This window comes from Marinomonas fungiae, assembly GCF_001418205.1.
Taxonomy (GTDB): domain Bacteria; phylum Pseudomonadota; class Gammaproteobacteria; order Pseudomonadales; family Marinomonadaceae; genus Marinomonas; species Marinomonas fungiae.
Map to the genome: position 1 here is coordinate 173,015 of NZ_LIQF01000004.1, position 57,671 is coordinate 230,685.

The following is a 57,671-nucleotide window of genomic DNA, read 5'->3' on the forward strand; positions in this document are numbered from 1 at the left end:
TATTCGATAAGAGATTGAAATCTTATCCTGAGACGGATGCCCTTATGAAATCGCAATATCAAGCTCTATACACCCAGCTCGCACAACGCATTGATGAAGAGCGTTTAATTCATGACCCACTGCGTACGCTTGCTTATGGTACTGACGCTAGCTTCTACCGTTTGGTGCCGCAACTTGTGGTGCGTGTACATAACGAAGACGAAGTTCGTTTTGTACTGGGGTGTACTCGAGCGCTTGATATTCCGGTGACCTTCCGCGCTGGGGGTACCAGTTTGTCGGGACAAGCGGTCACGGATTCCGTACTGATCCAGCTCTCAGATCAATGGAAAGGCTACCGTATTCATGACCATGGTCATGCGGTTTCACTACAGCCTGGCATTATTGGTGCACGTGCTAACCAGCTGTTAGCACCCTATCAACGTAAGATCGGCCCTGATCCCGCGTCGATTAATGCCTGTATGATCGGCGGTATTGCGGCGAATAATGCCAGTGGCATGTGCTGTGGTACGGCGCAAAACAGCTACCACACTGTCAAAAGCATGCGCATTATCTTTGAAGACGGTACTTTGCTTGATACGGCAGATGAGAACAGTCGTGCAGCATTCCAAAAAAGCCATGCAGATTTGCTATCTGAATTGGAAACACTGGCGATTGATGTCAAAAATAATAGCGATTTAGCGGATAAAATTAGACACAAATATAGGCTAAAAAACACCACTGGGTACAGTATTAACAGTTTGGTGGATTTTGACGACCCATTCGACATTCTGATGCACCTTATGATCGGCTCTGAAGGGACATTGGGCTTTATCAGCGAAGTGACTTATCACACGGTGGAAGAACACCCGATCAAAGCCGCTGCTTTGATCTACTTCCCTGATATGGAAACCACTTGTCGTGCTGTGACAGTGTTAAAAAGCACCCCTGTTTCAGCGGTGGAGCTGATCGACCGTGCGGGTCTACGGACTGTAGAAGGTAAGCCGGGGATGCCGGATATCCTGAAAGACTTGGGTGATGACGTTGCCGGCTTATTGGTGGATGTGCGTGGTACGACGGCTGCAGAACTTGAGCAGAAAGTGGCTGAGGTGACGCTGTCTCTACAGGGTATGAATGCGCTGTACGAGATTGAATTTACTCAAGAAAAAGGCCTATACGAGACCTACTGGAAGATCCGTAAAGGCATGTTCCCAGCGGTTGGTGCAGTACGTAAAGTCGGTACTACTGTGATCATCGAAGACGTAGCGTTTCCCGTGGAACAATTGGCCGAGGGCGTGTTAGAGCTGCAAGGCGTGTTCCAAAAATACGGCTACAGCGAAGCCATCCTGTTTGGCCATGCCCTAGAAGGCAATCTGCACTTTGTCTTTACCCAAGGCTTTGATGATCCTGCAGAAGTAAAACGCTACGAAGCCCTAATGGATGAAGTCGCACAGCTTGTCGCTGTGAAATATAACGGTTCCCTAAAAGCTGAGCACGGCACTGGCCGAAATATGGCCCCTTATGTATTGCTTGAATGGGGTCAACAAGCCTATGACATCATGTGGCAGTTGAAAAAAGCCTTTGATCCCAAAGGCTTACTCAACCCTGATGTGATCTTGAGCCACAACGCCAACATTCACGTACAGAATCTGAAGCCTCTGCCGCAAGCCAACGACAAGGTGGATACCTGTATCGAATGTGGCTTCTGTGAGTCTGTATGTCCTTCCCGAGCACTGACTTTAACGCCACGCCAACGAATCGTGCTATGGCGTGAAATTCAGCGCCTAGAGCGCTCTGGTGAATCACCAAAGCGTTTAGCCGAACTGCGCCATGAATACGAGTACGAAGGTGTTGACACCTGTGCGGCCTGTGGCCTTTGTTCGATGCAATGCCCTGTCGGTATTAACACGGGCGATCTGACCCGCGAATTGCGCCATGATCGCTATGACGATACCAAGGTGGGTTACTGGATCGCGGATCATTTTGAAGGTGTGACACAGACTGCCCGTGCCGGTCTTGCTGTAGCGGGTGGCATGCGCAATATCCTCGGTAATGCGGGTATGAAAGCTGTGACGGGCGTGGCGAATAGCCTAACAGGTGGCATGGTGCCAAAATGGCATGCGCAAATGCCAAGCGCCGCTTCCGTTCCGAAGCAGCGCATCGCGATTACTCAAGAAGGCCGTCCAACAGTGGTTTATGTGCCAAGCTGTGCTACCCGCGTTATGGGAGCTGGCCCAAATGCCAATGACAAGCGCCCAGTGATGGAAGTGATGTTATCTGTACTGGAAAAAGCGGGCTATAACGTGATTGTACCTGATGGCATCGACAGCCAATGCTGTGGCATGGCCTTCCAATCCAAAGGGCAATTTGCCGCAGCAGAGCAAAAAGCCAATGATCTCAACACGTTACTAATGAAGGCAAGCCAACAAGGTGCTTTGCCAGTGGTGTGCGACACCAGTCCGTGCTTGTTGCGGATGAAAGAATCCTTGGACCCTGCTTTGAAGCTATACGAGCAAGTGCAGTTCCTATCCGAGTTCGCCATGGCGAATCTTAAGATCGAGCAGAAGATTCCGAAAATGGCGCTGCACATTACCTGCAGCACCACGCGAATGGGCTTGGGAAACACCTTTGTGAACTTAGCTGAGCAGCTTGCTGACGAAGTGGTCATCCCACCAGACATCACCTGCTGTGGCTTTGCCGGGGACAAAGGATTCAGCACACCAGAGTTAAATCAAAGTGCCCTGAAAACCCTGAAAAGCGCCGTACAAGACTGCGAAGTCGGCTATTCCAACTCCCGTACCTGCGAGATAGGCCTAACCGAGCACTCGGGGATTGAGTATCAATCGATTGTTTACTTAGTTGATCAGCTTAGCTGCTAACACTCCTGTTTAACCCAAGCTGAAGGTCGTTTAGCCACTGTTCAATATTACTGGAATCGTGGCTATTCGATTCTTTGAGTAGACTGTCGAGCAATGGCTCTTTCTGTGTGATTAAAACGGTCTTCAAGGAATCCAGTGTATCCGAGGACTTTTGAGCACCAAAAAGCATACCGATATCATAGCCTAGTAAGAATGCTCCTAGTCTATCAGGATTGAACTCTAAGAAGTCTCCAGGCACATACTCCTCGTAAAGGCGATCTAGCTCGATATTTGAGTATTCCTTTAAAATGGTCAGGAAATCTTGAGCATCTTTGTTACTTTCATGACGTCGCTCTCCCCAAGCAATGAGTTTGAGTAAAGCTAGTCCCGCAAGTGACGATACTTTGATGATGTAATTAGGCGCTATCTCAATATTGAGAGCGTGGTCATAAGCCTCTCTAAAGCCTGCGACGGACATACTGATAGCGTACTCTGGTGGCCACTCTATCTGATTATTAGCTCCTGTAATCTCTCCAAACGGAATGATATCAACAGGCAAGCCTGTTTCTTGGTGGAGCAACCTATGAGCAACCACTGTTTCTTTGAGCCCCTCCTTGATGAGCTGTTGTCGTAGTTTGTCATATGCATCCCAGCTAGAAATCAGTACTGCTGTATCAATATCGTAGGTCTTACGACCAATATTTCGTTCAAAGACATGGTGCAGAACTAAGTCTCGTGCTGTAGCGCCAGCGATAAAAACGGGAATACCAAGAACGCTGGTTGAATCTATGATTATTTTAACAACTGGCTTAAAAGCTTGGTTAATTGGTTGCTTTAGTTGATAGGTATTGTTCATGTAGCATCCTTGCTGTTTCATGGTTTCGACTGTCTAAGCTAGCCTCTAGTTCGGCGATGGCTAGCAATGCTTGTGTGCGATCGCTCCATTTGAGGCTCTTACCCCAAAATGCAGGAACTAACCAAAGATTTCCTTCCGCATCTGGTCGACATTTAAGTTGAGCGAGCTTCTTCTGAAGGGGAATGTGTGTGAATAGCTGCCAGTCATGGGCATTTAAATAAGCTGTAAGTTGCTCTGCGGCGACTTCTCCCCCCCATTTATCATCTTGTTCCAGTGATATGTTTTGCCATGAAGTGGGATATGTAACGCGAATGCCTCCAAGAGATTTACGTAGCGTCATCCGATAAGAATCTAGCCAAAGTTGTATTAAGCGTTCCTTGTCCAAGATTCTCTTTGGCTTAATGCTAACCACCTTCGCTTCTGCTAAAAGCTTCAAGGCCTTACTGACCATACCAAGAGAAATATTCGCCATATCAGCGAGTTCTCGGTAGGTAGATTTTATGCTGTGGGGCGCTGCAGCAAGGGTAAATAGAAGCTTACAGACTCCTTCTGACATAAGTGAGTTTCTGCTTATATTTGTTGGCTGAGGCGTGTCTTCAATCGCTTTAGTTTGTTGAGCCCAAATCATTACATGATCAGCTTGAATAGAAACATTACCAAAAGAGTCAATGACATTGAGGCTATTTTGCTGGCATTGCTCTAGCAGAAACTTCGAAAGGCCATTACAGATCAGTAAGGTGTTTGGACCGGCATGTTCAAAGAGAGGTATTAAGCTTTCTTTGCGGTGAATTCTCTTAGCTTCTACATAGAAATGGATTTTTTGTGGGCCAAATGTCAGCTCTATTTCTGCATCACAAAATGGTTCTGATTTATGAGTGCTATCCATAACTACCTTAGCTTTGATATGAGCAGGTAGCATAGCGATAGCGCTCGTGATGAAGTTTTCTTTAGAGTTATGATCCATTTTATTCACGACTATAGTTTTGTTCATGATTCATGAACAAAACTATAGTCGTGAACATTAAGAGGTGCAATTTTATAATTAAATTTTTAGGCTACACCCCATGAAACCATTCCTGCTGCTGCAAAAACGTAATCAATTCATCCCGCAGCAACTTGGCTCGTACCGATAAACTACGGCGAGAGGCCCACACCATATAAATCTCACGGTTACGGCCGTGCCAGTCGGGCAGCACACGCTTTAAATGGCCTTGTTGGATATCGTGGTAAACCAAGCTTTCTGGAAGCAAGGTGACACCTTGGCCGTGTTTGGCGAGGTTAACGGCGATGCGCATATCATTGCTGGTATGACGATGGGTTTTCAGGATACTGTGCTTTTTACCATTATCAGTATGAGTGATGTGCCAGTCGGTGAACAACTGCCCTGCGACGCTTGGGCTTTGCTCTAATTGTTCGATGGTTTCCGGAAATGGCGTGAGATCTGGTGATGCGACTAAAATGCCTTGTATTTCGCCGACCTTACGTTGAATCAGGGATAGGTTGGACGATTGGCCAGAGCGCAAGGCTAGATCAGCTTGCTTATCCTGCAAACTTTCGAAATGGTTGCTGAGTTCTATTCGTAGGCTAATCTGCGGGTATTGTACGGTAAAATACGCCCAAAACTCATCCAGTGGCCCGGCACCAAGGTTGGTTGGGGCAAGGAGCTTCACTTCCCCTTCTAAGCTGTTGAGCGTGTGGTCGAGATCGGAAATGCGCTGGTCTAACGCTTCGATAAATTCAGCACATTCGCGATAGTAGGATTCGCCAACAGACGTGAGAGTTAGCCCTTTGGTGGAGCGATGTAGCAATACGGACCCAAGGGTGTTTTCAAGGCTGGCAATGCGTCTTGAAACCGTGGCGATGGTCATGCCGAGCTTGTCTGCTGTAGCCGTGAGGCTTTTAGTTTCGGCGGCAACGATAAAGATCTTTAAGTCATCAAGCATTTTGCAAATCTGTAAAAAGGTTTATCAGAACTGGCTATTTTTACCAATATAGCGGTTTGCTATGCTCTACGCATTATTTAACCCCCATTCACAGACTACCGAGAAAGTTCTATGAAACATCGAATCATATTCGCCGCGCTTATGTCCTTTGTTCTGTCTTTGCTGATGTCTGCATGGATCACTTTTATGAACATTGGTGCCCACGCAGATTTCGTCTCTTTTTGGATGCATGCATGGATCTACGCGTGGCCAGCTGCGGGCACTATCTCGTTTATCTTCGGCCCCTATTTACACCAGCTAGCCACAAAACTTGCAGGGAAGTAGTGCCTGTAGGCCTCAAAGAGGCTTCAGCCGTTGTTGGAGCGAAGTGCTTTCTTAGCAAAGGGCGCAGCCTCTCCACGATAGATAGCATTAAATTAATCAAAAGGACTCAAGATGATCACTGCAATAGTGAAAGCAAGCATTAAATCAGGCATGCATGAAAGGTTAAGAGAAACAGCGGGGATTTTACAGCATGAGTTTTCAGTTAATGAACCTGGTTGTGAGCAGTATGAATCATTTATAGACGGAGACGTTTTTATAACGATCGAGCGCTGGACTGATCAAGCTTGTCTTGACCAACACTTGGAGACAGAGCATGTAAAGAAGTATGTGCCAGAGCTGAGAAAGTGCGTTGAAAAAGGCGAGTTCTCTGTCCAGTTTATTGAATCAGAAAAGATACGTTTTATAACGATCTAGTGAAGCAACGGCAGTATTGAAGCGTTTCAGGCGCCCTCATTAGGGCGCCTCTCACAATAATTTAAAGAGTACTCACTTTCTTCAAACGAATATCGGTTGCTTGTTTTACCCTTAGCAGCTTCATTTCACTTATCGCGACCCCCAGTAAGATCACGACGGCCGCAGTCGCCTGCACCGCATCGAGGCTTTCATCAAAAAATAGATAACCACCGATCATGGCAAATACCGGCACCAGCAATGTCATGGGGGCGACGTCTGAGACCGAGTATTTGACAATCATCTTATTCCAGAGCCAGTAGCCTAATAACGTAGTCGGGTACGCTTGGAAAGCGGCAGAGAACAGTACTGAGCCGTTGATCTCGGCAATGGACTGCATCACCGAGCTTGGGCCGCTAACGATCAAGGCTAAGACAAACAAGGGAATGGGGGCAAAAGCCATCCCCCAGATATTAAACGCAAACACGGCTCGTGTTCCCGAGCGTTTGACGATCAAGCCATTGATGCTCCAAAACACGGAAGCGCTGAGTACTAGCGCTAGGCCCAAAGGTGTGACTGTGCCATCTTGGTTCCAAATGATCAGACCCAGACCAATCAACGCCAACACTGAGCCGAGCACTTTGCCGACGGTTACTTGCTCTTTGAGCAAGTAACGACCTACTAACAAGCTGCTAATCACGCTCATATCCAACAATAATGACGCCAATCCGCTGGTCAACCCTGCGCCTACGGACAAGGTGGTCAAGCCCCAGACACCGACGCCAAAGGTTATACCGTAAGTTATCAGATAGCGCCAAGGCACATTAGGTCTTTTGACAAAGAAGATTAGCGGCAGTACCGCCAAGGTAAAACGTAGTGCTGTCAGCAAAAAGGGATCGAAGTTATTGACCCCTAATTTGATCACGCTGAAGTTAAAGCCCCACAAGGCCATCAATAGCACCAGTAGCAAGCTGTCTTGTCGAGTCATCGCCCGTCCCTCCTATTTTGCTTAGTTTGGCGTAAGTGAAGACTTAGTATGGTGCGAAGCTTGCCAAGAGAGCAGATTCAATTTTTAATAAAAATAAGAGTACAATTTTTAACGCAGCGTTTCGGAGAACAAGGCAGTGCCATGACCCTATACGAATCCTTAGCTCAACGATTTATTGATGACATTGTTTGTGAGCGCTTGCCTATTGGAGCTCGTTTGCCTGCGCTACGGCAGCTGGCTCAGCAGCAGGGAGTGAGTGTAACCACAGCAGGCAAAGCTTATGATTACTTGGCTGATCGAGGTTGGATATACGCACGGCCACAGGCGGGTTATTTTGTAGCAAATCGTAGTCAGATCACCGAATTTCCAGCATTATCGAGCCATTCTTTAACGCCCCGTGACCCCAGTCGCTTTGCTCCGGTACAAGGTTACAACAGTGGATTAACCGGCTTTGCACCGCTTGGCACTTCCCTCCTCGCGCCGGCATTATTACCCGAAGTCGACCTAGCTCGGACCATCAAACGGGTCACTCGCCGAGCTAGCCAAAGCATGTTCAGCTACCCAGAATCTCAGGGCTTAGAAAGCCTGCGTCAGGCACTTTCTGAGCATTTTCGTGAGAACCATTTCGCGTTTAATGCAGAAGAGTTGGTGATTACTAACTCTTGCTTGGACTCAGTACGTATTGCTCTAGAGTGCTTAACCGAGCCGCAAGATGCCATCGCAGTGTGTTCCCCTTGCTTTAGCGGCTTGTTGGATTTACTGACTACGCTAAAGCGTCAAATTATCGAAATCCCCGTTACCCATGAAGGCATCGATCTACACGCACTGGAGACTTGTTTTGCGGGACAAAAAGTCTCAGCGGCACTGCTCAGTACCACCCATGTAAACCCTCTTGGAATTACGTTACCGACGCAACAAAAGCAGGCCATCGCTGCCTTAGCGTCTAAGTATAAAATGCCGATTATCGAGGATGATGTGTACTTTGAGTTAAGCCATCAAAAAGAAAAGCCCCTGCCCGCAAAATATTGGGACACAGATGGCTATATTCTCTGGTGTAGCTCGATTTCCAAAGTCTTGGCACCTGGATTGAGGCTGGGTTGGTGTTTACCTGGGCGCTATTTTGACAAATTCTATGGACACCACAGCTATACCAGTATGGGCGTGAACAGTTTAGTCCAAGCGTGTATTGCTGAATTCATCCTGTGTGGCGACTATCGTAACCATATCAATAAGGTACGTCCGATTTTGCAGTCGCAGGTACACCTATATCGGCAGTTTTTAGCAGAACATTTACCAAGCTCTGCGCAGATCAGCGCACCACAAGGAGGCTTGGTATTGTGGCTGAGGATTCCCGGTGTGGATACGAATCAATTGGCGGATGAAGCTCGAAAAGCGGGTGTGGACATCCGCCGCGGCAGCTGCTTTAGCACACACCCTGATTATAATGATTGCTTACGAATCAACTGTGGCTGGCCGCTCTATCTTAAAGTAGAGCGTGACAGTGCACAGATGCAGTTACAGGGGTTATGTGAGTTAGTTCAGTCGTTAAAGGGATCAGATTCCTAAGAAAACGCAGTTTGAGCCCAGTTAGGTTTTTCAGAAATCTGCCCCTGAATTATTTAAGCTATTTGCTGGGAGAGCACCACACGGCGATATTGCAAGATAATCAGAATAATCAAGAAGCCGATGGCTAAGCAGAATGGGAACAAGACGGTCGTCACGGAGTAGGCTTCCAGTGCGACGATCGAGCAGACGCTTCGCAAGATCATAATGATGTAAAACACACGACTGTCTTCAAAGGGGCGGTTATACGCTTTACGAAAGGTCGGTCCAAAGCCAATCATATCAATGGTGGTGAGAATAATAACGGTCCAGAGCGGGTCATTGGTCATATACCACAGTGGCAGCGATGCTAGCGCGACCATCAAGAAGCCCCAATCTGATCTGGTAATAGTGCTATCCCCACGTTTTAGATAGGCCAAAATAGCGATCAAAATGGTGATAAAGCCCGATAAGCCAATTGGCCAAGCGCCAACGCCGCCCTCTGCTTCCAGCTGAGCGAAGAAGATCACTGTGGTGGTAATGCCCCAGATGACCCATGAAAATACGTGTGGCTTGACCTGACCGCGAAGAATCAACGCGATATAAGGCACAAAACCGATCAAAGCTAAGAGGATAGCGATCCCGCTGAAGATGAGTTTGATATTGCCGTCCATGTGCCCTCCTATCTGATTGGCTAAAAGTATGATTCTACCGAGTTGGAGATTAAACAGTCGGACAAAACACGCCAGATTTGCACCAAAATAGGTCGTTTTGCAGTGTTCGGGATAAACCGCTGACGATGTAAATCAAAACTTCTGTTTATGGTGTAATGCCGTTATTGAGAATTATTTACACCTATGAAATTATCGTGGCGTGATTAATAGAGGAAGACCATTGTGGACCGTCGTCAGTTTCTTAAAACCAGTTCTGCTCTACTTGCCTTTGGCTCTCTGCCAAAAATTGTGCTCGCTAAGCCGAGTGATGGCTTTGATTATGAACTGGTTGTCGCGCCTGCAGACGTGCGTATCGCGCCGCACGGTAACACACCAGCATGGTGTTTTAATGGTCACTTTCCTGCGCCCGTGATCCGTGCCAAACAACATCAGCCAGTACGAATTCGAGTGGTCAATAAACTGACGGAGCCGACCACGATTCATTGGCACGGTTTGCGTATTCCGATTGCCATGGACGGTGTGCCATTTCTTAGTCAACGCCCCATTATGCCGGGGGAAACTTTTGATTATGAGTTTACACCGCCGGATGCTGGTACCTTCTGGTATCACCCGCATATGAACAGTGTTGAGCAGTTGGGTAAAGGCCTAGTCGGCGCCTTAATTGTCGATGAAGCTGTCGATCCGGGCTTTGATGCGGATGTTGTGATGGGCTTAAAGAATTGGCATATCCGCGATGATGGCTCTTTTACTGCACTCACCACTCCTCGTAATGCTTTTCGTATGGGCACACCGGGGCGACTGATGACAGTAAACGGTAAAACCGCTCCGACCTATTACGTGCCGACTGGTGGTGCCATTCGTGCGCGCTTAGTCAATATTGATAATACGGTCACCTATGATATCAGTGGCCAAGGCGCTGAGCTCACCATCGTCTCGATAGACGGTAACCCTATTGCTCGCCCTCGCCCGCTGGAGCAGCATTTGATGGGGCCAGGCATGCGCTTGGATGTAGGCTTTATTGCGCCCCACCAAGCAGGCCAAACCATTACGATTTATCACAAGCATGACGTTCTGGTGACCTTTAAAACCGTGGGCGCAGACAAACAACGCCAGCAGCTACCAAGCTTGCCGCTCAACCCGATTCCTAGCCCAGACTTAGATAATGCTGAAGTGATTAAGTTTGCCTTTGAATGGGACGCTTCCATTAACCCGATTGAGAAAAATGGTGAGGTCAATTACCGCTTTTGGACCATTAACCGTAAAGCATGGGAAGGCATGTCTGCAGGCGACATCCCCGCACCCTTGGCGAAGCTGAAACGCGGTAAAAGCTATATCTTTGAGCTGGCAAATTTGACCCAATATCACCATCCGATTCACCTACATGGGCATACTTTTACGGTATTGGCGTCGAATAAACAGACCATTGAGCCGTTCCATTCTGATACGGTGTTACTAGGACAGAATGAAATTGCTCGGATTGCCTTTGTCGCGGATAACCCTGGACGTTGGATGTATCACTGTCACGTGATTGAGCACTTAAAGACGGGCTTAATGGGATACATTGAAGTGGCGTAATAGCTTAGAGTCTTGCCCGCCTATGCTCTGATGGTACCCTCGATAAGGCTGCTCATGCATTCGTAATGACTGGCTACTGAATAGGCATTGATACTGAAGAATAGAGCTTGCGAACCAGTTCGGCCTGACGATTGATACCCATTTTAGCAAACACACTTTTCAACTGAATACGGGTCGTACCGATTGAAATACCTTTAAGCTCGGCGTACTCAGATAGGGTCAAGCCATCCGCCAGAGCCACGGCAATATTTGCTTCTGCGGGTGTCAAGGAAAACAACATCTGTACTTCTTTCGGATCTATGATGGCTGCGGATTGGGTATCTTTGAGGTAGACCAGTGCATAAGGTAATGAGCCATTATCGTGGAAAGGCGTTAGCATAATTTCTAACGCATTTGAGCCTTCATCTCTGACGACCAGAATGTGACGTTCAAAACCGCTTGCGTGATGAGTTAGACGAGACAATATGTCACGGAAAGAGAGGTGGATACTGGTGTTCAAAAAACGTAATTGCTGATTATGCAACGTCATGACAGAACTGCTTTGAATCATTTTTTCAGCCATCTGGCTGCCCCAGATAACGCCGCCTTTTTCGTCAATCAAGAGTAGTCCCATGGAGATATGATCAATCACACTTTCTAATAAGTGTTGCTGATACATGCTGTGGCTGAAGATTTGTGAGATTTCTAGCGCTTGGGATAAATGCGGTGCTAAAGCGTATAAGAAGCGTTCTATTTCAACATCATAAGGACGATCATCATGGCTATGTCGATGGGCAATAAGGGATAGCAAGGTATCATTTGGCAAAGTGATATCGAGCATAATAGCTTTGCCCAGACCGGCTAACGCCAGACGTTTTAAGAAGCGTCGAAAAATTGGGCAGTCTTCTCTAAAAACATCTTCGTCGCGAACCACTTGCAGAGGTTTAGTAACCTCTATCATTAATCTTGGATTGTCCGAATTATTGACCCATTTATCATGTAAGGCTGAGTGCTCAAGAGAAAATGAATCGCGCGCTTCCCATTGTAGATCCATCGCTCCGGTATACTGTTTTTTAATGACCTGTACGGCCACGCTCGCGACATTCATGCGAGCTTTTACTTGGTCAAGAACAGAAACCCAATGTGAAGGTTTCGTGATACAGCGATAAATATCAGCGAATAACTGATTGTCTTTCTCGTATTGCATAACCACCCCCACAGATCGAATTTCGTATGAATAGACTATTCCTTATGAACTTTAAAAAACCAATATCATCAATATGTATATATCTATAAGAATATCTTACACATTAAGATCAATAAGAGCATAGTATAATGCACTGTTCGTCTGCGTTTATTTTGAAAAATAAGCGCTCAGGTAGCACGTTGAGAAGTGATTCCTAAACCATCATCTTGCTGTTAGGTCATGTAGAACAGGGACATACACTATAAAAGGCCTCTGAGTAGAAGCCTTTTCATTACCTATGCTGAGAAGCTCTCATGGGGATAGGTAGGTGGCGTATTTTAGTGTGTCTGCCACTTTGAGACGGTATCAAAGAAAGTAAGGGTTTCTTCTTCTAGGTCAAACATCTCTTCTTGAGGGAAGTAGCTAAGTTTGACAATGACGGTGTCTGTATCAGGGTCTATGTAAACAAACTGACCTTGAAGACCAATCGCAGAGAAAGCGTTTGAATGAGGCATGGTCCACCATTGGTAACCATAGCCACCCGTTTTGTCATCTTCCGGCAGTACAGGATGAGTGGATTGTTTAATGTAATCCGCGCTGACAATTCGGTGACCATTGAATTCACCTTCATTCAGTACCATTTGTCCAAATCGCGCCCAATCACGCAATGTTGCATTGAAACCTGCGCCAGTAAATTCACGTCCTACCCCCGGCTCTCCATCCATAATAAAGAAGCCATTCTGCTGTGCGCCGAGTGGCTCCCATAGTTTTTGAGCCGCATACGAGGCAACATTGGCACCATCTAGCACGCGTTCTAATAACCAGCCTAATACCGCAGTATCAATGGTTTTATACTCGAATACGGTGCCTGGTTCGTACTTGCGCTTAAGCGACGTGGATGCATCAGCAAAGCGGGCGACGTTTTTAACCAATGCAAGAATGTGGTTTTTCGCAGCGACACCAGGATTAACAAAATCATAGCGCTCCTCGTACTCAACGCCAGAGGTCATTTCAAGCACCTGACGAATCGTGACACCTGCGTAACCGCTGTCGGAAAGCTCTGGTATATAATCGGTGATTGGCTGATCCAAAGACTTAATACGCCCTTCTTCATGAGCAATGCCGACTAAAATCGAGGTGATCGACTTGGTCATCGACCAACCCATATGACGTGTATCCGGCTGCATATTGTTCAGATAGTTCTCGTACACGATTTTGCCGTCTTTCATAACCAACAACGCATTCGTATAGGTGCGATCCAAGAAGTCATCAGCGGTATAGGTTGCGCCGTTATAAGTGTAAGTTAATTCCATCGGCTGCTCCGTTGTGACTAACTTAGAAACATCGCCAGACCTAGGAACTTGTCGCGTATCAAAAAGCGTATCCATAGATCGAAAGGTAAGGGAATTAACGTCTCGGTCTAACATATGCCAACGTAATGTTTGTACCGCAACGGGAACATCGGATTCAGGCCCGACCTTGGAAACTAGCGGGTCAACGACATTGGCTGCGATTCCCGGTGCTGACGCTAGAGCGCAGGGAATAAGAGAAACGAGAAAGATTTTTTTGAAAGTTTTTATTGTTGTCATGGGAGTTCCTGTTCGCTTTATGATTTTTATTAAATACTTAACAGCACTAAACCTATGTTAGTCGCCATCTATATTTGATCTTTACATAAAGCCCGTCATATCCCATTTGGGATAGCACTCAGTTAGGAACACTAACAAGCATAAAGTAGTTGAGAACGTGGTTAGACTTTCTATTTACCGTTTTATTCAGTGTCTCGTCGCAGAGTTTGAAATTATTTAAGAGACAGAGGCGTAAGTTTTGAAACGAATAAGATATCGTACGCATACACCTTAGTAAGATTGATAAACTCTTCCTTCACTTGGTTAATCGCCTGACTCACCAGATTTGCAATAGGGTTACTGGGTGCCACGCGGCACTGAAATCGGCGCAGCTCCAAACTTAGAGTGGAGTAAGTATCTACCGCATCCTCGAAGCATTCTAGTCGGCACTGCGCTTCCGCAACTTTCAAATCACTAAAAACCAGCGCCGATAGGACCGCTTGAGTGTCATACCAGCAACCTAAATGCTGACGTGCGCAGGCAGAGGCTTGCTTATAACAACTAATGGCCGCACGGTTTTCACAGTGTTGAAATGCTTGATCGCCCGCTACAATGAATTGCTTCCAGTTTTCCATAGGTTACCTCCACGAAATTCGGTGTAATCAAATAATAATAATTCTCATTTAAAATGTCTACACAAAGCTTGGATAATCCCTACTGTCTCGCAGAAAGTAACTGGCATACCTCTGAGATTCGCGTAATCCAAGTTTGTAACTGCTCTTCGGATGGGGCCGAAAAGCCCAACACCAGTCCTTTTGGGGCGGACTCTTGTGCAGTGTAATGTTGCTGAAGCCAAGACAATCTTAGACCGCTCTGCAAGCAGTGCTCATCTAATTCACGACACCATTGCTCACTAGAAAATTCATCTTTGACATAGGTCACAATATGTAAACCACCACTGGGTTTCTGCCATGTGAACCATGTCCCTAAGTGAGTTTCCAGCAACTTTAGCAGCCGATCCCTCTTACTACGATAATGACGTCGCATTCGGTTCAAATGTCGGTAAAACGTACCATTGTTCAAGAAATCTGCGACCACAGGTTGAAGGGTTTGCGAGGCAAATAAGCCCAATTCCTTTTGGCTTTGTCGCACCTGACGCACTAGGTTCTCAGGTGCGACGATGAATCCTAGGCGTAGCCCCCGAAACAATACTTTTGAGAAACTGCCAATATAGAACACCCGATCACACGTTTCTTGGCGTTGTTGCGCGACCTGAAACCAAGGCTTTAAACCACCACCTTGATATAAAAACTCGTTATCATAGTCATCCTCTATGACAAAATTGTGCCCGTCTGCGACTGAACTGAGCCAACTCTCTCGAGTGGCCGAATTGCTAGAAATACCTAACGGATATTGGCGGTTTGGGGTCAAAACCGCCGCCCACGGCTCCGCTATATCGACCAAGCGCGGACCTTGATCTGTTACGTCTAAGGGAAGGGTAGAAATGCCTTGGAAACCAGAACGCAAAGGTGGGTAGGTCGGCTCTTCAAGCAACCAGTGTTGCACCTTATTGGCCAACGCATGTTGTAACAAGGCCAGAGCATCGTAATTACCGGCGACTAAAATGACTTGCTCCGGGCGGCATTCCATACCACGCAAGGCGAATAAGTACTCACAGATGGCTTGTTGCAAAGGCGGGTAGCCCGCTTCGTATTCTCCTTTGAGGAGTTTGGGATCTGGGTTTAGCCAAGCGCGGCGCATACTCGCCGCCCACTCCTTATTGGGGAATACACTGACGTCGGCACCTGAGTCGAACTGTGCCATAACAAGCGGAGTCGGGGCACTTTTGACCGCCATAGGGGCAGGGACAAAACTCGCTTGCTGAGCCACATACACGCCACGTTTAGGCTGACTGGCTAGCACGCCTTCGGAAATCAGCTGATCATAGGCTTGCATAATGACACTGCGTGAAACCCCCAGCATCTGAGCTAAGGTGCGGCTCGAAGGGAGCTTATCACCTTCCTTTAAGCGGCCCTGATCCATCGCCTGTAATAACTGTTGTCGTAACTGCTCATAACGCGGCGTGCTGTTTTCTTCTAGGCTTAGAGAGAGGCTAGCGATCATCGGAATTAGTCCATTTTTAAGATAAGCACTGCTGATGTAACCATTGTTTGAATTGGCTCACGATCGGGTCGTCTTCGCGGGCCATGGAGAGCACAGAAAAATAACCATTAGATGAGTGCGTGGCGAACTCCGGGAAGGCCACGAGCAACTCAGCTGCCAATATATCATCAAGCAAGGAGCCCCAACCTAATGCCACTCCTTGGCCCGCAATCGCCGCTTGCACCAAGAGAGTGTAATTATCGAATTCCATTACGGTTTGTGAGGGCGACCACAGCATATTGTGTTGCTCAAATAACTTCTCCCACACCATCCATTTTTCATCCGGTTCCGCATGCAACTTCAACAATGGGGCACGAGTAATGGCCTCTAACGAATCAAACGGTCCATATTCTTCCAATAGCTTTGGGCTGCAGACGGGAAACGCTATTTCATCAAAAAGCTTCTCCGAGATGAAACCTTTTTGTCGCCCATCACTAAAAACAATTGCTAAATCAATGTCTTGAAGCGCTACATCGGCATTGCTTTGAGCAGTGTGAAGCCGGATATCCACATTTGGGAATTGTTTACGAAATTCCGGTAAACGTGGCATTAGCCAATAGGCGGCAAAGGCAAAGTCGGTGGCCACATTGATACGCGGCTTCTTATGTTTGTTGCGAATAAAACTGATGACCTTACGTAGCTCAGTGAAGCTGGATTGTGTCGTTTTCAGCAAGATGTGCCCTTCATCTGTTAGTTCCACACCACGGTACACGCGGCGAAACAAGGGCGTATTCAAAAACTGCTCCAACGCTTTGACTTGCTGGCTGATGGCTGGCTGAGTTGTACCCAGCTCCCGTGCAGCGGCAGTGAAGCTTAAATGGCGTGCCGAGGACTCAAACACTACCAGCATTTGTAACGGCGGCATGTCGCTTTCAGAAAACATAAGTTCAACTTATCCCATTCATAATATTTCAGTCAGTTTACAGCATAAAAAATAAGGTTCAATCTAGTACTCATAATGGATTCAGCGCTGAATAAAACATTAATCCAACTTATTTAACTGCGTGATTGGAGTATGATTCAATGTCTCAGAAACAGCCCAACATTTTATTTATTATGGCTGACCAAATGGCGGCCCCTGTACTACCGTTTTACGGCGGTAAGACAGTCAAAGTGCCAAATCTAGAAGCGCTGGCAGAACAAGGGGTTGTGTTTGACTCGGCCTACTGTAATAGCCCGCTGTGCGCGCCATCCCGTTATGTCCTGATGACAGGCCAGTTGCCCACACGCATCGGTGCTTGGGACAACGCCGCAGATTTCCCGGCCGATATTCCAACATTCGCCCATTATATGCGAGCCAACGGCTACCAAACCGCCTTATCTGGTAAGATGCACTTCTGTGGTCCAGACCAGTTACACGGTTTTGAGCAACGCTTAACCACGGACATTTACCCTGCCGACTACGGCTGGTTCCCCAACTGGGACGACCCAGATACGCGCCCAACTTGGTACCACAATATGTCATCGGTGACACAAGCCGGTACTTGCGTACGTAGCAACCAGCTGGATTTCGATGATGAAGTGGTGTTTCACGCGGAGCGTTACCTATACGACTACGCTCGCGGTAAACAAGAGCGTCCATTCTGTTTAACCGTATCCATGACTCACCCACACGACCCTTATGCCATCACACAAGAGTACTGGGACCGTTACAACCATGATGAAATCGACATGCCGCAGGTGAAGCTTGCCAAAGAAGAGCAAGATCCGCATTCTCGCCGCCTGCAAGACGTATACGCCTACTACGATCAAGAGATCAGTGAAGAAGAAGTACGCAGCGCCCGCCATGCCTACTATGGCTCTTGCAGTTACGTCGATGATCAGATCGGTAAGCTATTGAAAGCGCTGAAAGCGTGTAACCTTGATGAAGACACCATCATTGTTTTCTCTGGCGACCATGGCGACATGCTGGGCGAGCGCAACCTTTGGTACAAGATGTCGTTCTTCGAAAGTTCCACTCGTGTGCCCATGATTGTTTGCGCTCCTAACCGCTTTCAACCAAAACGCGTCAAAGCATCGGTATCGACCATGGACTTGTTACCAACGTTTGTGGATTGGGCAACCGACGGCAAGGGTACGGACTACGCGATGCCAATCGATGGGCGCAGCTTGGTGCCACACGTAGAAGGTAAAGAGGGCGGTCACGATGAAGTCATCGGCGAATACTGTGGTGAAGGGACGCTAGCCCCCTTGTTTATGATCCGTCGTGGTCGCTACAAATTTGTCCACTGTCGCATCGACCCAGATCAGCTGTTTGATCTAGAAAACGATCCGTTAGAGTTGGTGAATCTAGCGCAAGACGAAAACTATGCCAGTGTCCTGCAAGCGTTCCGCGATGAGGCCGCACAACGCTGGGATGCTGACGAGATTTCACAACGTGTACTGATCAGTCAGCGTCGTCGTCGCTTGATTGTGCAGGCGTTTTCAAAAGGCGAGAGCCGTGTCGCATGGGATCACCAGCCATTTTCACCAGCCAGCGAAATGTACATGCGTAACCACATCGACCTTGATGATTTGGAAGCCAAAGCGCGTTACCCAAAAGTCTCTTAAGAGGACAATCCTGACGCGTCGTATGGCGCGTCAGGGCGTTAAACCGTTCGACCCAACGTTAGCAGAAGATCCCATGTAAGCACTCATAACAAATATCAAGAGGAACCGATAATGAACAACATAAGCCTGAAAAAAACCATGCTCGCCACCCTTGTTTCCATTACGGCAAGTGGCGCGTTCGCAGCGGTACCGGCGCAATGCCAAACGGTTACCATGACCGATCCAGGCTGGACGGATATTGGCGCGACCAATGGTTTAGCTACCACCGTATTGGAAGCCCTTGGCTATAAAACGGACATCAAACTATTAGCGGTTCCCATTGGTTTTGAGAGCATCAAGAATGGTGAAATCGATGTTTTCCTTGGCAACTGGATGCCTGCGCAAAGCGCGTTTATCGACAAGTATCGAGATAACCTAGATATCGTTCGTACCAATTTAACCGGTGTAAAATTTACCTTAGCCGTGCCAGCCTACATGTACGACAAAGGTGTGCACGACTTCAAGGATCTACAAGCACACGCCAAGGACTTTGATGAACGTATTTATGGCATTGGCGCGGGTTCTCCAGCTAACCAGAACCTAATGAAGATGATTGAGAAAAATGACTTCGGCTTAGGGGAGTGGCGCGTTGTGGAATCCGGCGAGCAAGCCATGCTGGCACAGGTGGCTCGCGCCGTAAAACGAGAGAAGGGCATTGTTTTTCTCGCTTGGGAACCACACCCAATGAACGTCAACTTTGACCTGAAATACTTATCTGGTGGCGATGATTACTTCGGCCCTAATTACGGCGGCGCAACCATTCACACGGTCACACGTAAAGGTTACGCCAACGAATGTGGCAACGTAGCTAAGCTGCTGAGCAACATGGAATTTACCCTTAACATGGAAAACACCGTGATCGCCATGACCGACGAAGGCATGTCAGCTAACGAAGCAGCCAGTAAGTGGCTCAAAGACAACCCTGCGGTACTGGATACTTGGCTGGAAGGCGTGTCCACCACATCGGGCGCACCAGGCTTAGCGGCCGTGAAAAGCGCGCTCGGCCTGTAATTTCAGCTCTTTTCAATCAGCGATTAATTATGTCAGTTTAGCCCATCCTCGGATGGGCTTTTTTAGATCTCTAATTAATTACTTGTTTATTGAACAAGAATACATAGTTATGAATCCTTTATAACGTATTTCGATCGACATCATATTAACGACTAGATGTAATCACAATCAGCGTAAAAACATGAAATATCACTACATTTAGTGTCTTTTTGCGTGAAATAGACCCATAGATCCGATCTAAAAATCCATTCTGATAGTGTTTTTCCTACACCCACTTGCCAAACTCCATAAAAAAACTGTTAGAGTAAAAAGCATTCATCACAAAACATTTTTACTTCTTTATAAAAACATCCTTCACACAGACGATGACAAATGTTTTGCGTATATCACTCAAATAACAGATGCAAAGGGAACACCATGATGAAGCCACTGAAACAAGCTCTACTTGCCACCATTGTCACTGCGGCTGCAGGCAGCAGCCTGGCAGCCGTTCCGGAACAATGCCAAACCGTTACCATGACCGACCCCGGCTGGACCGATATTGGCGCTACCAATGGTATGGCCAGCACCATACTGCATGCCTTGGGCTATCAAACCGATATCAAGATGCTCGCCGTGCCGATTGGTTTTGAGAGTTTGAAGAATGACGAAATCGACGTTTTCCTAGGCAACTGGATGCCAGCGCAAGCGGCGTTTATGAAGCAATATCAAGCGCACCTAGATATCATTCGCACCAACCTTGAAGGGGTCAAATTTACCCTAGCCGTACCACAATATGCTTACGATGCAGGCGTACATGACTTCGCCGATTTAGAGAAGTTTGCCGATGAATTTGGTGAGCGAATCTACGGCATTGGTGTCGGCTCAGCCTCGAACCAAATGCTGATGGACATGATTGAAAAGAACGACTTTGGCCTAGGCGATTGGCGTGTAGTGGAATCCGGCGAACAAGCCATGCTGTCGCAGGTCGCCCGTGCGGTAAAACGTGAGCAATTCATCGCTTTCCTTGGCTGGGAGCCCCATCCAATGAACGTCAACTTTGATATGGCCTATCTCACTGGTGGAGATGATTACTTTGGCCCAAACTTTGGTAGCGCCACTATCCATACCGTCACTCGTAAAGGCTATGGCGAAGAGTGCGGTAATGTCACTCAGCTGCTTGAAAACATGGAATTCACACTGGATATGGAAAATACCGTGATCGCCATGACCGACGAAGGTATGTCAGCCAACGAAGCCGCCAGTAAATGGCTAAAAGACAATCCTGCGGTACTTGATACTTGGCTAGAAGGCGTTTCCACCACATCGGGCCAATCAGGTTTAGCAGCGGTCAAAGGCGCACTAGGTCTATAACAGTTCCTATTTCTCCATTTGAAATACGATGCCAGCTTAGCCCATCTTAGGATGGGCTTTTTACATGGCGATCAGATCAATCTGGACTGGTTAAAAATATAAAAACTGGTCATTTTTAAGCGACTCAATAGTCAGTACGCTAACCCTAGAATTAGCTAAAATGTGAAGGGTTAGCAAATATGAGTGAATCACTGCAGACACCGACGAGTACGGTAAAAAGAGGGCCGAAAAGAGCGCAGTACGATGCCGAAACGGCTTATAACATCATCGATAGCACGCTTTTGTGTCATATTGGTCAACAGGTAAATGGTCAAGTGTTTGTTACTCCGACCTGCCATTGGCGTGAAGGTGACTACTTATACTGGCATGCGCATAGCAAAGCTCGGAACACCCATGGCGCGGTCAAAGAAGCCCAGAAAGTATGCATCAATATCTGTGAGCTAGATGGCTTAGTGCTGGCTCGTTCGGCGTTCCACCATTCGGTAAATTACCGTTCCGTGACCTTATTTGGTATTCCTGAAACCATCGAAGATTACGACGAAAAAGTGCGCCATTTTGAGTTATTTATCAACAAAGTCTCACCAGACCGTTGGTCACAGCTGCGCCCAGTCACCGATCAAGAAGTGCTCGCCACAGGTTTAGTTCGCATCAAAATCGATGAAGCCAGTGTCAAACTCCGTGCTGAGGGCGTGATTGACGATGAAGCGGATATGGATTGGCCAGTCTGGGCAGGGGTAATGCCTCTGGCAAAACAGTGGCAACCGTTGCAACAGGACTCGGCGCAAAACAAGGATTACCTCGCACCACAAGCCCCCAAAGCTATTTAATAGGACAATAAAAAGATGGATATGATTCAAGCATCGCTTAATGAGTTACACGAAACGGCGGCCTTATTTGACGCTTACCGCCAGTTTTATGGTCAAGCCGCAGACCTTAGCGCCGCAACATCCTTTATAGAGCAGCGCTTCTTGCTAGGGGATTCGGCTATTTTTCTCGCGAAGAATGCATCCGGTGAGGCCATTGGTTTTGTCCAGCTTTATCCTTCATTTTCTTCCGTGGCAATGAAACGGACGTGGATTCTAAATGATCTCTTTGTGAGTGCTAGCAATCGTCAACGAGGTGTTGCGAAAGCGTTGCTAAATCATGTAGAGCTGTTTGCCCAAGCATCTGCAGCGCAGGCGATTAGACTTGCCACCGCTGTCTCCAACAGTCCAGCGAAAGCACTGTATGAAACACTAGGCTATGAAAATATGTCAGCGTTTGAGCACTACTCAAAAAGCATTTGATAAAAGCTGAGCGCCAAGGTGCCAAACAGCACATTCAGATCGTTTAAATATGGAAATCGGCGCTATTTGATTTGGTACTACTGTGAACTTGATGGAGGTTTTCATACACTAAAATTTGAAAGCCTAGGACATCCTGTCAGCGGCGTTAGAAAACGGAATCATAACCCGCCATGACCATCGAAATATCCAGCCAATATATCTTTCTCGCGGGGTTGCTTGCCTTACTCAGCATTCTCGCTAGTGTCTTATCACGTCGTTTAGGTGCGCCGCTGCTATTGGTGTTTTTGGTGGTAGGCATGCTGGCGGGTGAAGATGGCATTGGTGGGATTGAATTCCATAACGCTGGTTTGGCATTCTTGTTTGGTAACTTAGCCTTAGCGACCATTTTGCTCGATGGCGGACTGGGGACCCGACGGGAATCCTTTGCCATCAGTTTGCGTCCGGCGTTTTTGCTTGCCACCGTTGGTGTATTGCTTACCGCAGGCATCACAGGGGGAGCGGTATACTGGCTGTTAGGCTTGCCTTGGCAGGAAAGCCTATTACTCGGCGCGATCATTGGCTCCACCGATGCAGCGGCCGTGTTTGGCTTGATCCGTAATGCGGGGCTGCGCATTAAAGAGCGAACCGGTGCCACGCTAGAAGTCGAGTCCGGTGCCAACGATCCCATGGCGATCTTCCTGACCATTACTATGGTGCAACTGATTTCTCAGCCGCAGGGAGACCTTGGCTGGTCTTTGCTATTAGAGCTGTGCCAACAAATGGGACTGGGTCTGATTGCGGGCGTTCTCGGCGGGCAGTTGTTAAAACATTTGTTGCCTAAACTTCAGCTTGCCAGCTCTCTGTACCCGTTATTAGTCACCAGCGCAGGGTTGAGTATTTTTGGTATCACCAACCTTTGGGGTGGCAGTGGCTTTTTGGCCATCTACATCGTCGGCGTGACGCTCGGTAACGCGCACAATATGCCCTACAAACGGGATGTGCATCGCTTCCACGATGGCATGGCTTGGCTCAGTCAAATCGGTATGTTCCTGATGCTGGGGTTATTAGTTACGCCCAGCACGATTGGCCCAGTGATCTTGCCAGCCTTGGCTATTGGCGCGGTCTTAATTTTCCTCGCGCGTCCGATTGCGGTGTTGGTGTCTTTGCTGCCTTTCCATTTTCCTTGGCGTGAGCAAGTCTTTATCAGCTGGTGTGGCTTACGGGGGGCTGTGCCGATCATCTTGGCCATGTATCCATCGTTGTCAGGCATTGAACAAACCCAAGTTTATTTCAATTTGGTGTTTGTCATTGTGATTATGTCTTTGGTGCTACAAGGCTGGAGTATTCCCAAGGTCGCGCGTTGGCTCAAGGTCGAATTACCGGATAAGGAAGCCACGCCTAATGCTTTTAGTATCAGTTTTGACGATTACCACAACCGCCATATCTTGATTTATGAAGTACCTGATGACAGTGATTTAGTGGGATGCTCGGTGGAGTCTCTGCCTTCTACCGCGTTCTCTCGTCCGATGGGGGTGATGCGAGGCGGCGAGTTGCTGGTGGACTCTGAGGAGGCGCTGTGCGCCACTGACAAAGCAGCGTTTTTCTCTCAATTAGAAAATGACTCCGAGTTGAACAGCTATTTCACGCCAGGACAGAAACTGCAGCACACGTCGATGAGCGAGTTTTATGGCGACTTTGTGGTAAATGGGGATGCCAAAATGCGTGATCTGGCGTATCTCTATTTCTTTAAAATAGAGGACGCCTATCAGGATGTCAGTGTACGCGAACTCTTTTTAAATAAGTTCCATGGCCGGGTTGTGATTGGTGACCGTTTGCGCTTCGGTGAGATCGAATTAACCGTACGTGAATTTGAAAGCGGTGCCATTAGTAAATTTGGTTTAAAGATTATTCGATCAAAAAATGCACCATGAATGGACTTTTTTATGATAAATGCACCATTTGTGCGCATTTTTTATCCATTTTCCCTTGCCAAATTCCCCTGAAGCGCTAGGCTTTCCCCCTTTTTGAGACGGCACATCAAAAATGTGCCGCTCTGAGCGCTCTATCCGAGCCCTCTCCCTCGCACATAACAACAACTTAAGCGGAGTGCCTTATGGCTTCACTGATTGATTCCCTCAATACCTTATTTTGGGGCTATATCCTGATTTACGGCCTGCTGGCCGTTGGCGTTTACTTTACCCTACGCTTAGGGTTTATTCAGATTCGCTACTTCCCGGAGTTTGTTCGCACCGTATTCAAAGCGCCTCAGAGCGACCGTGGTGGTATTTCTCCGTTCCAAGCATTATGTACTAGCCTTGCCTCCCGTGTCGGCACAGGTAACCTTGCAGGCGTTGCAGTAGCACTCGCACTAGGTGGCGCTGGCGCAATCTTTTGGATGTGGGTCGTTGCTTTGATTGGTATGGCCACTGCCTACGCAGAAAGTACACTTGCTCAGCTGTACAAAGTAAGAGATCAAAATGGTCAATTGCGCGGTGGCCCAGCGTTTTACATTAGCAAAGGTCTGAAAGCACCATGGGCGGGTGCCATCTTCTCTTTGGCTCTAATTTTGGCATTTGGCTTGGTCTTTAATGCGGTACAAGCCAACTCGATTGCGGGTGCAATGGAAGGTGCCTTTGGTGTTCCTAAGATGGCAACAGGCCTGATCGTCATGGCGTTGGCCGCGGTGGTGATCTTTGGCGGTATTAAGAAAATCGCGCGCTTTGCCGAAATCACCGTGCCTTTTATGGCGATTGCGTACTTAGCCTTAGCGTTGTACATCATCATTGTCAATTACGAGCAAGTGCCAGCCATGTTTGCACTGATCTTTAAGAGTGCCTTTGGTATTGAACAGGCGGCTGGTGGTGTTGCCGGCGCCTTGCTAAACGGTGTCAAACGAGGTCTATTCTCTAACGAAGCGGGTATGGGGTCGGCGCCAAACATTGCGGCGGTCGCGACGCCTAATCCTCACCACCCAGCGTCACAAGGTATGGTGCAGTCATTGGGCGTGTTTATTGATACGCTACTGATCTGTACTGCGACGGCACTGATGATTCTATTGTCTGGTGTGCTTGGCAATGGCGAGTCAGGCATCGTACTGACGCAGTCAGCCATGTCTCATCATATCGGCAGTGTCGGCCATTACTTTGTTGCCATCGCGATTTTCTTCTTCGCTTTTACCTCGATTATTGGTAACTACAGCTATGCGGAAAACGCGCTAACCTACCTAAAATGGGCCAGCAAACCGGGTATTTTCGTGTTGCGCATTCTAGCGCTAGCGATGATTCCTTGGGGCGCGTATCAAAGTGTGGCCGTGGTATTCAATGCCGCCGATGCGGCGATGGGCTTAATGGCGACTATCAACTTGATTGCCATTGTGTTGTTGTCTGGCTTGGTGGCGAAGCTGACTAAAGACTACTTTGCGCAAAACAAAACGCGCACGCCAATCTTTAACTCAGACGATTACCCAGAAGTGCAAAATGACATTGATCTAACGGTTTGGGACGAAAAACCTAAACAAGATTAAGCGCTATTTAAACGCACAAAGCCCTCCAACGTGAGGGCTTTGTTGTTTTAGGGTTACACATTCAGCAGTAAATGCTCACGTTCCCATGAGCTAATAACACGGTTGAAGGTTTCAAATTCGCTGCGTTTCACACCCATGTACGCTCGTACAAAGTGCTCGCCAAGGATCTCACACAAAGGTTCGCACTCTTCCAATAGGCGCAAGCCTTCTTCCAAGGTACGTGCAATCTCTACTTCTTGGTTTTCTGGCGGCTCATTACCTTGGATCGGATCGGTTGGGTAAAGCTCTTCTTTCATGCCCAGATAGCCACAGGCCAAGGTCGCCGCAATGGCGAGGTAAGGGTTACAGTCGGCTCCTGGGAAGCGGTTCTCAATGCGCGTTGCCTCTGGCGTTGAATAGGGAACGCGTAAGCCCGCTACACGGTTATCAAAGCCCCATTGCATATTGATCGGTGCGGCCATTTCGGGTGAGAAACGGCGGTAGGAATTGACGTTTGGCGCAAAGAAACTGATCGCATTAGGGGAGTATTTTTGCAAACCGCCAAGATAATGATAGAAGCGCTCACTTGGCTTGCCGTTATTGTTAAATACATTTTCACCCGTTTCGGCATCCAGCAGACTTTGATGAATATGCATGGCACTGCCTGGCTCATCCTTCATCGGCTTCGCCATAAAGGTGGCGTACACCCCATGTTTCATCGCCGCTTCACGCAACGTGCGCTTAAAGACAAAGACCTGATCGGCCAGATCGAGCGGATCACCATGGATAAAGTTAATCTCCATCTGTGCCGCACCCGATTCATGGATCAAGGTGTCCACATCCAAATCTTGCGCCTCACAGTAGGCGTACAAGGTATCGATAATGGTATTGAACTCATTTACCGCATCAATGCTATAAGAGCGTCGTGAGGTCTCTCGTTTGCCAGAGCGGCCAGCGGCAGGCCGTAGTTCATAATCAGGGTCTGTATTTGGATGAATCAGATAAAACTCGACTTCTGGGGCAATCACTGGCTTTAAGCCTTCTGCTTCATACAACGCCAAAATATGACGAAGAATGGTGCGGCTCGCCAACGGATGCAAATCTCCATCCGTGGTGTAACAGTCGTTAATTACCTGCGCGGTCGGTTCATCCGCCCAAGGCACCATGCGTAAGGTGTTTGGGTCTGGCTTCAATACCATATCGCGGTCGCTCGCATCCACAATCTCGTAATGATTGTCGGCCCAATCGCCCGTGACACTTTGCACCAGAACCGTTTCCGGAATACGCCCAGTTTTCTCCGCTAAAAACTTAAACGTCGGGTAAAACTTGCCTCGGGCATTGCCCGTCATATCCGCCAGAGTCGATTCGACTTCGGTAATAGCATGCTGCTTTAAAAACGCCTCTAGTTCGGTCATAACCCACCTTGCAACTTACTCTCTGACCCAAGTTATCAAGATCGTAGATTTCCATTGCGATCTTGTTTGATTCAATTATGCTTTGCACATAAACCGAATAATTCATCGGTTTGAAAATATTTTAGTTTAGTCGTGAAAGCAATACTTTAAAAACCCCTTTGCAGCGATTATGAGCTAGGAGGCCTACGTGAGCCAAGCGACATCATCCTATTACCAAGCGACGGCGACAGTCCGTCACCAGTTTCCACAACTGATTGGCGCGCAGCAGGCAGACGTCTGCATCATCGGTGGTGGTTATACTGGCACTTCAGCCGCCCTACACCTCGCTGAAGCTGGCTTCAGCGTCACCTTGCTGGAAGCCAACGATATTGGTTGGGGCGCATCGGGTCGTAATGGCGGACAAGTTTGCCAAGGCCATAATATGAGCCACGCAGAACTCAGCAAACAGCTTGGTAAAGACGCCGCTGACGCCTTATGGCAAGCATCGCTAGACTCGGTCGACTTGGTCAAAGACCTCGTGCATCGTTTGCAAATCGACTGTGATCTTACTCCTGGAGTATTGCACGTTGCCTACAAAAAACGCCATTTAGAAGATGTGAAACATGCCGTCGACTACAAACAAAAAGTACTGAATTACGATGGTGTGACGTTTCTTTCCGCCGCAGAGGTAGCGGATAAACTTGGCACCGGGCGCTATTTCGGCGGTGAGTGGTATCAAGAGGGCGCGCATCTGCATCCGTTGAACTTTGTGTTAGGGCTGGCCAACGCGGCACAGGCCCAAGGCGCCAAAATCTATCAGCAGTCTCGCGTTATGTCTTATCAAACCGGCCGCAAGCCTGTGGTGTACACCGATCAAGGCCAAGTACATTGCCGCTATTTGATATTTGCCTGCAATGGGTATTTGGGCCATCTCAATGAGCCTGCCGCGCGCAAAATCATGCCGATTAATAACTTCATCATCGCTACCGAACCGCTCCCTGAAGAAATAGCCGACCGGATTAACCCAGAGCGTATTGCGGTGGCCGACTCAAAGTTTGTGGTCAATTATTACCGACTATCGAGTGATAGACGTATGTTGTGGGGCGGCGGTGAGAACTACAGTCCGCGCTTTCCGAAAGACATCGCCAGCTTCGTAAAAAAGCATATGTTGGAAACCTATCCAGAGCTAGGCCGCTTTAATATTGATTATGCTTGGGGTGGAACCCTAGCTATCACCTTAAATCGCATGCCTTACATCGCCCGACAACAAGATAACGTCTATGTGGCACAAGGCTATTCTGGACATGGTGTCGCCCTAGCCACCTACGCGGGAGCTTGTCTCGCACAGGCGATTAAAGGCCAAGAAGCAGACCTGCAAACCTTTGAACGCATTCGCTGTAAAGACTTCCCCGGCGGCACTTTACTGCGCTGGCCAGGGCAGGTTGCAGGAATGTTGTATTACTCCATGCTAGACCGTCTGCCCTAGCGCTTAAGTCTTTCAAAAAATTACTATGTGAATATTCACCAACCTGCTATGCAAGGAAAACATTGACCATCATGGCAAAAGTCAGCAGCGCCAAAAAAACGATGCAGCCCGTCTCACCACGCAGTGAACCGGTGCAATCGCGCTCGATCAAACGCACGCAGCAGATCCTTGAAGTGACCAGTGAGTTGCTTGAAAGCGTTGGTTTGAATGACCTAAATACCGCCTTGATCGCCCAAGAAGTGGGTATATCCGTGGGTTCTCTCTATCACTACTTTCCCAATAAACAGGCTATCTTATACGCCATGGGGCAATCATGGCTCGACAGCATAGAAGTGGTTTTAAAGGAGATACAGCAGTGGCCATTAGAGCAAATGCCATTAGAGAAATTTATCGATCAAGTGATAGATACCAACCTACAAGCCTACCGTACACAGAAAGCCATTCTGCCACTGGTGCAAGCTATGTTCTCGGTGCCTGAGCTGCGCGCGCTCGACGAACGCCACGATGACATGGTCATCGCCCAGATGTCGAAAGTGTTTAAACGTATTGGCCTAAAGAAACACATCCGCGAACGCGAACGCATCGCCCGCCATTTCTTAGAAGTGACCCATAGCAGCTATCTAGTGGTCGTCAACCAAAACCCCCAGCGCGCAGCGCGTACCTTAGCGGATTTGAAACTGATGCTGAATTGTTTGTTAAGGCATCATTTGGGTGGGGGAGATGACTAGAAGGTTCTTTTGGTCTGCTGGATCTTAGATCGCAGTGGGCGCTATTCCATGCAATTCAATTGGTTAGAAAGCACGCCAATTAAATGCATGGAAGGGGGCTAATAGAGTGATTGAAATCTAACGCCCAATTAAGGTGTGAAGCACGCAACCACGATACCTGATTTGACCATCGTAAACACAGAACTTAACGCAAACCAAAAGTGCCAAGCGTGCTGAATCACTCTTAAATTGTTTGTTATATGTAGATCAACCTCCAAACTCGATTTCACATGACGGGCAGTAGCCAACACCTGCAACCACGAACGCATTACAACCAGATATACCACATTTTTCGACTAAAGTTTCCTCAATATTGTGGTGGTAAATATACTGTTGTTTTTCCGAAAGAGGTTTTTGTTCATCGCCCAAGAGTTGTCTAATAATCCCGGCTTCTGCTCCATCCATATTTTCTAACTGATGTTCAAGAGCTTGAACCCTCTCTTCATCTGTAAGGCTTTTCGCTGCCTTTCTCCACTCACTATTCATAATGACTCCATATACATATAACATTTTATTAATGCGCATGTGTGTTTATCTAATAAACCTGTGTGCGCGATATTCTGTTTCAGCCTTTTGATAGAAAAGACCATAATTAATTGAAATTAATAGCGATTTTTACACTAACAGGCGTTTCAGGCATATAAAAACACGCATGCTCGTTTTGATAAATAACCGTGCCGATCAAGGGAGAAGTAAGAAGGGAGTGTTCTGATCATCCTTGACAGCGTTGGCTAGAGATTAATCCATTTCTGATGTTGTGACCAATGTTCTGTGATCAAGGTATTGGCGATTTATGATCTGGGTTATGAGCTTGCTCCCCGAATGCAATCGGGTCGTACAAAGACCGACCCAACCATACTTCCGCAGAGATTCCATGCGTTTGATTCGCGCTGACGTGTTGAAGCTGAGGAACGAAGCGAGACATTGCGCAAGCGAATTGAATTGCATGGAAGCTCCAACACCAACAAAGCTTGGGTAACAGCGGATTGTCGCTGAGAACGCAACTAAGTTCCCCGATGAAATCGGGCCGTACAAACCGTAGGTTCCCGCGCGCAGCGCGGTCCTACAAGTGGTTACATGCGTTTGATTCGCGTGCTCTTTACAAGGAAAAGGTCGAAGCTGAGGCACGAAGCAAAGACGTTGCGCAAGCGAATTGAATTGCATGGAAGCTCCAACCAACAAAAATGCGGCGGAGCTTTACAGGGTTAGAGGAGGCAATGCAGAACTATTTGCCCTGAAGGAATTTCCCTATCCAAGCGATCATGGCATCCGATTGAATCACTTCTTTGGCAACGGTCTGACGCGCGGTTTGCGCTACTTCGGTGGGGAGGTTGCCGCCGTCGTGCAAGTTGATTAGGTCTTGCTCGTAGGCTTTGGAGAATTCCGGATGGGCTTGGAAGGTAAGGATTTTATTCTCATAAATCAGGCCCGCATGCTGGCAGAACTCGCTGCTCAGGAAGGTTTCTAATTTCGCTGGTTTTTCAAGCACTTGGTCTTGATGAAAGGCGCACAAAGCAATGTCATGCTGCCCAAGAAAAGCCGCAATGTCGTCAGTGACTTGATAGTGATGCACACCCACACCCCAGCCACCTTGGTATTTCGCCACGCGGCCACCTAGGGCGCGGGCAATGACTTGGTGACCAAAGCAGATACCGACTAGCACTTGGCCTTTGGCATCGATCTCACGGATCAGTTCACACAGCTTTAAAATCCATGGTTCGTCCGCGTAAGCATCGGACTTGGAGCCGGTGATTAACCAAGCGTCGCATTCGTCTGAGTTTTTGGGAAACTCATCTAGGCGTACGTCGTACGTGACGAAGCTCAGTTCTGGTTCCAAAGCGCCGATTTGCTCAGCAAACATTTCCGCGTAGGTTGGATACTCTCCACGTAATGCATCAGGGGTAATACCCGCCGCAAGAATACCTATTTTCATCTTGTCTCCCTCGTCCCTTTTTGCTCTTCGCCTCGATGCAAAGTCTATAAATACGCTTCGTATTCTACATTCGAAATTCGACCGTAGATCTTTTGCTGTTCTTGGTCTTTGGCCGCCGCGTAGACGCGCACAAACTCTTCGCCTAAATATTCCCGCATAAATGGGCTATCGCGGAAGGTCTCGCTGGCTAATTCCCAACGGTTTGGTAGCGCTTCAAATAATTCTGATTGGGAATAGGCATCCCCTTCGATGGCTTCAGGTGGCAACATGTTGGTCTCAATACCATGTAAGGCCGCGCCTAATACCGTTGCCAACACGAGATAAGGGTTTGCGTCAGCGCCTGCCACACGGTGCTCAATACGGCGCGCCACAGGCTCACTTTCTGGGATACGAACTGCTACGGTGCGGTTTTCATAGCCCCAGCTAGCGTAGGTCGGTGCGTGTGCCCCTAACTGGAATCGGCGAAAAGAGTTTAGATGCGGTGCAAACACCAACATGGAGTCGGACATGTGCGCCAACATGCCTGCGACAGCGTTGCGCAGTAAGCGCGAGCCTTCTTCTGAGCCATCATCAAACACGTTGTTGCCTTGCTCATCCAGCAGGCTGAAATGTACGTGGAAACCATTGCCGCTTTTATCAGCGTAGGGCTTCGCCATAAAGCTGGCACCAAAGTTATGCTGGCGCGCCACGCCTTTGATTAGACGTTTGAACATGATCGCATGGTCGGCGGCTTGCACGGCGTTATTGGTGTGCTTCATATTGATTTCAAACTGGCCGGGACCCAACTCAGAAATAATGGTGTCGGCGGGAATGCCTTGGATTTCACAGTCGCGGCGCACTTCGGCAAAGAAGCCTTCAAGGCCGTCCATTTCTTCAATTGAGTAGCAGTCTGTCTTACTTAGGCGACAGCCGTTACCATCGACAATCACTGGTGGAGAAGGACGACGCTTGGCTTCGGATTCACCGTCCAGTAGGTAAAATTCCAGTTCGGTCGCCACCACAGGGGTGTAACCTAGCTCTTTGTAACGCTCAACAATGCGCGTCAGAATTTGGCGTGGGTCAGGAAAGAAAGGTGAGCCATCAGGGTTGTACATCATGGCTAGAATCTGATCTCGAGCCGACTCCGCCCATGGCACGGGAATAGGCTTTGGATGCACAGGTAGACAAATGCCGTCGCTGTCGCCGGTTTCAAATACCAAGCCATTGTCCAGTACGTCATCGCCCCAGTGATCGAAGCCGATCACAGACTGAGGCAGCTTAACGCCATTCGCCATCACGCCTTTTAAGCCACTGGCAGGGATGCGCTTGCCGCGCAAGTTACCGTTTAGATCTGTGATAAACAGGTCAAACTCATGATCTTCGATAAAGTTAATATCTGACATACACGTTACTCTCACTACATTTGCGAAGACTCGTGGTTCATTGTCATTGAACATAAAAGCCGAGCTTTTATTCGAGTTATACGCAAAATCAGTACTGACTGGCGTCAGCGGAATTCTTGATGCCTTGTTTTAATGACTTTTTTCAATTTTTCTTCTTGGAAAGGCCGTCGACTTGAAGCACATTAAAACATTCACTTTTCCATTTAATCCGAACTATTATTCGGTTTATTGATTTTAGTTTTACTCCTGTCGAATTCAAAAGTCGATCAAATTTATCTCTGTAAATGGGAACACGTCATGCAACCGCGAACACAGATAGGGCAAGTAGACGGCGTTGAGCTAATTAAGGATTTGAGCCTGTTAGCGAGCCATATTCGTTTGCCGAATTTCCCTGTGGTGCTAGAGCGAGTACTAAGCAAGCTGTGTTATTTCGACACTCTGATTATGGTGGCCTATAAGAAGACGCTACGGCCGCTGTTGCTCCATCCTAGAGATCCCGCTGAGCAAAGCGCGACGTTGCGTTTCTATTTGCATCAGGCCTATTTGCTAGATCCACTGTTTAATGCCATTCATCAGGGTATTGCGTCAGGGGTGTATCGCTTGGCGGAGATGGCCCCCGACTCCTTCCATGACACTGAGTACTTTCAGTCTTGCTATCAGGAGTTTGGTTTACAGGATGAAATCAACCTAATCATTGAGTTAGATAAATGCACAACTTGTGCCATCTCTCTAGGCCGTAAGGAGTGTGTTGGGGACATTCAGCGTGGTGAATTGAATCGGCTGAAATTGGCGTTTCCAATGATCGAAGCCTTGGTGCAACAGTTCTGGTGGCTGCAAGCTGGCGACTTTACGGCTCATGCGTCCGCATCCACACCCATGCAACATGCGCTACAGTCTTTTGCGCAAGGGGTACTTACCGATCGCGAGCAGGAGGTGCTTGGCTTGTTATTAAAAGGGCACTCATCGAAATCCATCGGTGCCGCGCTTGGCATCAGTTCAGGGACGGTCAAGGTGCATCGCAAGAACATTCATGCCAAGCTCAACACCTCGTCTCAATCTGAGATTTTTACATTATTCCTCAGCCACTTGGATGCACTCGACAGAGAACCCATTTAGCTGCTCTGTCCGTACACTTACCCTAACGAAACGCTTATAGAACGGTAATCACCTGTTCGCGGCTCAAGCGCGACTTAGGCAATGGCGCATTGTAATCAGCCGAGTCATCACGATAGCCCATCGCTAACGCCACATCGCACTGATAGCCAGCTAATTCCTCTGCAAACAACTCGCCAATTAGCTCAGGGTCAACACCTTCCATCGGCGTTGAATCAATGCCTAGACGCGCTAGGGTATGCATCGTATTTCCTAATGCCAAATAGGTTTGAGCTTTCGTCCATGCCGCCGTGTTACCTTGCTCATTGGTGTTTAACTCAGCAAACGCAAACGCACCAAATGCTTGCTCTCGCTGTTCCGCTGGCGTTCGCCCTTGGGCAATATCTTGATCGATCACTTTTGCGTAATCATCACGGTTGTAGTGTGTTTTGTGGGCAAACAAGATGATATGCGACGCTGCTTTGGCATGTTTCTGGTTAAACTGAAACTTATTCGCAAAGGTGTCATGAAAACGCTGTTTGGCTTCCTCGCTCTCGATCACCACGAACTTCCATGGCTGAGAGTTAATCGACGAAGCAGACAAGCGCAAGGCTTCATAAATTACCTCCAGCTCTGCCGCTGGGATTCGCTTGCTCGCATCGTAGTGTTTGGTGGTGTAGCGTTTGCTTAAGTCTTCAATAATAGTGTGCGACATCATGTATCCTCATAATCAGTAACCAGCCCTGAGGGCTTTGGAATAACCGAGATACTAGCGCCCTGAATAAGAGAGAAAAACACGCTTTAGATTGAATCATTATCAAAAAATATTTGATAATAAACATTGCATTCACAATCTATTGGATAGGTAAAAGTCTGTGCAAATTGAAGATTTGGAAGTGGTTCTGAAAATATCAGAGCTGGGGAGCATCTCCGCCGCGGCCACCCATTTGGATATGCAATCAGCGACCGCCAGTGCTGCGTTAAAGCGTGTTGAAGCAGCTCTTGGGGCTGAGCTGTTCATCCGCTCAACTCGACAACTACGCGTCTCCAGTGCTGGCGAGCGCTTTTTGCCATTATGTGCTCAATCCTTAGAACAATGGCAACACGCCAAACAAGCCGTCACCACAGACAATGAAACCATCTCAGGAGAAATGCGCATTGCAGTGTCTTCCGACCTAGGGCGTAACGTCATCGCCCCTTGGCTCGATGCCTTTATGGCAGAACATCCTGACATCACCCTTAGAATGCACCTAAGCGACAGCAACATCGACTTTTACCGAGACGCAATGGACATGGCCTTACGCTATGGTGAGCCAACCGACAGCAATCTGTACGGCTTCAAAATCTGCAATGTGCCACGACTGTTATGCGCCAGCCCTGAGTACCTTAAGCAACATCCTGCTCCCCAACATCCCAACGATGTCTTGCAACACAATGCTTTGTTTTATCAATTAGGCGGTATTTTAAACGATGTTTGGCTGTTCCAAGGGGAGCAACGCACGTTCAAGATTAGGCCCACAGCCAACCGCGCGGCAAACGATGGTGAAATGGTTCGCCGCTGGTGTGTATCGGGCAGGGGACTGGCGGTTAAATCGGCGCTCGACATAGCGGAAGACTTACTGTCGGGACGGCTCATAGCGCTCATGCCGGATTATCGTGTTGCCACTGGCGAACTGTGGTTGATCTGTCCCAGTCGTCAAATCATCACCCCCAGCATGCGCTTGTTAAGAGATACGCTACGGGACAAAACTCATGCGCTACTACTGCAATTGGCGGATACAGGTGTCATTAGCAAAACAGAAATTGAGCCGCTTGCTTAACGTATCGCCGCCTTAAATCCCCAACTTATCACGCAGGTTGTAATAGGCTGCGCCAAGCGCGGTGTAGGGTACTCGGAACATGCGACCGCCGGGGAACGGATACTGCGGCATGCTGGCGAACACATCAAAGCGTTCAGTGTCGCCCTCCATTGCATCCGCTAGGATTTCTCCCATCAGATGAGAGTTGGTCACCCCATGGCCTGAGTAACCTTGGGCATAGTAAAGATTTGTGCCGATAATACCCACTTGCGGCATTCGCATCATCGTCAGTAGGAAGTTCCCTGTCCAAGCGTAGTCGATTTTCACGTCTTTTAGATATGGGAAGGTGGTGAGCATCTTGGGCGCAATGATGGATTCAATTTTGCCAGGATCTCTGGCGCCATAGGTGGTGCCGCCGCCATAGATCAAACGACCGTCACCAGACAGGCGGTAATAATCTAATAAATAGTTACAGTCTTCTACGCAACGATCGGTTGGTAACAGTTGTTTTTGTAGGTCTTCTGGAAGTGGCTCCGTTGCAATCACTTGCGTGCCACATGGCATGGCTTTCTTCTCTACCTCTGGCAATAAGCCAAAGACATAAGCATTACCAGCGACAACGATTTTGTCTGCTACGACAACACCTTGTTCCGTAATAACTTTTCCAGGAATACCATGCTCCAAGCGAACCACTTTGGAATCTTCAAAAATCATTCCCCCGAGGGCTTCGAAGGCATTCGCTTGGCCTAATACCAAGTTTAACGGTTGAATATGCCCGCCTTTACGATCCAGCAATCCACCCACATAACGTTCTGAGCCGATATGCGCTTGGATACTATTTGCATCGAGCAGTTCTAACTCGTTGTGACCGTGGCTTTCCCAAAGGTGTTTCTTGGCTTTTAACTCGGCAAACTGCTTTTCGTTGCAAGCGGCAAACACATTGCCGTGCTTCAAATCGCAATCAATCTGGTATTTTTCGATGCGCTGACGAATCAATTCTGAGCCTGCAAAGGCCATTTTGGCCATTTTATGGCCTATGTCGTCGCCGTAATTTTTGAAAATGTAGTCAATGTCGCGGTTAAAGCTGTTAACGATTTGTCCGCCGTTGCGTCCGGAAGCACCAAAGCCAATTCGCGAACCTTCCAGCACAATGACCTTTTTACCTTTCTCTGCCAAACTCAACGCCGTCGAAATACCGGTAAACCCCGCACCGACGACGCAGACATCGCAGCGATGTTCGCCGCTGAGCGTCGGGCGCAGCGCTTTATCATTGGCCGACGCCGCGTAGTAAGAATTCACATGAGTGGGTGATGACATAGAGCACCTCCAACGAAAAGACTGAAGGCCTCCCCTTTATTAAGGAGAGGCTGGAAAGGGTGGCTTATAAACGAATCCAGGTATTTTTAACTTCGGTGTATTTCTCCAGTGCGTGCCACGATTTATCACGGCCATTACCAGAGGCTTTAACACCGCCAAAGGGCACGGTCGTGTCGCCATCGCCCCAAGTATTGACCCATACCATGCCGGACTCTAGTTTACGGCTGACACGGTGGGCACGGGACAGATCAGCTGTCCAGATCGACGCACCTAGACCATATTTCGAATCATTTGCCAGCATGATCGCTTCTTCTTCCGTTTCAAAAGTCATCATGGCAAGCACTGGGCCGAAGATTTCTTCTCGGACAAATTCCATCTCATGGCTGGCGTCAGAGAAAATGGTTGGTGCCGCAAAGAAGCCTTGACCTTCACTGTAATTCGGTACGCCGCCCAGTTCCAAGGTTGCACCGTCAGCGATGGCACTTTCGATAAACTCTGTCACACGTTCAAACTGTGCTTTGTCCACCAAAGGCCCCATTTTCGTCGCTGGGTCAAGCGGATCCCCCGGCACATACTGACGCGCCGCGTCGAGCAAGTGTTTCAGGAACTCGTCTTTGATGCTGTTGTGCACATACAAGCGCGAGCAGGCGATACAGACTTCCCCTTGGTTGGTAAAAATGGCCACCGCAGCGCCTTGGGCGGCTGCTTGGATGTCTTTACAATCGTCAAACACGATACAAGGGGATTTGCCTCCAGCTTCAAGCCAGACTCGTTTCATATTCGACTGCCCCGCATATTGCATCAGCATCCCCGCCACACGACTGGAGCCAGTAAAGGCTAATGTGCCAACACCGTGATGCAGTGCCAGTGCTTTACCTGCGGTATGACCGAAGCCCGGTAAGACGTTAAACACACCATCAGGCACACCGGCTTGGGTGGCCAATTCGGCAATGCGTAATGCGCTTAAAGGCGATTTTTCTGACGGTTTTAAAATCACGCAGTTGCCTGCCGCCAACGCTGGGGCAATCTTCCACATCACCATCATCAGCGGATAATTCCAAGGCGTAATAATGGCCACCACACCGAGCGGTTCACGGCTGATCAAGGCTAGATTTTGTGGGTTGGTTGGTGCAATTTCACCGTACAGTTTATCGATGCATTCTGCTGACCAACGCAAACAATCAATGGAGTCGGGAATGTCGATATTGACCATCTCAGAGATGGATTTGCCCATATCAAGGGTATCGGTCAATGCGAGTTCATCAAAATGCTGCGCCAGCAAATCTGCCCATTTCTGTAGAATACGCTTGCGCTGACCGGGTGCCATCTCTGACCAGACGCCACTGCGGAAGGCATGCTGTGCGACTTCCACGGCATAATCCACATCGGCTTCATCGCAGCTGGCCACATTTGCCAATAGGGATTCATCGGTTGGATTGATACAAGCAAAGGTTGCACCGTTTTTTGCCGGAGTGAACTGACCATTAATGTAGGCGTCCGAGCGTAAGTTCAGCGTCTCACGAAGGGCTTGCCAATCTTGATAGGTTTTCATAGTGGGTTCCTTCTAACTTGCCGAGTCATCTTATCTAAAAAAGCCTAGGCGTTACTATGAAGATACGGTAACTGAACGCGTCGTCTAAGCGCTATATCCCCTAGGGGGTAGGGTGCTTAAAATAAACAATACGTTGAGCATAGCAAACAGCTATATGAATAAAATAGCCAGTGTTGATAACCTTTTTTGGCGGCCCTTCCTAAAAGAAGTCTGGCCTCATTGGCTGGTGCAACAACTCCGCGCTTTTAGGCATGTCTTTAACGCCATTTTTGTATTATAAAAAGCAACCTTTCACAGCTAGTTACTAGCATCAATAAAAACAAAATTGAAAGTCTCTAGGGTGATGCTGTTGCACCGCTAGATGGGATGATTTTCTGTGTTTTTCGCAGCAACAATTATGATTTTCGATGTTTTTATAGATGTAGGTAAGTTGTATGGTTGTTTATCCAAATCACAATTGGATGGTGGTGCTGACCACGCTAAAGGGCTCTATCTTGATCCGCATTGCCCCGCGTATCTTGATGATTACCTTGTTAGCGGTGGTCATTGTCTTTTTTGAGAAGTCTTATCCTGATTTGTTTATCAATGTGAGCGCGACGCCGCTGACATTGTTGGGTTTGTCTTTGTCGATCTTTATGAGCTTTCGCAATAGCTCCTGTTACGAGCGTTGGTGGGAAGGTCGTAAAATGTGGGGGCTGATCGTGATTGAAACCCGTGCGATTGGTCGAGAAACGGTCAGCATAGAGGGCCATCCACTGCGCGAAGAAATCATGATGCTGATTTGCGGTTTTGCCCACGCGATGAACGCCCACTTACGCCGTCAAGATGAATGGGAAGCTGCCAAACCTTGGATTGCCAACAAAGACTTTGAATACGTCGATAATCTGTCTGATACCATCCTCAACGCCATCGCCAAGCGCTTTGCAGCGCTGCACGCTGAGGGAGCAATTACGGAGTTGCGTTATTTGGAATTGGAAAAGCGCCTGTGGAGCATGTCTGAAGCGCATGCCAACTGTGAGCGTATTAAAAATACCCCGTTGCCGTTTCCTTACACGTTGCTGCTGCACCGCACCACGTTTATCTTCTGCTTATTATTGCCGTTTGCCATGGCCCAGCCACTGGGCTGGTTAGCGCCGTTTATCACTATGGTGGTGAGCTACACCTTCTTTGGCTTAGACGCAATTGGTAACGAGCTGGAAGACCCGTTTGGTAACGAAGTCAACGACCTGCCGACCAATGCGATGGTACGAGTCATTGAGCGTGATGCGTACCGCGCCTTGGGTCACACAGAACTGCCACCAGCGATGAAACCGATTGATCATGTATTGAGCTAACAGCCGCGTGTTTAAAAGGGCTGATCGACCAAATTGGCCTTTTTAGACTAACGTAGTTGCTCTTCTTCTCTAAGCGTCAGCACGTACATTTAGTAATGTATATGGGGCATATCATTTTAAGCTCTGGATTTGAAATAGCTTCCACTGTGCCGCTATGACTGCTTTTTTATAAACCACTCGCTAATTAGCTGAAATACCCTGTTGATACGGGGGCTGGTACGCAGTTCTCTGTGTGTCACTAGCCATAACGGCAATACCATCACGGGGCCAAGAGGGAAAAATGCTTTTGTGAGAGAGGGTTCTTGGTCGCCAATGGCTTGGGGGAAAAAGCCCAATGCTAATCCGCGTTTTACCAGCTCCCATTGCAGCCCTTGAAATGAGGTGACCAAATTAAAGTTGGATTCAGCGACAGGCCACTCCAGCGAATTGAGATGATTAATAAGCGTCAGCTTTCTTTCAAAGCCAATGATTTGCATGGTTTGAATCTGTTCGCGCTGAGTTGGGTGGCCGTATTTTGCTAAGTAGTTGGGTGTGCCATAAAACCAAATCGGTTCATCGGTTAGCTTTTTGGCAATTAAGTCTGGTTCACTGGGGCGGAAGCTGCGTAGGGCGATATCAGCATCGCGTTGTTTGAGATTACTCGCTTTATTGCTCACATGAATTGTTAATTGAATGCTGGGAGCTTGCTGATGAATGAACTCAATCAATTCAGGTAGACGAAATAAGGCATCTATCTCGCTGACCGATAGGCTTACTTCCCCTTCGAGAGACTCTGTTAACCCTGCAACAGCAAGGCTAAAGTTCTGTGCAGTGGGGGCCATTGGCGCGACAAAGTCCAGTAATCGGCTGCCCGCATCCGTGAGTTTTAGCCCTGTGCTCAAACGCTCAAAAAGGGTGACATTAAGTTCTGACTCTAGGTTAAAAATTTGTCGGCTAAGGGTTGGTTGCGTCACGCCAAGCTGGTTTGCTGCTTTCGAGAAAGAGCCTTCTCGTGCCGCAATGAGAAATGCTTTAAGAGCATTCCAATCGAGTTGTTCATAAGGAATAGCCATACAAATATGTATACCCGATCTAGATGAATGGAGGTTTTTTAAGGCTTCTAAGCTAATTTACACTGCCCCTATACAAAATTATAGGAGTTGAATATGACCGCGTCTTCCCATGGTGAACGATCTAATCGTTCCAAGAAGCATATCGCAATCGTTGGAGCCTCGGGGAAGCTTGGGCGCTACTTGATCGAAGAATCACTACAGCAAGGTTATCGGGTAACGGCTATTTGTCGGCCCCAGAGTATTGCCAAGTTATGGTTATGGGAAGAGATTATCGACATTATTCCGAGCTACAGCGACGACCAAGAGATACTGGCTAAAGTGTTGGAGGATGTAGACGTGGTACTGACGGTGATGGTGTGTTGGGGGATGAAAGGCTATGCAACAAACACGGTTGAAGCGGTGTTGAAGGGAGCTCCAGAGAGTGCGCGTTTGATTTTCTCATCGGGTTGGCATATCAGCCGCGATGGATTAGATAAGTACCCACTTAGTTTACGTTGTTTTGTCAGAGTATTTGGAGCGGTAGCCCGCTGTCTGCGAATCGCCGATATCCGTGATCAAGAACGAGCGGCGCGCAGGATTTTTGAGTCAGGCCGACGATGGACCTTGGTACGAGCAAGTGATTTGGAAGAAGGTGAGAGTGAAGGGATGCCTATTTGGGCGGAACATGTGGGGGATGCTCGAATTCAGCACAACCGTCTGCGCCGTATGGATTTTGCTAAATTTATGGTGGCGGCTATTAACGACAAAACGTTATTGCAAAAAGCACCAGCGATTGCCAGTGCTAGGGTATAGACAGTAGTTCAAAGTAGTTAGAGAACAAACCGGGAATTTAGAGTTAATTTTGCTGCCAATCCAACTCTCGTGGGCTGATTAGTAGAGCAGGGATCTGACCCCTTTGGCTAATCAGGCCGCGGCCTTGGGTTTCACGAACCGCCTGACACAGGTTGGTTTTGCCAGATAAGCAGTATTTACATTTGCCACACTCTGGAATGTAAAGTTGGATCACGTGATCGCCAGGTTTAACACTGGTCACACCTTCCCCTACGGCTTCGACAATGGCACCGCCTTTGTGCCCCCTCTGACGCTATTCCTCTATAAAAATGGCGTCTAGGCTCTCGATAACTTCAAATAATTGCTCGGTACTGAGAATATTATTTTTCTGTTCATGATCAATTCTGTAAGCCCTTTCCTTAATGGCTATAGGTTGTAGTTTTAACTTTTTTACAGCATCTAGTTGAGGGGTATGCGTGTCATTGCAGTCAATTCTGAATTGACTGGCTAGATGCCCTTTTTTTATATAGCCCAATGCTGAATCGTATTGGTTTATAAGCTCTGTGAGTTTAACTGGTGAGCCTGGTCGAGAATTTACTGTTCCTTTTAAGAAAGCAATTACTTTCAATATCTCGATTTTGCTTCTTTGCGTTTGTTCTTTTATTGCAAGTTGGCACTTTTGAAGTGGAGTGGAATCTTCTATATCTTGTCTGTCATGATATAAAGCCCTTCCGATAATAAGACCAATAAGATGGAATACTGAGTAGTAGCTTCTTTGTAAGACCTCACTTTGGAGAGTTACTTCAATATGCATGCATATCTGCTTCGCACGTCTAAGTGAAAGCTGGGCTTGGTTCATTTGACAGACTAGAGCAACCGCAGCTCTTAGTTCTTCAGGCGTCTTAATCTCAGGTAGAGTTGGCAGTGGTTTGAACTCCTTGGAATCAAACATCTTCTCAGCGGTTAGGAACTCAAAAAAATCCGGCTCAGGCAGTGTCAGTCTTTGCTCGAAAAATCGACTTAAATACTCATGTGAGTCGAAATCTTGGCCATAGACGGCTTTGATGGAATGCTGAAGCTGTTTGGTATCGGTTGAGAAAACAAACACAAAGTTCGGTATATCAAAGAGATGCTTAACTGTTTCTAACATCTCGATGGCGTATGTCGGGCGGCAACGGTCAAGTTCATCAATAAAAACAAAGACTTTTTTATCCGTTTTATTTGGCTGTGCGATATCGACTAGCTTACCAACTTCATCTTTGAAATCTTTGATGAATTGCTTGTGTCGTATATGAGCTCTCGTAGCTTCAAGACCTAGCTCACCCATATTTAAGTCAGGCTCATACTTTTGGTGTTCAATACCGGTTTTAGCGATAGCTTCAACTATACTGCCGATGCTATCTGCGGCATCTTTGCCGAGAAATATACCGATTAAAGCTTTCGCAATAGCTGGAAGGGCGCTTTTTAACTGGACGAGAGCATTAGCTACTTTCTTTTCCTGCTCATGAAATTGAAGGTCGTTACATCGTCCTTTCAGTTGCTCTATGATCTCCGCAATTATGATCGTCAGCGGGTCATCCAGATAGTCTGATTCCCATGCATCGATCTTGATACCGATATGGCCTTGATCTTTAACCAGCAGCTTCCAGTTATTCACAAAGAAGGTCTTCCCTGTGCCCCAAGCGCCATTTAGGTTGACAGGAAATGCGTGTTCTTCGGTATCTCGTGTGTTGAGGTATTGAGTAAAGCGCTCGGCGAGTTCTTTACGTTTAATGCCTGTTGCGCATTTCTCAAAGGGGCTTACTTGGTCAGAAGGCATAATCGATATTCGAATCCAATTAGAGTTATCGATATGCTAACAGCAAATCAGATGGGCTTCCTTAGTCTTAGCAGCACCCATGCAGCATACGCTCTGTTCTCGTTGTAACCGGGATTTCTTTATATCGTGCGTTTGTTGCTAGCACTCTACTATATATTGGCCGTTATTTATTAGGCTCTAAATTTGCTGGTTTCTCCTATTATAGGAATCCTAGTTCCACAGAGTCCTTAAGCGAATAAAATTCGGAGATTTCTTTTAATGCATAAACTGCCACCAAGAACGCTTGAGTATCTCAATGCGATAGCACGCTATAAAACGTTGAGAAAAGCGGCGGCTCGTCTTAATGTTGATCCTTCTGCTGTGAGCCGCCAGATCACCCAGCTCGAAGCAGCGTTAACGTTACCCGTTTGGGATCGAACTAATCCTAAAAATCCGATTATGCCGGCAGGAGAGGAGCTTCTACAGTATTACCGTAAAATGACGTCCAGCGAACAAGCTACTCTTTCACGTATTGATGATTTATTAAATCTACGCTCTGGCGAGGTCAGAATTGCAGTCGGCGAAGGTATATTAGGAGATTTGATTTCTTCTTCATTACAGTCTTTTTTGGCGTTGCACGAAAATATCCAATTGACCGTAGAAATGGCAGGGGCTCAAGATGCCGTGCAGTTGTTACAAGAGGAGCATATTGATTTTGCGCTAACGTATGCATCGGCTAATCATCCTAAGCTTCATTGTCATTTAGAAACTACTCATCCATTAGAGTTGATTGTCCCTTATGGGCATGAATTGTCTAAAGAAGCAGGACCAGTCACCTTTGAAAAACTTGATCAGTACCCGATTGCATTGATTGAGAAATCGGCTGGAATGGGCCGCTTGGTGACCCTTTATGAAGAGATAAATCACCAAAAATTCACTCCTAGATTAAGAACTAATTCGGTCGCTGCGCTGAAAAATTTTGTTGTATCGGGGTTGGGCATTACCTTCATGCCATTGCAAACCGTTTACGATGAGATCGCGACCCAAAAAATTGAAGTGGTTTCGTTAAACAATCCCATTTTTGAGCAAGCGAAAGTCAGAGTATTGAGCTTAGAAGGTCGCGAGCTAACACTGGCCGCGCAGGCCCTATTGAAGCATTTATCAGAAACCATGAATTTCTTAAATGCGTGATAAGTAAGCTTGTTGACTAAAAATCAACGCTTTGTCTATTGTGGTGTCAACACATCAAGTCTAAGTTTCATAGTGTGACGCCTAATAATTATTTCTACAGATCACATACCGCAATAACACTCACAAAAGGAACAATGATGAAAATGTTATCTACTATTTCAGCCAAATCGCTGTTAAAAACCTTCGCAGTAGGACTGGCACTGACGACATTATCTGCCGCTATACAGGCACAAACAATTAATTTGAGCTACAACGGTGCTCCTGATGCGGACAAAAATGCCGTACATTTATTTGCTAAAAATCTACAGCAATTGGTGGATAAAAAGACTGATGGCGAGCTAGAGCTTAAGCTCTATCCAAATAGTATGTTGGGTGGCGAAGAAGAGCGTATGGAACAAGTGCTGAATACTCCAAGTTTAAATATCGCCTCATTTGGCGGTATTTCTCCACTTTTTCCTGAGATTTTTGTCAGTTCAATCCCTTTTTTATTTTCAGACTTTGATCATGCGCGCACCTTTTTCGATGAAGGTGAGTATTGGAAAGAGGCGCAACAAGCCTTTTATGAGCGCACAGGAGGTCATCTTTTAGCCGTGATAGAAGAAGGCGGGTTCCTAGCGTTTACTAATGATGAAAGGCCAATTAAATCCCCTAAAGACTTTGACGGTCTACGCTTCCGTGCAATGGATAAGAGCCAAGTAGCTTTATATGAAGCATTTGGTGCGTCTGGCACGCCGATTCCTTGGACGGAAGTGTATTTGTCGCTGAAAACAGGCGTGGCCGATGGGCAAATGAACCCGCCGATGTACATTATTTTAGGCAGTTTATACGAAGTTCAGAAGTACGCTACGCTAGCGAATGTCCAGTACTCTGATCAGTTCTTAGTGGCAAATGATGAGCTACTGGAATCGCTTTCTAGCGATGAGCGTAAAGCATTAGAAGAAGCGGTAAAGGAAGCCAATGCAATAAACCGTAAGGCCGTTCAAAGTCAGGTCGAAGAGCGTATTGCCTATCTTGAAGACAATGGTATGGAAGTTTATCGCCCAACTAATGCCGAGCTACAAGCATTCCAAGAAATTGGGCAGCCTTCTTACTTGAAGTGGTTAGATGAGGAAGGGATTGATCAGAAGTGGATAGATCTTGCCTTTAAAGATGCAGGTGTTGAACAGTAAAGCTTGTATCAAGGCGCTTACGAGCGCCTTTTTTTAAAGGTAAAAAATATGTTTAAGTCATTCTATCAGGGACTTTATCGTTTCTTGCGATGGTTGTCCTCGGGGATTTTAGCGCTCAATGTGCTTGTCATCATTTACAGTGTCTTCACGAGATATGTGCTCAATCATTCTCCTATTTGGTCGGATGAGCTATCGCGTTACGCCATTGTTGCTAGTGTGATGTTAGCGATGTCTTGTTCTTATGTAGAGGGTCGTCACATGCGCGTGTCCTATCTTGAGCAAACGGTATCTCAGACCGCGCGGCGTTTCATCGAATTTTATCAGTGGCTTGCGATCGCAGGTGTAGCACTCTTTTTCGCTTATATCAGCTTTCGCTACGCTTTATCGTTAAGTAAGTTTACCAGCATGGGCTTGAGTGTTAGTAAATCCATACCGCTGATGTCTTTACCGGTAGGATTTATGACCTTGTTTTTAATGGCACTTTTAAAAGGCCCATTTAAAAAGCCTTTAAATAGGGAGGAAGTATGCTAATTGCTCTGATCGGCACCTTTCTTGTAAATCTTATTTTGGGCGTACCATTGTTTATTTGCTTATTGCTAGCGGCCATGGTGGGGTTCTATTTTGTAGATTTTTCCTTGGCATTTCGTATGTTGCCGCAGCAGTTTTTTGGCGGAATTAACGCCTTTGCCCTGATGGCGATTCCACTGTTCATTTTTGCTGGTAACCTGATGAATTCATCCGGCTTGACCTCGCAATTGATTCGCTTAGCAAACTCTCTGGTGGGACACTTAAGAGGGGGCTTAGGCTATGTCAATGTTGTCTCCAGTGTATTTTTTGCGGGCGTCAATGGTTCGGCGGTCGCAGACACGTCTGCACTAGGCTCGTTGTTAGTTCCTGCGATGAAAAAAGAAGGCTACAGTACTAGTTATGCGGCGGGGTTGACGGCGGCTAGCTCGCTTATTGGACCGATCATCCCCCCGAGCATCTTTATGATCTTATACGCGTCCCTAACGAATACCTCGGTGGGAGATCTATTTTTAGCTGGGGTCATTCCTGGACTGATTTTAGGGGGCGCGTTCATCATCATGAACTATATATATGTGCGTAAAGCAGGTATACAAAGCCAAACACAACGATCCACGCTCAAAGGTATTTTGGTTGCTCTTTGGTTTTCTGCCCCAGCACTGATTGCCTCCTTTATTATTGTGGCCAGTATCGTTTTTGGTTTTGTTACACCTACCGAATCAGGCGCACTAATCGTTGCCTATGCATTGCTCTTAGGACTTTTAAATCGCACATTGGATTGGCAGAAATTAAAAGATGCATTGGTCGATACGGCCTTACTCAGCAGCTCAATCTTTGTCATTATCGCCGCATCCGCCGTGGTAAGTTGGTTATTGGCCTATGCTCAACTTCCAAATCAGCTAGTGGCCTATTTAGCGCCGTTTCAAGAAAACCCAACCTTAGTTTTGCTGATTTTGAGTTTGATCACATTTTTCATCGGGATGCTGATGGAAGAGGTCTCAGCACTTATGTTGCTCACTCCGGTGTTCTTTCCAGTAGCGATGGCCTCGGGTATTGATCCTATTCATCTAGGGGTTGTCATCACTGTTAATATAACTATTGCATTGATAACCCCTCCAATGGGTGCATGTGTATTTGTAGCCGCAGCGGTGAGTAAATTGCCTATTACTGAAATGTTCAAAAGTATTTGGCCGTTTGTATTGGTAGCTGTGTTTGCTCAAATCTTTGTTATTTGCTTTCCGTCCTTAACGTTAGCTTTGCCGAGTATATTTCAGTGAAAAGGAATGCAATGAAGACGAAAATAACCGCGCCGAAAGATTTTTCATGGGGGGACTATAAACGCATTCCCATTGTAGACAACGGTGAACCCCTGATTCCCTTAAGTACGTCACAGCATTTAGTAACGTATCCATTTTATGCAAAAATGGGCATTGCTAATGCTGTGCATGAATGTTTTGTTCGTGAGACTGTATTTGAAAAACTTCATCTAGTGGCTGACATGTTGCCTGAACATTTAAAGCTGGTGGTACTGGATGGTTGGCGGCCTTTTTCAGTCCAGCAACACTTTTTCGATAGCTTGATCAATATTCTAAAGAAATCATTCCCTAATCATGATGAAGTGCATTTGTATAATCAGGCTAAAAGTTTAGTCTCTCCGCCGAGTAGTGATAAGCACTCACCCAGTCCACATTTAACCGGAGGTTCAGTTGATGTGACGCTGTGTGATTTAAATGGACGTTTTTTAGATATGGGGACTGAGTTCGACGAAGCCAGCAAGCTTTCTTGGACGGATGCGTTGGAAGACCAGTGTCACAACATAGAGGCACGCAATAATAGACGAATCCTCTATCATACGATGATTGAAGCAGGGTTTACGAATTTGCCAAGTGAATGGTGGCATTTTGATTACGGGAATCAACTTTGGTCCTATCGAAAAGGATTCGATGAGGCATTCTATGGTGTTTCGAAGCCTCGAGACATTATTAAGCAATGGGAAACCGAAATCGTTGATAATCAGTTCATATAGCTTTAGTAGGAAGCCATCTTTTTGAAATGGCTTCCTACTTTGACCCTTAGTTCGGTGCAATAGGGCAGCAGGCAAGGCTCTGTTACGGTACTTGAATAGTGTTAAGCCTATGAAGTGCTAAGCGCATCATGTTGTGTTAAAGCCTCATCGGCTGGGTTTTTGAAGTAATTGAAAACCATGGCGACAAACAGCGTGAAGGCAAACCCTGTTGCTAAGACAAAGCCATAACGCACGTGGCCAAAGTAATCACTGATCATCCCCATCAATAATGGTGAGACCGCTGCAGAAAGCGCGGTGAAAAACAAGATCACGCCTGCGACCGCGCCGTGTTGTTGGGTTGCAAAGCACGAGATGCCTTTTGAGTTGAGAGTCGGGTAGATCATAGACATAAATAACCCCGACAAAGGCAAAAGTCCAACCGCCCAGTTAACGCCGCCGATTAAGGTAAAGACATAGCACAACGCAATGCCCAAACTGAGGCATACCATCACACCTTGCCAGCTAAAACGATTGAGTAACCACACGGCCAAAAAGCGACCCAGAGCACGCAGAATAAAGAACACGGTTAAGGCATAGGTTGCCAGCAGTTGCCAAGGCCCGTCGTAGTCCGCTAGGAGCGTAGGCATCCAAACATAGATGGCGACCTCGGTTGCCACATAGAGCGCAATTGCCAGTGAAAACCCTAACGCATAGGGATTTTTGATCATCGATAGGGTGACGGATAAGGACGCAGGTTTGGCGTCGTCGCTCGGTTTCACGGCGATTGGGTAGTCAATGCGCCAGGCACCGATCGCCAGAATCAGACATAGCACCCCTGCCATGATGTATAGGTACGTCCAGCTCACCTCTTGGGTCAGTAGAAAGCTCACAAACGCAGGTCCGACAATGGCGCCGACACCAAAGAAGCCTTCCACTTTGTTCATCATCTTGGTGTGTTCGTGGTTGCTATGGGATATATCCCCCAATAGTGCTAGGGCACCGGTTTTAAATAAACCGATCGCTAGGCCAATACAACTCAATAGAAATAAGAAGAAACCAAAACTGCGACTAAAGGCGAATAAAAAACAGCTGATGGCGAAGATGGCTAAGCCCAGCATGATGGTCTTTTTACGGCCAAGACGGTCAGCTAGGAAGCCTAAAAAGAGGCCACTGAAGGCAATGAGTGCCATGGGCGCGTAGTGAAATGCGCTGGCTTGAGTCATGCTCAAGTCAAATTCCTCAATGAGCTGAGGAATGATCATGCCGACGGCATCGGAGGTCATGGCGAACATGAAAAACATCATGTAAGTCAGCCATCGAATGGCGCGCATGGGATCGTTGGAGTGTGAATGTATTGTATTTGTTGTATTCATCTTTGATTCCTCGCAAGCCTAACAACCCATGCGGACATGCGTTCTTATAGCGGCTTAGCTGGTGGTTTTAAAGTTATAAAAACTTCTTGAATTTTTTATTGTTGTAATCAAACATATAACTTAATCGATTAAGTTTCAATGTGGTGCGACAATTTATGATGAAAAATAACGTTCAATTAATCACCTACGCTGACCGCATTACGGGTCAAGGCATTGATGCGCTGACTGAGCTGCTCAATGGCCTGTTAAAGCATGTGTTCTCAGGGGTTCATTTATTGCCGTTCTACAATCCGATAGATGGCAGTGATGCAGGCTTTGATCCGATTGATCACAGCGCAGTCGATGAACGGCTGGGAAGCTGGTCGGATGTGAAAACACTGGGGCAGACATACGATGTCATGGCCGACCTGATTGTGAATCATGTGTCAGCCCAATCGTTTCAGTTCCAAGATGTGTTAGCCAAAGGTAAGGCGTCGCCCTACTGGGATTTATTTTTGACACAACAAGACGTCTTCCCAGAAGGCATGTCAGAGGCGGATCAACAAGCCATTTATCGTCCTCGACCAGGGAGCTGCTTTACGCCGATGACCTGTGGCGACGGTGAAACCTACGACTTTTGGACCACGTTTACCGACAATCAAATCGATATCAATGTCTATGCCCCTGCTGGACGGGACTATCTAAACGACGTGTTGGAGAAATTTTCTCAAAACAACGTCAACATCATTCGTCTGGATGCGGCGGGCTATGCGATCAAAAAGGCGGGCACCAACTGCTTTATGCTAGAGGAAACCTTTGACTATTTGGATCAACTCTCCGCTCGCGCGAATGAGCTTGGCATGGAGACGATTGCCGAAATTCACAGTCATTTTGAGACGCAGATTGATGTCGCGAAGCGCGTAAATATGGTCTACGACTTTGCTTTACCGCCGCTGGTGTTGCACACGTTGTTTACTAATAATGCTGACGCACTACTGAAGTGGCTGGCGATCGCGCCGCGCAACTGCCTCACGGTACTGGATACTCACGATGGTATCGGCATCATCGATGCAGGGCCGATGGGTGACAAAGCAGGCTTGTTGGACGCTGAGCAAATCGACAACTTGGTGGAAACCATTCACGACAAGAGTCAGGGGCAAAGCCGTAAAGCGACGGGCGCCGCAGCGAGCAATGTGGACCTGTACCAAGTCAACTGCACCTACTACAACGCCCTGGGCGCGGATGATTTTGATTACCTGTTGGCGCGTGCCATACAGTTCTTTGCTCCTGGGGTGCCGCAAGTGTATTACTCCGGTTTGTTTGCCTGTGAAAACGACATGACATTATTGGCCGCGACACAGGTCGGTCGTGACATTAATCGTCCGTACCTGAACCCTGAGACGATTACTGAGGCGCTGCAAACGCCTGTGGTGAAAGGGCTCATTGAGCTGATTGGGATTCGTAATCAGCATCCGGCGTTTGCGGGCGAGTTTGCTTGTCGTGGCGAAGGGGCGTCCTTCACGCTGAGCTGGACGCTTGATGACAGCACGATCTCGCTAAACGTAGACTTAACCAAACGTGATGCCAACATCGTTTCTTGCCAGCAAGCCGAGACGCATACCACGTCGATTGCAGACCTGCTGAACCCTTCACAAGACTGAGTGCTAGCTGCTTTCGCCGAGTTGAACTTGGTACGCAATCAGCGCCTTCTGGCGCTCTTTTTGAACAAACAAATTGGCCGCTAAGCGGCCTTTTTCTTCACTGTTTTGATGAATAGTCGACAGCGTGGGCACGCAGCGCTGGCCTTCATCAATGCCATCAAACCCGACGATGCGCAGTTGCTCAGGCACATGAATGCCTCGTGCTGCCGCTTCACGCAGTGCCGCCAGCGCGATCAAGTCACTCATGCACAGCAACACCTCAGGGCGCGGCACACTGTCCAAAACTTCTTTGGCAAGACGTGGCGCATAGCGCTCACTGCTTTCAGGTACGTTCCAGATTTGATCGTCGGCTAAGGTAATGCCCTGGGCCTCTAGGGCGCGCTGATAACCGCGTAAGCGTTGGTGCGCAATCGACTGGCTGGTGTCAAAGTTGGGTTGCGCTTGCACACGGCATAAACGCTCCTCATCAAGCAACCTAAGGCCTAAGATCGCTACGTGATCCTGAGGGGATCGTAGAGCATGCATGGCGATATCATAGCTCGCTTGTTCATTATCAATATTGACCGACGTGTTGCGGCCAATATCAAAATCCACTGTCACCACCTGTTTGGTGATGGTTTTCAGCTGCTCGACCAAGCCTTGATTGCGCGGACGGCCATAACAAATAAAGCCATCGACAAAGTCGACCACGTTATTGAGGTGGTCATTGTTACCAGAAAAAAGCAGCAAATTGATATTATTGGCTTCTAAAACCGACGAAACGCCACGCATAAAGCTGCTGGCGACCGGATCCGATACCATGTACTCAACGCTATCGGCTAATACTAGGGCGACAATATTTGAGGTGCCTTTGCGCAATGACTGGGCGGCCTTATTAGGACCGAAATAGCCGCGCTGCTCACAGGCTTTAAGAATCGCTTCGCGACGCGCCTTGGACAATTGGTCGGGGCGATTGAAGGCATTGGAAACAGTGGCATTGGAGACACCCAATTCCGCAGCAATGCTTTTGAGTGTCCAGCTTTTCGGCTTAGTCATAGAAGGCGTATCTACCGTTTTATCAAAGGGCTTATTTCAGCGATACTGACGCGGGAGCGACAATAACAGGACGCAGGATCGTCGATGCTGCGGTATGTCGCAACCGCCAAAAGATACCATAAAGTGGCGCGCTTGAAACGCAGCACGCCTTTTTATGAAGTGCTAAGCCCCTTGCAAACAGGCCAGCATATCGTGCTCGATTTGCTGCCAATCCAGTGCTTTAGAGCTGATGATTTCGATGCGTGAGTCGCGGCGGTAGGCGACTTTGTCAAAGTCGTGCTCATCGCCCACGCGATTGTAAAACACCCACGCATGGCCAATGCGAATCACGCCTTTAATGCGGTTAATGTCTTCGAGGTTGTTTAAGATCTCTTCTAGCGCCCAGTAATCAAAGGTGTCATCGCGGTGGAAAATCCAGCCACAGCTGAATAAGCCACTGCCGTTGCCGACCTTACGAATCGGTTTACCCGGCTCGGCTCTGGCTTCGCTATGCTTATGTCCATGGTCATGATGGTGCTCATGTGCATGTTCGTGATGATGCGCTTCTGGGAATTGCGCTTTGAGCTGTCCGTTTCGAACTAGGTCGAGTAACGCCAAATCAATCACACCTTTCGTGGTACGGCCAATGTGTTGTCGCGGGGGAAACATGCCGTTTAAGCTCTGTTCCACAAAATCCACTAACTCTGGCTCGGCGATATCACATTTGTTGATAATCACCACGTCCGACAAGTTTAATTGGTCGTGAAGGATGTTGCTGTTGGCGACGTCTTCCAGCTCCAACGAGCGCGGATCGAGAATACAAATGGTGGCGCGCAGGTCGAGTTTATCTTTAAAAGACGGCCCCATCAGGGTATCAATAATGCCTTCTGGATGACCAATACCGGTCGGTTCGATGATCAAGCGATCCGGCTTAGCATGCTCAATCAGTGACTTCAGCGTGGGGGTCAATGAGGCGCCCATGGTACAGCAGATGCAACCACCTACCAGCTCCTTGATGTACAACCCTTCTTCGGTCGGCATCATTTCTTGGTCGATGCCTACCTGACCGAATTCATTGACGAGAACGGCCCAAGATTCGTTTTTAGGCTTGTTCGCCAGCAGATTATTGATAGTAGTGGTTTTACCCACACCGAGAAATCCCGTGATGATGTTGGTAGGGATCAGAGAAGCTTGCTCGTTCATAATGACTCTTCAAGAATAAATTGCGTATGGTGACTAGTGTGCCGAGTTTTTAGGCTAAGGGCTATTCCCATTCCGACAGGCTTTTTGGGATGCTTGATATAAAACGTTACACTATATCATTTTTGATATTGAGCACAGGGCTTGCTATGGAAGAGGTCGCTTTCATCTAGCTGAGTCATTATAATCAAATGATAATAAACTGACGCTTTAAGGATGCCTTATGGAAAGCAAAACTGCTCGTTTTACTGTATTGCTCGACCCTCGTAAAAAGAAGGCGTTCGAGAAATTGTGTGCCGAACAAGACCTGACGCCATCGCAGGTGGTGCGCCAGCTGATTCGTGGTTATTTGGAAGATCACGAGGTGGATTTTATGAAAGAGCCTTTAGAAGAAGCCTCTAGCAAAAGCTAATTCACCAAAAACATTATCATGTCATTGTCATTACGTTATAATGCAATGCAAATTTTCCCTATTTCTATTGAGGTTATTGAAGTATGAGTCTTCCAGCTTGCCCAAAGTGTAGCTCTGAATACGTTTATGAAGATCAGTCTATGTTGATCTGCCCAGAATGTGCGTACGAGTGGAACCCAAACGAAGAAGTCGTAGACGAAGACGCGATCATCCTGAAAGACTCAAACGGCAACCTACTAGCGGAAGGCGACAAGGTTACCTTGATTAAAGACCTGAAAGTCAAAGGTTCGTCTCAAGTATTGAAAGTGGGTACCAAAGCCACGATCAAACGTTTCGTAGACGGCGACCACGACATCGACTGTAAAGTCGACGGCGCTGGCGACATGATGCTGAAATCTCAGTTCGTGAAGAAAGCGTAATACTACGCTGATCGGACGTAAGAAGGCTCCTAGTGATAGGGGCCTTTTTTATTGCTGCTGCTTTAAAGCCCAATCCAGTACATCAAAAATTTTTTGCTCGGTGCATTGGGCGACATTAAAGCGTAAATAATCGTGAGCACTTTGGGATTGACTGAAGACATTGCCCGGTGCCAATACAATCCCTTTGCTTAAACAGTCTTGAGCCAATTGCGTAGCATTCGTTCCAGTGGGTAAGCGACACCATAAAAACATGCCATCTTTGGGTTGAATCCAAGGCTGAATTCCTAAGCGGAGTAACCTTTCAGAAACGTCTATACGCTGTTTTGCGAGCCAGCCTTGCAGCTTTTCCATATGTTTGCGATAGCCACTGTCAGTCAGTGTTTGTAAAACGATTTCGCTGTCGAGGCGATTGCCGCTAAAGGACGTGGCAATTTTCAAATCCACCAGTTGTTCTATCCAATCCGGTTTGGCGGCGATAAAACCGCAGCGTACTGATGCCGAAACCGTTTTAGAAAAACTACCAATCTCGATTACCTGCACTAAGCCATCCAAGGCGGCCAATCTAGGAGCTCGGGTGGTTTCCAAATCGGCAAAAATATCGTCCTCGACAATGACCAACTCTGAGGCCTTGGCCAGTGTCAATAATTGATGGGCAACGCTAGGCGTCAAATGGGCGCCCGTTGGATTGTGGATCCCTGAGTTAGTGATATAAAGCCGCGGATTGTAGTCTGCTAAAGCTTGGGCAAAACGCTCTAGATCCGGCCCATTTGGGGTATAGGGAATCCCGATAATGTTGACTCGATGGGCTTTTAATAACGCGTGAAAATTAAAATAGCAGGGATCATCAACCAGCACCGTGTCGCCGGGAGACAGGAGAAAGCGAGCAATCAGATCGATGGCATGGGTACCTGATTCGGTCAGCATAATGTGTTCAGGGCGAGCTTCGATGTTCTGACTGAGCAAGCGGCGTTGTAGAAAATGTCGAAATGCCTGTGATCCTTTGGGCGAGGCGTATTCGGTCAAATCCAAGGAGTTTTGCCGAGCTAAGCTGCGCATGGCTCGTTTGATACCCGTTTGATAAAGCCATTCTGACGGCAGCCAACCACACCCTGGCATTAAGGCGTCAGGCGTTGCTTCCAGTGATTCTTTTGATACCCATAAAGGGTCAATTTCACGGGCAACTTTCGGGCCAATTTGATTCAGGTCTAGGGGCGCTATAGGACCCGATGTGTAAAAACCTGCGCCCGGACGAGACACAATGGTCCCTTCTGCAACGAGCCGATCATACGCCTCGACCACGGTTGAAACCGACACCTGCATGGCTTTTGCTTGAGCACGAACCGACGGTAGACGCGTGTTGGGCAAGTAGGCCCGCGATGCGATCTTTGACTCAATATCGTCCATGACCGATTCAATTAAGGTACCTGCACGAGCCATACTATTCCTCTGTTTTTAAATCTGTACTGTTTATATAACCATAACAGTTTTTTTAAATTGTGTCGGTCTGTATCTCCTTTCATCGCTATTTTTTCGGTTTCATAGGGCGATTGTTTTTAGGGAGAACGAGATGAAACAGGCAACACAAGGTTGGCTTAGTGGCTTCGTCGGGGTCGCTACTTTTGCTGGATCACTACCGGCGACACGAATCGCTCTGCAGGGCTTTGATCCCACTTTCTTAACGGTGGCTCGGGCTTCGATTGCGGGGCTGCTAGGCTTATTATTTCTGCTATTACTCAAACAGCCGCGTCCTAATAGCGCGCAAATTTCAACACTCTTGCTCAGTGCCATGGGGGTAGTAGTTGGCTTTCCTCTGTTGACGGGGTTTGCACTGCAATACGTTACCTCCGCTCACTGTGTGGTGTTTGTGGGTTTGCTACCCATCTGTACGGCGCTTTTTGCCGTGTTAAGGGGCTCTGACCGTCCAAGTTGGCCGTTTTGGCTCTTTTCATTGGTAGGGGCGACCTTAGTGGCAGGCTATGCTGCGTTAGGTGCTGCTGAAGTGTCGTTAGTCGGTGATGGTTTAATGCTGGCGGCGATTGTGGCCTGCGGCATGGGATACGCGGAAGGCGCTCGTTTGGCGCGAGTTTTAGGCGGGTGGCAGGTGATTTGCTGGTCCCTCGTTGTATCTTTGCCAGTGATGTTACCGTTGCTCTATGTTTTGTGGCCCAGCTCATTTACTTCAGTCAGCACGTCGGCATGGTTGGGACTTGGCTATGTGTCTCTGTTTAGTATGCTGTTTGGCTTTATCTTCTGGTATCGCGGCTTGGCATTAGGCGGTATTGCGGCGGTGAGTCAGCTGCAACTAATTCAGCCTTTTATGGGCTTCTTACTAGCGGCTTGGTTACTGCAGGAAAGCATCAGTTTGACGATGTTGTGGGTGACGTTAGCTGCCGTATTATGTGTCGCAGGAGCAAAGCAATATTCATAACTCAGGTGCCCAACGATAGGAGTAAACTGTGAAAGCTGTTTTCAACGATTGGGAGGCTCTGGGCAGTCGGGCTTAGTTTATTTGCAGTGTATGGTTGATACCGCTACATTCAATGTTTGGATACTATGGCTAAAATTTAGAAGGATGTTCGGTCGTGAAAATCGTTAAGGTAGAAGAGTTTTCAGTGGTGGGTGTGCATGTACGCACGAAAAACGCAGATGAAATTAACCCTGATAGCGCTAAAATTGGCGCATTGTGGCAGGGTTTTGGCTCACAAGTAGCGCCCAAGCTCGCCGATGATGCCAAGGTATATGGCGTGTACTGCCAGTATGAGTCGGATGCCAATGGCGCTTTTGATGTCTATGCCGCAGCGGATAAGTTAACCGATGCCGACGCGTTTCAAAGCCAAACGATTCAAGCGGGCGAGTACATGGTGTTTTCGCAAAAGGGTGACATGCCTCAAGCCGTGATCGATGCTTGGGTCGAAATATGGCGATACTTCTCTGAGCTACCCGAGCGCGAGCGAGCGTACACCACCGACTTTGAATACTACAAGAGCGATGATGAGGTTGAGGTGTATATCGCGCTTAAGTAGATCGATCTAACGCCAGCTCAGATTGCTCAACCAACCCAGTTAAAAAATCGGCGACGCAGCGAACACGTTTGCTGTGGTGTAAATCGCTATGAATGACCAAATAAATGGGCTGGGCCAACTCGGGCAGTGTTTTTACACAACGGACAGGTTCGTTGTTGGCGACGATCTGCGGTAGAACGGCAATACCTAACCCCGCTTTGCAGGCGGCTAATTGCGTGGCGACTGATGTGCAACGTAACGCAGGCGTCGCGCTAGGTAGCGCGTGGCTTAGCCATTTGGCG

Annotated in this window: 52 protein-coding genes and 1 pseudogene (1 of these 53 cut by a window edge); 28 read left to right on the forward strand and 25 right to left on the reverse strand. The window is 47.6% G+C overall.

Annotation, left to right across the window (positions count from 1 at the left end):
- Positions 1–44: 44 nt before the first annotated feature.
- On the forward strand, positions 45–2,855 hold the full coding sequence (locus ASC49_RS07795; RefSeq protein ID WP_055462680.1) for an FAD-binding and (Fe-S)-binding domain-containing protein: 2,811 nt from the start codon (positions 45–47) through the stop codon (positions 2,853–2,855).
- Here ASC49_RS07795 and ASC49_RS07800 read toward each other — a convergent pair.
- From ASC49_RS07800 to ASC49_RS07810, 3 genes are all read right to left on the reverse strand, one after another.
- Positions 2,845–3,690, reverse strand: coding sequence for a hypothetical protein (locus ASC49_RS07800; protein WP_055462681.1), 846 nt, complete (start codon positions 3,688–3,690; stop codon positions 2,845–2,847). The genes ASC49_RS07795 and ASC49_RS07800 overlap by 11 nt on opposite strands.
- On the reverse strand, positions 3,656–4,654 hold the full coding sequence (locus ASC49_RS07805; RefSeq protein ID WP_072242078.1) for a type IV toxin-antitoxin system AbiEi family antitoxin: 999 nt from the start codon (positions 4,652–4,654) through the stop codon (positions 3,656–3,658). The genes ASC49_RS07800 and ASC49_RS07805 overlap by 35 nt, the downstream gene beginning before the upstream one ends.
- 91 nt (positions 4,655–4,745) lie before the next feature.
- Positions 4,746–5,633, reverse strand: coding sequence for a LysR family transcriptional regulator (locus ASC49_RS07810; RefSeq protein WP_055462683.1), 888 nt, complete (start codon positions 5,631–5,633; stop codon positions 4,746–4,748).
- Positions 5,634–5,744: 111 nt separating this feature from the next.
- Between ASC49_RS07810 and ASC49_RS07815 the strand changes: the two genes are divergently transcribed.
- The gene (locus ASC49_RS07815; protein ID WP_055462684.1) at positions 5,745–5,957 is read left to right on the forward strand and encodes a DUF2798 domain-containing protein; all 213 of its coding nucleotides are present in this window, start codon (positions 5,745–5,747) and stop codon (positions 5,955–5,957) included.
- 111 nt (positions 5,958–6,068) lie between these two features.
- A complete protein-coding gene (locus ASC49_RS07820; RefSeq protein WP_055462685.1) occupies positions 6,069–6,371 on the forward strand; it encodes a putative quinol monooxygenase in 303 nt (100 codons plus the stop codon).
- Positions 6,372–6,432: 61 nt separating this feature from the next.
- Here ASC49_RS07820 and ASC49_RS07825 read toward each other — a convergent pair whose 3' ends face one another.
- Positions 6,433–7,335 carry an EamA family transporter gene (locus tag ASC49_RS07825; protein WP_055462686.1) on the reverse strand — a complete coding sequence of 301 codons (903 nt, stop codon included), beginning with the start codon at positions 7,333–7,335 and terminating at the stop codon, positions 6,433–6,435.
- 48 nt (positions 7,336–7,383) lie between these two features.
- Between ASC49_RS07825 and ASC49_RS07830 the strand changes: the two genes are divergently transcribed.
- On the forward strand, positions 7,384–8,901 hold the full coding sequence (locus ASC49_RS07830) for an aminotransferase-like domain-containing protein (protein WP_245624663.1): 1,518 nt from the start codon (positions 7,384–7,386) through the stop codon (positions 8,899–8,901).
- Between the two features lie 53 nt (positions 8,902–8,954).
- Here the strand turns inward: ASC49_RS07830 and ASC49_RS07835 are convergent, their stop codons facing one another.
- Entirely contained in the window at positions 8,955–9,551 is a 597-nt protein-coding gene (locus tag ASC49_RS07835) for a hypothetical protein (RefSeq protein WP_055462687.1), read from the reverse strand.
- A 222-nt stretch (positions 9,552–9,773) separates the two neighbouring features.
- Here ASC49_RS07835 and ASC49_RS07840 point away from each other — a divergent pair, with 222 nt between their 5' ends.
- Positions 9,774–11,126 (forward strand): multicopper oxidase family protein, encoded by a 1,353-nt coding sequence (locus ASC49_RS07840; protein ID WP_211262031.1) that lies wholly within the window; start codon positions 9,774–9,776, stop codon positions 11,124–11,126.
- 73 nt (positions 11,127–11,199) lie between these two features.
- On the opposite strand, the gene ASC49_RS07845 is transcribed toward ASC49_RS07840, so the two are convergent.
- The 5 genes from ASC49_RS07845 to ASC49_RS07865 all read right to left on the reverse strand — a co-directional run bounded on the left by ASC49_RS07845 (position 11,200) and on the right by ASC49_RS07865 (position 16,905).
- The gene (locus ASC49_RS07845; RefSeq protein ID WP_055462689.1) at positions 11,200–12,312 is read right to left on the reverse strand and encodes a helix-turn-helix transcriptional regulator; all 1,113 of its coding nucleotides are present in this window, start codon (positions 12,310–12,312) and stop codon (positions 11,200–11,202) included.
- A 317-nt stretch (positions 12,313–12,629) separates the two neighbouring features.
- A complete protein-coding gene (locus ASC49_RS07850) occupies positions 12,630–13,880 on the reverse strand; it encodes a serine hydrolase domain-containing protein (protein WP_072242070.1) in 1,251 nt (416 codons plus the stop codon).
- Between the two features lie 212 nt (positions 13,881–14,092).
- Positions 14,093–14,494: a hypothetical protein gene (locus tag ASC49_RS07855; protein ID WP_055462691.1), complete on the reverse strand. Its 402-nt coding sequence runs from the start codon at positions 14,492–14,494 to the stop codon at positions 14,093–14,095.
- A gap of 79 nt (positions 14,495–14,573) precedes the next feature.
- Positions 14,574–15,983: a MocR-like pyridoxine biosynthesis transcription factor PdxR gene (pdxR, locus tag ASC49_RS07860; protein WP_055462692.1), complete on the reverse strand. Its 1,410-nt coding sequence runs from the start codon at positions 15,981–15,983 to the stop codon at positions 14,574–14,576.
- Positions 15,984–15,999: 16 nt separating this feature from the next.
- Positions 16,000–16,905, reverse strand: coding sequence for a choline sulfate utilization transcriptional regulator (locus ASC49_RS07865; RefSeq protein ID WP_055462693.1), 906 nt, complete (start codon positions 16,903–16,905; stop codon positions 16,000–16,002).
- 140 nt (positions 16,906–17,045) lie between these two features.
- On the opposite strand from ASC49_RS07865, the gene betC reads away from it, so the two are divergent.
- From betC to ASC49_RS07900, 7 genes are all read left to right on the forward strand, one after another.
- Positions 17,046–18,572 (forward strand): choline-sulfatase, encoded by a 1,527-nt coding sequence (betC, locus tag ASC49_RS07870; RefSeq protein WP_055462694.1) that lies wholly within the window; start codon positions 17,046–17,048, stop codon positions 18,570–18,572.
- A gap of 111 nt (positions 18,573–18,683) precedes the next feature.
- Positions 18,684–19,622, forward strand: coding sequence for a choline ABC transporter substrate-binding protein (gene choX / locus ASC49_RS07875; RefSeq protein WP_055462695.1), 939 nt, complete (start codon positions 18,684–18,686; stop codon positions 19,620–19,622).
- A 417-nt stretch (positions 19,623–20,039) separates the two neighbouring features.
- Positions 20,040–20,975, forward strand: a complete 936-nt coding sequence (gene choX / locus ASC49_RS07880) for a choline ABC transporter substrate-binding protein (RefSeq protein WP_245624664.1) — start codon at positions 20,040–20,042, stop codon at positions 20,973–20,975.
- Between the two features lie 179 nt (positions 20,976–21,154).
- On the forward strand, positions 21,155–21,802 hold the full coding sequence (locus ASC49_RS07885; RefSeq protein WP_055462696.1) for a pyridoxamine 5'-phosphate oxidase family protein: 648 nt from the start codon (positions 21,155–21,157) through the stop codon (positions 21,800–21,802).
- A 15-nt stretch (positions 21,803–21,817) separates the two neighbouring features.
- Complete coding sequence (locus ASC49_RS07890; RefSeq protein WP_055462697.1) at positions 21,818–22,261, forward strand: GNAT family N-acetyltransferase; 444 nt, start codon at positions 21,818–21,820, stop codon at positions 22,259–22,261.
- A gap of 170 nt (positions 22,262–22,431) precedes the next feature.
- Positions 22,432–24,171 (forward strand): potassium/proton antiporter, encoded by a 1,740-nt coding sequence (locus tag ASC49_RS07895; protein WP_055462698.1) that lies wholly within the window; start codon positions 22,432–22,434, stop codon positions 24,169–24,171.
- Positions 24,172–24,353: 182 nt separating this feature from the next.
- Positions 24,354–25,763 carry an alanine/glycine:cation symporter family protein gene (locus ASC49_RS07900; RefSeq protein WP_055462699.1) on the forward strand — a complete coding sequence of 470 codons (1,410 nt, stop codon included), beginning with the start codon at positions 24,354–24,356 and terminating at the stop codon, positions 25,761–25,763.
- 53 nt (positions 25,764–25,816) lie between these two features.
- Here ASC49_RS07900 and ASC49_RS07905 read toward each other — a convergent pair whose 3' ends face one another.
- Positions 25,817–27,157 carry a glutamine synthetase family protein gene (locus ASC49_RS07905; RefSeq protein ID WP_055462700.1) on the reverse strand — a complete coding sequence of 447 codons (1,341 nt, stop codon included), beginning with the start codon at positions 27,155–27,157 and terminating at the stop codon, positions 25,817–25,819.
- 187 nt (positions 27,158–27,344) lie between these two features.
- Here ASC49_RS07905 and ASC49_RS07910 point away from each other — a divergent pair, with 187 nt between their 5' ends.
- On the forward strand, positions 27,345–28,622 hold the full coding sequence (locus ASC49_RS07910; protein ID WP_055462701.1) for an NAD(P)/FAD-dependent oxidoreductase: 1,278 nt from the start codon (positions 27,345–27,347) through the stop codon (positions 28,620–28,622).
- Positions 28,623–28,693: 71 nt separating this feature from the next.
- On the forward strand, positions 28,694–29,350 hold the full coding sequence (locus tag ASC49_RS07915; RefSeq protein ID WP_055462702.1) for a TetR/AcrR family transcriptional regulator: 657 nt from the start codon (positions 28,694–28,696) through the stop codon (positions 29,348–29,350).
- A gap of 246 nt (positions 29,351–29,596) precedes the next feature.
- On the opposite strand, the gene ASC49_RS07920 is transcribed toward ASC49_RS07915, so the two are convergent.
- The 3 genes from ASC49_RS07920 to ASC49_RS07930 all read right to left on the reverse strand — a co-directional run bounded on the left by ASC49_RS07920 (position 29,597) and on the right by ASC49_RS07930 (position 32,704).
- Entirely contained in the window at positions 29,597–29,875 is a 279-nt protein-coding gene (locus tag ASC49_RS07920) for a hypothetical protein (RefSeq protein ID WP_055462703.1), read from the reverse strand.
- Positions 29,876–30,614: 739 nt separating this feature from the next.
- Positions 30,615–31,322, reverse strand: coding sequence for a glutamine amidotransferase-related protein (locus ASC49_RS07925; RefSeq protein ID WP_055462704.1), 708 nt, complete (start codon positions 31,320–31,322; stop codon positions 30,615–30,617).
- Positions 31,323–31,366: 44 nt separating this feature from the next.
- Positions 31,367–32,704, reverse strand: a complete 1,338-nt coding sequence (locus tag ASC49_RS07930) for a glutamine synthetase family protein (protein ID WP_055462705.1) — start codon at positions 32,702–32,704, stop codon at positions 31,367–31,369.
- 297 nt (positions 32,705–33,001) lie between these two features.
- On the opposite strand from ASC49_RS07930, the gene ASC49_RS07935 reads away from it, so the two are divergent.
- Positions 33,002–33,820: a helix-turn-helix domain-containing protein gene (locus ASC49_RS07935; protein ID WP_055462706.1), complete on the forward strand. Its 819-nt coding sequence runs from the start codon at positions 33,002–33,004 to the stop codon at positions 33,818–33,820.
- A 34-nt stretch (positions 33,821–33,854) separates the two neighbouring features.
- On the opposite strand, the gene ASC49_RS07940 is transcribed toward ASC49_RS07935, so the two are convergent.
- On the reverse strand, positions 33,855–34,514 hold the full coding sequence (locus ASC49_RS07940) for a nitroreductase family protein (protein WP_245624665.1): 660 nt from the start codon (positions 34,512–34,514) through the stop codon (positions 33,855–33,857).
- 157 nt (positions 34,515–34,671) lie between these two features.
- Here ASC49_RS07940 and ASC49_RS07945 point away from each other — a divergent pair, with 157 nt between their 5' ends.
- On the forward strand, positions 34,672–35,616 hold the full coding sequence (locus ASC49_RS07945; protein WP_055462707.1) for a LysR family transcriptional regulator: 945 nt from the start codon (positions 34,672–34,674) through the stop codon (positions 35,614–35,616).
- 12 nt (positions 35,617–35,628) lie between these two features.
- Here the strand turns inward: ASC49_RS07945 and ASC49_RS07950 are convergent, their stop codons facing one another.
- Together ASC49_RS07950 and ASC49_RS07955 are read right to left on the reverse strand one after the other, a co-directional pair.
- Entirely contained in the window at positions 35,629–36,912 is a 1,284-nt protein-coding gene (locus ASC49_RS07950; RefSeq protein WP_055462708.1) for an NAD(P)/FAD-dependent oxidoreductase, read from the reverse strand.
- Between the two features lie 64 nt (positions 36,913–36,976).
- The gene (locus ASC49_RS07955) at positions 36,977–38,464 is read right to left on the reverse strand and encodes an aldehyde dehydrogenase (RefSeq protein WP_055462709.1); all 1,488 of its coding nucleotides are present in this window, start codon (positions 38,462–38,464) and stop codon (positions 36,977–36,979) included.
- Positions 38,465–38,898: 434 nt separating this feature from the next.
- Between ASC49_RS07955 and ASC49_RS07960 the strand changes: the two genes are divergently transcribed.
- Entirely contained in the window at positions 38,899–39,798 is a 900-nt protein-coding gene (locus tag ASC49_RS07960) for a bestrophin family protein (protein WP_055462710.1), read from the forward strand.
- A 152-nt stretch (positions 39,799–39,950) separates the two neighbouring features.
- On the opposite strand, the gene ASC49_RS07965 is transcribed toward ASC49_RS07960, so the two are convergent.
- Entirely contained in the window at positions 39,951–40,850 is a 900-nt protein-coding gene (locus tag ASC49_RS07965; RefSeq protein WP_055462711.1) for a LysR family transcriptional regulator, read from the reverse strand.
- Positions 40,851–40,943: 93 nt separating this feature from the next.
- On the opposite strand from ASC49_RS07965, the gene ASC49_RS07970 reads away from it, so the two are divergent.
- Complete coding sequence (locus ASC49_RS07970) at positions 40,944–41,642, forward strand: NAD(P)-dependent oxidoreductase (protein WP_055462712.1); 699 nt, start codon at positions 40,944–40,946, stop codon at positions 41,640–41,642.
- A 109-nt stretch (positions 41,643–41,751) separates the two neighbouring features.
- Here the strand turns inward: ASC49_RS07970 and ASC49_RS07975 are convergent.
- A pseudogene (locus tag ASC49_RS07975) lies at positions 41,752–41,925 on the reverse strand (alcohol dehydrogenase catalytic domain-containing protein); the annotation flags it as partial.
- A gap of 9 nt (positions 41,926–41,934) precedes the next feature.
- Positions 41,935–43,440 (reverse strand): KAP family P-loop NTPase fold protein, encoded by a 1,506-nt coding sequence (locus tag ASC49_RS07980; protein ID WP_055462714.1) that lies wholly within the window; start codon positions 43,438–43,440, stop codon positions 41,935–41,937.
- Between the two features lie 258 nt (positions 43,441–43,698).
- On the opposite strand from ASC49_RS07980, the gene ASC49_RS07985 reads away from it, so the two are divergent.
- The 5 genes from ASC49_RS07985 to ASC49_RS08005 all read left to right on the forward strand — a co-directional run bounded on the left by ASC49_RS07985 (position 43,699) and on the right by ASC49_RS08005 (position 48,330).
- Entirely contained in the window at positions 43,699–44,610 is a 912-nt protein-coding gene (locus ASC49_RS07985; protein ID WP_055462715.1) for a LysR family transcriptional regulator, read from the forward strand.
- Positions 44,611–44,747: 137 nt separating this feature from the next.
- Complete coding sequence (locus ASC49_RS07990; protein ID WP_055462716.1) at positions 44,748–45,779, forward strand: TRAP transporter substrate-binding protein; 1,032 nt, start codon at positions 44,748–44,750, stop codon at positions 45,777–45,779.
- 48 nt (positions 45,780–45,827) lie between these two features.
- Complete coding sequence (locus ASC49_RS07995; RefSeq protein WP_055462717.1) at positions 45,828–46,310, forward strand: TRAP transporter small permease; 483 nt, start codon at positions 45,828–45,830, stop codon at positions 46,308–46,310.
- Positions 46,304–47,581: a TRAP transporter large permease gene (locus ASC49_RS08000; RefSeq protein WP_055462718.1), complete on the forward strand. Its 1,278-nt coding sequence runs from the start codon at positions 46,304–46,306 to the stop codon at positions 47,579–47,581. Before ASC49_RS07995 ends, ASC49_RS08000 begins: the two co-directional genes overlap by 7 nt.
- An 11-nt stretch (positions 47,582–47,592) precedes the next feature.
- Positions 47,593–48,330: a M15 family metallopeptidase gene (locus tag ASC49_RS08005; protein WP_055462719.1), complete on the forward strand. Its 738-nt coding sequence runs from the start codon at positions 47,593–47,595 to the stop codon at positions 48,328–48,330.
- A 107-nt stretch (positions 48,331–48,437) separates the two neighbouring features.
- Here ASC49_RS08005 and ASC49_RS08010 read toward each other — a convergent pair whose 3' ends face one another.
- The gene (locus ASC49_RS08010) at positions 48,438–49,682 is read right to left on the reverse strand and encodes an MFS transporter (protein WP_055462720.1); all 1,245 of its coding nucleotides are present in this window, start codon (positions 49,680–49,682) and stop codon (positions 48,438–48,440) included.
- Positions 49,683–49,837: 155 nt separating this feature from the next.
- Here ASC49_RS08010 and gtfA point away from each other — a divergent pair, with 155 nt between their 5' ends.
- Positions 49,838–51,322 carry a sucrose phosphorylase gene (gene gtfA, locus ASC49_RS08015; protein WP_055462721.1) on the forward strand — a complete coding sequence of 495 codons (1,485 nt, stop codon included), beginning with the start codon at positions 49,838–49,840 and terminating at the stop codon, positions 51,320–51,322.
- A gap of 3 nt (positions 51,323–51,325) precedes the next feature.
- On the opposite strand, the gene ASC49_RS08020 is transcribed toward gtfA, so the two are convergent.
- Positions 51,326–52,357, reverse strand: a complete 1,032-nt coding sequence (locus ASC49_RS08020) for a LacI family DNA-binding transcriptional regulator (protein WP_055462722.1) — start codon at positions 52,355–52,357, stop codon at positions 51,326–51,328.
- Between the two features lie 162 nt (positions 52,358–52,519).
- Positions 52,520–53,539, reverse strand: coding sequence for a CobW family GTP-binding protein (locus ASC49_RS08025; protein WP_055462723.1), 1,020 nt, complete (start codon positions 53,537–53,539; stop codon positions 52,520–52,522).
- A gap of 220 nt (positions 53,540–53,759) precedes the next feature.
- Here ASC49_RS08025 and ASC49_RS08030 point away from each other — a divergent pair, with 220 nt between their 5' ends.
- The gene (locus tag ASC49_RS08030) at positions 53,760–53,948 is read left to right on the forward strand and encodes a ribbon-helix-helix protein, CopG family (protein ID WP_055462724.1); all 189 of its coding nucleotides are present in this window, start codon (positions 53,760–53,762) and stop codon (positions 53,946–53,948) included.
- 83 nt (positions 53,949–54,031) lie between these two features.
- Positions 54,032–54,367: a zinc ribbon domain-containing protein YjdM gene (locus ASC49_RS08035; RefSeq protein WP_055462725.1), complete on the forward strand. Its 336-nt coding sequence runs from the start codon at positions 54,032–54,034 to the stop codon at positions 54,365–54,367.
- Positions 54,368–54,415: 48 nt separating this feature from the next.
- Here the strand turns inward: ASC49_RS08035 and ASC49_RS08040 are convergent, their stop codons facing one another.
- Positions 54,416–55,804 (reverse strand): aminotransferase-like domain-containing protein, encoded by a 1,389-nt coding sequence (locus ASC49_RS08040; protein WP_055462726.1) that lies wholly within the window; start codon positions 55,802–55,804, stop codon positions 54,416–54,418.
- A gap of 130 nt (positions 55,805–55,934) precedes the next feature.
- Between ASC49_RS08040 and ASC49_RS08045 the strand changes: the two genes are divergently transcribed.
- Positions 55,935–56,795, forward strand: a complete 861-nt coding sequence (locus ASC49_RS08045) for a DMT family transporter (RefSeq protein ID WP_055462727.1) — start codon at positions 55,935–55,937, stop codon at positions 56,793–56,795.
- A 154-nt stretch (positions 56,796–56,949) separates the two neighbouring features.
- The gene (locus ASC49_RS08050; RefSeq protein WP_055462728.1) at positions 56,950–57,390 is read left to right on the forward strand and encodes a GyrI-like domain-containing protein; all 441 of its coding nucleotides are present in this window, start codon (positions 56,950–56,952) and stop codon (positions 57,388–57,390) included.
- Here ASC49_RS08050 and ASC49_RS08055 read toward each other — a convergent pair.
- Positions 57,383–57,671, reverse strand: the 3' end of a protein-coding gene (locus ASC49_RS08055) for a LysR family transcriptional regulator (protein ID WP_055462729.1). Its footprint extends 587 nt past the window's final position; only the last 289 of its 876 coding nucleotides appear in the window; the start codon falls outside the window, past its right edge; its stop codon occupies positions 57,383–57,385. The two genes, ASC49_RS08050 and ASC49_RS08055, sit on opposite strands and share 8 nt — an antisense overlap.

What these genes read in the sequence shown, in the direction of transcription:
- ASC49_RS08000 (WP_055462718.1), top strand. Translation starts at nt 46,304, where the DNA reads ATGCTAATTGCTCTGATCGGCACCTTTCTTGTAAATCTTATTTTGGGC.
- ASC49_RS07925 (WP_055462704.1), bottom strand. Translation starts at nt 31,322, where the DNA reads ATGAAAATAGGTATTCTTGCGGCGGGTATTACCCCTGATGCATTACGT.
- ASC49_RS07825 (WP_055462686.1), bottom strand. Translation starts at nt 7,335, where the DNA reads ATGACTCGACAAGACAGCTTGCTACTGGTGCTATTGATGGCCTTGTGG.
- ASC49_RS07920 (WP_055462703.1), bottom strand. Translation starts at nt 29,875, where the DNA reads ATGAATAGTGAGTGGAGAAAGGCAGCGAAAAGCCTTACAGATGAAGAG.
- ASC49_RS07990 (WP_055462716.1), top strand. Translation starts at nt 44,748, where the DNA reads ATGAAAATGTTATCTACTATTTCAGCCAAATCGCTGTTAAAAACCTTC.
- ASC49_RS07810 (WP_055462683.1), bottom strand. Translation starts at nt 5,633, where the DNA reads ATGCTTGATGACTTAAAGATCTTTATCGTTGCCGCCGAAACTAAAAGC.
- pdxR (WP_055462692.1), bottom strand. Translation starts at nt 15,983, where the DNA reads ATGATCGCTAGCCTCTCTCTAAGCCTAGAAGAAAACAGCACGCCGCGT.
- ASC49_RS07900 (WP_055462699.1), top strand. Translation starts at nt 24,354, where the DNA reads ATGGCTTCACTGATTGATTCCCTCAATACCTTATTTTGGGGCTATATC.
- ASC49_RS07820 (WP_055462685.1), top strand. Translation starts at nt 6,069, where the DNA reads ATGATCACTGCAATAGTGAAAGCAAGCATTAAATCAGGCATGCATGAA.
- ASC49_RS08005 (WP_055462719.1), top strand. Translation starts at nt 47,593, where the DNA reads ATGAAGACGAAAATAACCGCGCCGAAAGATTTTTCATGGGGGGACTAT.
- ASC49_RS07935 (WP_055462706.1), top strand. Translation starts at nt 33,002, where the DNA reads ATGCAACCGCGAACACAGATAGGGCAAGTAGACGGCGTTGAGCTAATT.
- ASC49_RS07970 (WP_055462712.1), top strand. Translation starts at nt 40,944, where the DNA reads ATGACCGCGTCTTCCCATGGTGAACGATCTAATCGTTCCAAGAAGCAT.
- ASC49_RS08045 (WP_055462727.1), top strand. Translation starts at nt 55,935, where the DNA reads ATGAAACAGGCAACACAAGGTTGGCTTAGTGGCTTCGTCGGGGTCGCT.
- ASC49_RS08035 (WP_055462725.1), top strand. Translation starts at nt 54,032, where the DNA reads ATGAGTCTTCCAGCTTGCCCAAAGTGTAGCTCTGAATACGTTTATGAA.
- gtfA (WP_055462721.1), top strand. Translation starts at nt 49,838, where the DNA reads ATGATGAAAAATAACGTTCAATTAATCACCTACGCTGACCGCATTACG.
- ASC49_RS07835 (WP_055462687.1), bottom strand. Translation starts at nt 9,551, where the DNA reads ATGGACGGCAATATCAAACTCATCTTCAGCGGGATCGCTATCCTCTTA.
- ASC49_RS07985 (WP_055462715.1), top strand. Translation starts at nt 43,699, where the DNA reads ATGCATAAACTGCCACCAAGAACGCTTGAGTATCTCAATGCGATAGCA.
- ASC49_RS07800 (WP_055462681.1), bottom strand. Translation starts at nt 3,690, where the DNA reads ATGAACAATACCTATCAACTAAAGCAACCAATTAACCAAGCTTTTAAG.
- ASC49_RS07960 (WP_055462710.1), top strand. Translation starts at nt 38,899, where the DNA reads ATGGTTGTTTATCCAAATCACAATTGGATGGTGGTGCTGACCACGCTA.
- ASC49_RS07895 (WP_055462698.1), top strand. Translation starts at nt 22,432, where the DNA reads ATGACCATCGAAATATCCAGCCAATATATCTTTCTCGCGGGGTTGCTT.
- ASC49_RS08040 (WP_055462726.1), bottom strand. Translation starts at nt 55,804, where the DNA reads ATGGCTCGTGCAGGTACCTTAATTGAATCGGTCATGGACGATATTGAG.
- ASC49_RS07950 (WP_055462708.1), bottom strand. Translation starts at nt 36,912, where the DNA reads ATGTCATCACCCACTCATGTGAATTCTTACTACGCGGCGTCGGCCAAT.
- ASC49_RS07805 (WP_072242078.1), bottom strand. Translation starts at nt 4,654, where the DNA reads ATGGATCATAACTCTAAAGAAAACTTCATCACGAGCGCTATCGCTATG.
- ASC49_RS07940 (WP_245624665.1), bottom strand. Translation starts at nt 34,514, where the DNA reads ATGATGTCGCACACTATTATTGAAGACTTAAGCAAACGCTACACCACC.
- ASC49_RS08020 (WP_055462722.1), bottom strand. Translation starts at nt 52,357, where the DNA reads ATGACTAAGCCGAAAAGCTGGACACTCAAAAGCATTGCTGCGGAATTG.
- ASC49_RS07830 (WP_245624663.1), top strand. Translation starts at nt 7,384, where the DNA reads ATGGTGCGAAGCTTGCCAAGAGAGCAGATTCAATTTTTAATAAAAATA.
- ASC49_RS07845 (WP_055462689.1), bottom strand. Translation starts at nt 12,312, where the DNA reads ATGCAATACGAGAAAGACAATCAGTTATTCGCTGATATTTATCGCTGT.
- ASC49_RS07855 (WP_055462691.1), bottom strand. Translation starts at nt 14,494, where the DNA reads ATGGAAAACTGGAAGCAATTCATTGTAGCGGGCGATCAAGCATTTCAA.
- ASC49_RS08010 (WP_055462720.1), bottom strand. Translation starts at nt 49,682, where the DNA reads ATGAATACAACAAATACAATACATTCACACTCCAACGATCCCATGCGC.
- ASC49_RS07815 (WP_055462684.1), top strand. Translation starts at nt 5,745, where the DNA reads ATGAAACATCGAATCATATTCGCCGCGCTTATGTCCTTTGTTCTGTCT.
- ASC49_RS07850 (WP_072242070.1), bottom strand. Translation starts at nt 13,880, where the DNA reads ATGACAACAATAAAAACTTTCAAAAAAATCTTTCTCGTTTCTCTTATT.
- ASC49_RS07795 (WP_055462680.1), top strand. Translation starts at nt 45, where the DNA reads ATGAAATCGCAATATCAAGCTCTATACACCCAGCTCGCACAACGCATT.
- ASC49_RS07955 (WP_055462709.1), bottom strand. Translation starts at nt 38,464, where the DNA reads ATGAAAACCTATCAAGATTGGCAAGCCCTTCGTGAGACGCTGAACTTA.
- ASC49_RS07905 (WP_055462700.1), bottom strand. Translation starts at nt 27,157, where the DNA reads ATGACCGAACTAGAGGCGTTTTTAAAGCAGCATGCTATTACCGAAGTC.
- ASC49_RS07965 (WP_055462711.1), bottom strand. Translation starts at nt 40,850, where the DNA reads ATGGCTATTCCTTATGAACAACTCGATTGGAATGCTCTTAAAGCATTT.
- ASC49_RS07930 (WP_055462705.1), bottom strand. Translation starts at nt 32,704, where the DNA reads ATGTCAGATATTAACTTTATCGAAGATCATGAGTTTGACCTGTTTATC.
- ASC49_RS07885 (WP_055462696.1), top strand. Translation starts at nt 21,155, where the DNA reads ATGAGTGAATCACTGCAGACACCGACGAGTACGGTAAAAAGAGGGCCG.
- ASC49_RS07980 (WP_055462714.1), bottom strand. Translation starts at nt 43,440, where the DNA reads ATGCCTTCTGACCAAGTAAGCCCCTTTGAGAAATGCGCAACAGGCATT.
- ASC49_RS07865 (WP_055462693.1), bottom strand. Translation starts at nt 16,905, where the DNA reads ATGTTTTCTGAAAGCGACATGCCGCCGTTACAAATGCTGGTAGTGTTT.
- ASC49_RS07890 (WP_055462697.1), top strand. Translation starts at nt 21,818, where the DNA reads ATGGATATGATTCAAGCATCGCTTAATGAGTTACACGAAACGGCGGCC.
- choX (WP_245624664.1), top strand. Translation starts at nt 20,040, where the DNA reads ATGATGAAGCCACTGAAACAAGCTCTACTTGCCACCATTGTCACTGCG.
- ASC49_RS07995 (WP_055462717.1), top strand. Translation starts at nt 45,828, where the DNA reads ATGTTTAAGTCATTCTATCAGGGACTTTATCGTTTCTTGCGATGGTTG.
- choX (WP_055462695.1), top strand. Translation starts at nt 18,684, where the DNA reads ATGAACAACATAAGCCTGAAAAAAACCATGCTCGCCACCCTTGTTTCC.
- ASC49_RS08025 (WP_055462723.1), bottom strand. Translation starts at nt 53,539, where the DNA reads ATGAACGAGCAAGCTTCTCTGATCCCTACCAACATCATCACGGGATTT.
- ASC49_RS07915 (WP_055462702.1), top strand. Translation starts at nt 28,694, where the DNA reads ATGGCAAAAGTCAGCAGCGCCAAAAAAACGATGCAGCCCGTCTCACCA.
- ASC49_RS08030 (WP_055462724.1), top strand. Translation starts at nt 53,760, where the DNA reads ATGGAAAGCAAAACTGCTCGTTTTACTGTATTGCTCGACCCTCGTAAA.
- betC (WP_055462694.1), top strand. Translation starts at nt 17,046, where the DNA reads ATGTCTCAGAAACAGCCCAACATTTTATTTATTATGGCTGACCAAATG.